This is a genomic window from Polaromonas sp. LjRoot131 (genome assembly GCF_964252805.1).
Classification (GTDB): Bacteria; Pseudomonadota; Gammaproteobacteria; order Burkholderiales; family Burkholderiaceae_C; genus Polaromonas.
Map to the genome: position 1 here is coordinate 499,136 of NZ_CAXUPF020000001.1, position 55,965 is coordinate 555,100.

The 55,965-nt window shown below is 65.2% G+C and carries 51 protein-coding genes and 1 tRNA gene (1 of these 52 running past the window's edge); 24 read left to right on the plus strand and 28 right to left on the minus strand.

Annotated features, from left to right (window positions below; genetic code table 11):
* The 3 genes in view from ACSQ27_RS02400 to ACSQ27_RS02410 are tightly spaced (each overlapping or abutting the next) and all read right to left on the minus strand, a layout consistent with a single transcriptional unit that may run on beyond the window.
* Positions 1-121, minus strand: the start of a protein-coding gene (locus ACSQ27_RS02400) for a MarR family winged helix-turn-helix transcriptional regulator (protein ID WP_436153888.1). 467 nt of this gene lie to the left of the window's left edge; 121 of the gene's 588 nt are visible here — the first part of the coding sequence; the start codon lies at positions 119-121; its stop codon lies off the left edge, out of view.
* Positions 118-1,317 (minus strand): Gfo/Idh/MocA family protein, encoded by a 1,200-nt coding sequence (locus ACSQ27_RS02405; RefSeq protein WP_436153889.1) that lies wholly within the window; start codon positions 1,315-1,317, stop codon positions 118-120. Before ACSQ27_RS02405 ends, ACSQ27_RS02400 begins: the two co-directional genes overlap by 4 nt.
* Positions 1,314-2,291 (minus strand): PDR/VanB family oxidoreductase, encoded by a 978-nt coding sequence (locus ACSQ27_RS02410; protein WP_436153890.1) that lies wholly within the window; start codon positions 2,289-2,291, stop codon positions 1,314-1,316. The genes ACSQ27_RS02405 and ACSQ27_RS02410 overlap by 4 nt, the downstream gene beginning before the upstream one ends.
* Positions 2,292-2,448: 157 nt before the next feature.
* On the opposite strand from ACSQ27_RS02410, the gene ACSQ27_RS02415 reads away from it, so the two are divergent.
* From ACSQ27_RS02415 to ACSQ27_RS02450, 8 genes are all read left to right on the plus strand, one after another.
* On the plus strand, positions 2,449-3,756 hold the full coding sequence (locus ACSQ27_RS02415) for a Rieske 2Fe-2S domain-containing protein (protein WP_436153891.1): 1,308 nt from the start codon (positions 2,449-2,451) through the stop codon (positions 3,754-3,756).
* A gap of 67 nt (positions 3,757-3,823) precedes the next feature.
* Entirely contained in the window at positions 3,824-4,804 is a 981-nt protein-coding gene (locus ACSQ27_RS02420) for a Bug family tripartite tricarboxylate transporter substrate binding protein (RefSeq protein ID WP_436153892.1), read from the plus strand.
* Positions 4,805-4,842: 38 nt separating this feature from the next.
* Positions 4,843-5,835, plus strand: a complete 993-nt coding sequence (locus ACSQ27_RS02425; RefSeq protein WP_436153893.1) for an ABC transporter substrate-binding protein — start codon at positions 4,843-4,845, stop codon at positions 5,833-5,835.
* Positions 5,836-5,894: 59 nt separating this feature from the next.
* Positions 5,895-6,863, plus strand: a complete 969-nt coding sequence (locus ACSQ27_RS02430) for a DMT family transporter (protein WP_436153894.1) — start codon at positions 5,895-5,897, stop codon at positions 6,861-6,863.
* A 51-nt stretch (positions 6,864-6,914) separates the two neighbouring features.
* On the plus strand, positions 6,915-8,189 hold the full coding sequence (locus ACSQ27_RS02435) for a citrate synthase (RefSeq protein ID WP_436153895.1): 1,275 nt from the start codon (positions 6,915-6,917) through the stop codon (positions 8,187-8,189).
* A gap of 209 nt (positions 8,190-8,398) precedes the next feature.
* Positions 8,399-9,385: a Bug family tripartite tricarboxylate transporter substrate binding protein gene (locus ACSQ27_RS02440; protein ID WP_436153896.1), complete on the plus strand. Its 987-nt coding sequence runs from the start codon at positions 8,399-8,401 to the stop codon at positions 9,383-9,385.
* A gap of 34 nt (positions 9,386-9,419) precedes the next feature.
* The gene (locus tag ACSQ27_RS02445) at positions 9,420-11,225 is read left to right on the plus strand and encodes a thiamine pyrophosphate-binding protein (RefSeq protein WP_436153897.1); all 1,806 of its coding nucleotides are present in this window, start codon (positions 9,420-9,422) and stop codon (positions 11,223-11,225) included.
* Between the two features lie 177 nt (positions 11,226-11,402).
* Positions 11,403-12,875 (plus strand): aldehyde dehydrogenase family protein, encoded by a 1,473-nt coding sequence (locus ACSQ27_RS02450; RefSeq protein ID WP_436153898.1) that lies wholly within the window; start codon positions 11,403-11,405, stop codon positions 12,873-12,875.
* A 40-nt stretch (positions 12,876-12,915) separates the two neighbouring features.
* Here the strand turns inward: ACSQ27_RS02450 and ACSQ27_RS02455 are convergent, their stop codons facing one another.
* Positions 12,916-13,782, minus strand: a complete 867-nt coding sequence (locus tag ACSQ27_RS02455; RefSeq protein WP_436153899.1) for a pirin family protein — start codon at positions 13,780-13,782, stop codon at positions 12,916-12,918.
* Positions 13,783-14,028: 246 nt separating this feature from the next.
* Positions 14,029-14,646 (minus strand): TetR/AcrR family transcriptional regulator, encoded by a 618-nt coding sequence (locus ACSQ27_RS02460; protein WP_436153900.1) that lies wholly within the window; start codon positions 14,644-14,646, stop codon positions 14,029-14,031.
* A 122-nt stretch (positions 14,647-14,768) separates the two neighbouring features.
* Here ACSQ27_RS02460 and ACSQ27_RS02465 point away from each other — a divergent pair, with 122 nt between their 5' ends.
* From ACSQ27_RS02465 to ACSQ27_RS02505, 9 genes are all read left to right on the plus strand, one after another.
* Positions 14,769-16,067, plus strand: coding sequence for an NAD(P)/FAD-dependent oxidoreductase (locus ACSQ27_RS02465; RefSeq protein ID WP_436155386.1), 1,299 nt, complete (start codon positions 14,769-14,771; stop codon positions 16,065-16,067).
* On the plus strand, positions 16,064-16,873 hold the full coding sequence (locus tag ACSQ27_RS02470; RefSeq protein WP_436153901.1) for a DUF1365 domain-containing protein: 810 nt from the start codon (positions 16,064-16,066) through the stop codon (positions 16,871-16,873). The genes ACSQ27_RS02465 and ACSQ27_RS02470 overlap by 4 nt, the downstream gene beginning before the upstream one ends.
* Before the next feature lie 42 nt (positions 16,874-16,915).
* The gene (locus ACSQ27_RS02475; RefSeq protein ID WP_436153902.1) at positions 16,916-18,193 is read left to right on the plus strand and encodes a class I SAM-dependent methyltransferase; all 1,278 of its coding nucleotides are present in this window, start codon (positions 16,916-16,918) and stop codon (positions 18,191-18,193) included.
* Positions 18,190-18,771: a chalcone isomerase family protein gene (locus ACSQ27_RS02480; protein WP_436153903.1), complete on the plus strand. Its 582-nt coding sequence runs from the start codon at positions 18,190-18,192 to the stop codon at positions 18,769-18,771. Before ACSQ27_RS02475 ends, ACSQ27_RS02480 begins: the two co-directional genes overlap by 4 nt.
* Positions 18,768-20,081, plus strand: coding sequence for an MFS transporter (locus tag ACSQ27_RS02485; protein WP_436153904.1), 1,314 nt, complete (start codon positions 18,768-18,770; stop codon positions 20,079-20,081). Before ACSQ27_RS02480 ends, ACSQ27_RS02485 begins: the two co-directional genes overlap by 4 nt.
* The gene (locus ACSQ27_RS02490; RefSeq protein ID WP_436153905.1) at positions 20,078-20,626 is read left to right on the plus strand and encodes a DUF3833 domain-containing protein; all 549 of its coding nucleotides are present in this window, start codon (positions 20,078-20,080) and stop codon (positions 20,624-20,626) included. The genes ACSQ27_RS02485 and ACSQ27_RS02490 overlap by 4 nt, the downstream gene beginning before the upstream one ends.
* 5 nt (positions 20,627-20,631) lie before the next feature.
* Positions 20,632-21,423, plus strand: a complete 792-nt coding sequence (locus ACSQ27_RS02495) for an SDR family NAD(P)-dependent oxidoreductase (RefSeq protein WP_436153906.1) — start codon at positions 20,632-20,634, stop codon at positions 21,421-21,423.
* A 6-nt stretch (positions 21,424-21,429) separates the two neighbouring features.
* Entirely contained in the window at positions 21,430-21,858 is a 429-nt protein-coding gene (locus tag ACSQ27_RS02500) for a nuclear transport factor 2 family protein (protein WP_436153907.1), read from the plus strand.
* A 120-nt stretch (positions 21,859-21,978) separates the two neighbouring features.
* Positions 21,979-22,806: an alpha/beta fold hydrolase gene (locus tag ACSQ27_RS02505; RefSeq protein WP_436153908.1), complete on the plus strand. Its 828-nt coding sequence runs from the start codon at positions 21,979-21,981 to the stop codon at positions 22,804-22,806.
* Between the two features lie 5 nt (positions 22,807-22,811).
* On the opposite strand, the gene ACSQ27_RS02510 is transcribed toward ACSQ27_RS02505, so the two are convergent.
* The 13 genes from ACSQ27_RS02510 to gabT form a co-directional block, all read right to left on the minus strand.
* A tRNA-Gly gene (locus ACSQ27_RS02510) sits at positions 22,812-22,885 on the minus strand.
* An 85-nt stretch (positions 22,886-22,970) separates the two neighbouring features.
* Positions 22,971-24,461, minus strand: a complete 1,491-nt coding sequence (locus ACSQ27_RS02515; protein WP_436153909.1) for a CHAD domain-containing protein — start codon at positions 24,459-24,461, stop codon at positions 22,971-22,973.
* A 46-nt stretch (positions 24,462-24,507) separates the two neighbouring features.
* Entirely contained in the window at positions 24,508-24,939 is a 432-nt protein-coding gene (locus ACSQ27_RS02520; RefSeq protein WP_436153910.1) for a DsrE family protein, read from the minus strand.
* Between the two features lie 109 nt (positions 24,940-25,048).
* Positions 25,049-26,605, minus strand: a complete 1,557-nt coding sequence (locus ACSQ27_RS02525; protein WP_436153911.1) for a tripartite tricarboxylate transporter permease — start codon at positions 26,603-26,605, stop codon at positions 25,049-25,051.
* Position 26,606: 1 nt separating this feature from the next.
* Positions 26,607-27,035: a tripartite tricarboxylate transporter TctB family protein gene (locus ACSQ27_RS02530; protein ID WP_436153912.1), complete on the minus strand. Its 429-nt coding sequence runs from the start codon at positions 27,033-27,035 to the stop codon at positions 26,607-26,609.
* 365 nt (positions 27,036-27,400) lie between these two features.
* A complete protein-coding gene (locus ACSQ27_RS02535; RefSeq protein ID WP_436153913.1) occupies positions 27,401-28,957 on the minus strand; it encodes a sensor histidine kinase in 1,557 nt (518 codons plus the stop codon).
* A 148-nt stretch (positions 28,958-29,105) separates the two neighbouring features.
* Entirely contained in the window at positions 29,106-29,777 is a 672-nt protein-coding gene (locus ACSQ27_RS02540) for a response regulator (RefSeq protein ID WP_436153914.1), read from the minus strand.
* A 39-nt stretch (positions 29,778-29,816) separates the two neighbouring features.
* Entirely contained in the window at positions 29,817-31,295 is a 1,479-nt protein-coding gene (locus tag ACSQ27_RS02545; RefSeq protein WP_436153915.1) for an NAD-dependent succinate-semialdehyde dehydrogenase, read from the minus strand.
* A gap of 154 nt (positions 31,296-31,449) precedes the next feature.
* A complete protein-coding gene (locus ACSQ27_RS02550) occupies positions 31,450-32,274 on the minus strand; it encodes an ABC transporter permease (protein WP_436153916.1) in 825 nt (274 codons plus the stop codon).
* A gap of 37 nt (positions 32,275-32,311) precedes the next feature.
* A complete protein-coding gene (locus tag ACSQ27_RS02555; protein WP_436153917.1) occupies positions 32,312-33,565 on the minus strand; it encodes an ABC transporter permease in 1,254 nt (417 codons plus the stop codon).
* Between the two features lie 19 nt (positions 33,566-33,584).
* A complete protein-coding gene (locus tag ACSQ27_RS02560) occupies positions 33,585-34,613 on the minus strand; it encodes an ABC transporter substrate-binding protein (RefSeq protein WP_436153918.1) in 1,029 nt (342 codons plus the stop codon).
* A 76-nt stretch (positions 34,614-34,689) separates the two neighbouring features.
* The gene (locus ACSQ27_RS02565) at positions 34,690-35,775 is read right to left on the minus strand and encodes an ABC transporter ATP-binding protein (protein ID WP_436153919.1); all 1,086 of its coding nucleotides are present in this window, start codon (positions 35,773-35,775) and stop codon (positions 34,690-34,692) included.
* Positions 35,776-35,801: 26 nt separating this feature from the next.
* Positions 35,802-37,094: a 4-aminobutyrate--2-oxoglutarate transaminase gene (gene gabT, locus ACSQ27_RS02570; RefSeq protein WP_436153920.1), complete on the minus strand. Its 1,293-nt coding sequence runs from the start codon at positions 37,092-37,094 to the stop codon at positions 35,802-35,804.
* Between the two features lie 182 nt (positions 37,095-37,276).
* Between gabT and ACSQ27_RS02575 the strand changes: the two genes are divergently transcribed.
* Entirely contained in the window at positions 37,277-38,692 is a 1,416-nt protein-coding gene (locus ACSQ27_RS02575) for a PLP-dependent aminotransferase family protein (RefSeq protein WP_436153921.1), read from the plus strand.
* 23 nt (positions 38,693-38,715) lie between these two features.
* On the opposite strand, the gene ACSQ27_RS02580 is transcribed toward ACSQ27_RS02575, so the two are convergent.
* The 5 genes from ACSQ27_RS02580 to ACSQ27_RS02600 form a co-directional block, all read right to left on the minus strand.
* Positions 38,716-39,399 carry a GntR family transcriptional regulator gene (locus ACSQ27_RS02580; RefSeq protein ID WP_436153922.1) on the minus strand — a complete coding sequence of 228 codons (684 nt, stop codon included), beginning with the start codon at positions 39,397-39,399 and terminating at the stop codon, positions 38,716-38,718.
* Positions 39,400-39,475: 76 nt separating this feature from the next.
* Positions 39,476-40,762: an FAD-dependent oxidoreductase gene (locus ACSQ27_RS02585; protein ID WP_436153923.1), complete on the minus strand. Its 1,287-nt coding sequence runs from the start codon at positions 40,760-40,762 to the stop codon at positions 39,476-39,478.
* Entirely contained in the window at positions 40,759-41,037 is a 279-nt protein-coding gene (locus tag ACSQ27_RS02590; protein WP_436153924.1) for a 2Fe-2S iron-sulfur cluster-binding protein, read from the minus strand. The genes ACSQ27_RS02585 and ACSQ27_RS02590 overlap by 4 nt, the downstream gene beginning before the upstream one ends.
* Positions 41,038-41,060: 23 nt before the next feature.
* The gene (locus ACSQ27_RS02595; RefSeq protein WP_436153925.1) at positions 41,061-42,194 is read right to left on the minus strand and encodes a branched-chain amino acid ABC transporter substrate-binding protein; all 1,134 of its coding nucleotides are present in this window, start codon (positions 42,192-42,194) and stop codon (positions 41,061-41,063) included.
* A 38-nt stretch (positions 42,195-42,232) separates the two neighbouring features.
* Positions 42,233-43,147 (minus strand): dihydrodipicolinate synthase family protein, encoded by a 915-nt coding sequence (locus ACSQ27_RS02600; RefSeq protein WP_436153926.1) that lies wholly within the window; start codon positions 43,145-43,147, stop codon positions 42,233-42,235.
* 366 nt (positions 43,148-43,513) lie between these two features.
* Here ACSQ27_RS02600 and alaS point away from each other — a divergent pair, with 366 nt between their 5' ends.
* On the plus strand, positions 43,514-46,138 hold the full coding sequence (gene alaS, locus ACSQ27_RS02605; protein ID WP_436153927.1) for an alanine--tRNA ligase: 2,625 nt from the start codon (positions 43,514-43,516) through the stop codon (positions 46,136-46,138).
* Between the two features lie 76 nt (positions 46,139-46,214).
* Here alaS and egtD read toward each other — a convergent pair whose 3' ends face one another.
* Positions 46,215-47,243 carry an L-histidine N(alpha)-methyltransferase gene (egtD, locus tag ACSQ27_RS02610; protein WP_436153928.1) on the minus strand — a complete coding sequence of 343 codons (1,029 nt, stop codon included), beginning with the start codon at positions 47,241-47,243 and terminating at the stop codon, positions 46,215-46,217.
* Between the two features lie 308 nt (positions 47,244-47,551).
* On the opposite strand from egtD, the gene ACSQ27_RS02615 reads away from it, so the two are divergent.
* From ACSQ27_RS02615 to ACSQ27_RS02635, 5 genes are all read left to right on the plus strand, one after another.
* The gene (locus ACSQ27_RS02615; protein ID WP_436153929.1) at positions 47,552-47,989 is read left to right on the plus strand and encodes a VOC family protein; all 438 of its coding nucleotides are present in this window, start codon (positions 47,552-47,554) and stop codon (positions 47,987-47,989) included.
* 14 nt (positions 47,990-48,003) lie between these two features.
* Positions 48,004-48,549, plus strand: coding sequence for a TlpA family protein disulfide reductase (locus ACSQ27_RS02620; RefSeq protein ID WP_436153930.1), 546 nt, complete (start codon positions 48,004-48,006; stop codon positions 48,547-48,549).
* 102 nt (positions 48,550-48,651) lie between these two features.
* Entirely contained in the window at positions 48,652-49,770 is a 1,119-nt protein-coding gene (locus tag ACSQ27_RS02625) for a transglutaminase-like domain-containing protein (protein ID WP_436153931.1), read from the plus strand.
* Between the two features lie 133 nt (positions 49,771-49,903).
* Positions 49,904-50,290, plus strand: coding sequence for a hypothetical protein (locus ACSQ27_RS02630; RefSeq protein WP_436153932.1), 387 nt, complete (start codon positions 49,904-49,906; stop codon positions 50,288-50,290).
* 198 nt (positions 50,291-50,488) lie between these two features.
* Positions 50,489-51,031: a DUF2867 domain-containing protein gene (locus tag ACSQ27_RS02635; RefSeq protein ID WP_436153933.1), complete on the plus strand. Its 543-nt coding sequence runs from the start codon at positions 50,489-50,491 to the stop codon at positions 51,029-51,031.
* An 895-nt stretch (positions 51,032-51,926) separates the two neighbouring features.
* Here ACSQ27_RS02635 and ACSQ27_RS02640 read toward each other — a convergent pair.
* Genes ACSQ27_RS02640 through ACSQ27_RS02655 form a run of 4 tightly spaced genes read right to left on the minus strand, consistent with a single transcriptional unit; the run spans position 51,927 to position 55,605 of the window.
* Positions 51,927-52,814 carry an RluA family pseudouridine synthase gene (locus tag ACSQ27_RS02640; protein WP_436153934.1) on the minus strand — a complete coding sequence of 296 codons (888 nt, stop codon included), beginning with the start codon at positions 52,812-52,814 and terminating at the stop codon, positions 51,927-51,929.
* 51 nt (positions 52,815-52,865) lie between these two features.
* Positions 52,866-53,621, minus strand: a complete 756-nt coding sequence (gene trmB, locus ACSQ27_RS02645; RefSeq protein WP_436153935.1) for a tRNA (guanosine(46)-N7)-methyltransferase TrmB — start codon at positions 53,619-53,621, stop codon at positions 52,866-52,868.
* The gene (gene gluQRS, locus ACSQ27_RS02650) at positions 53,618-54,508 is read right to left on the minus strand and encodes a tRNA glutamyl-Q(34) synthetase GluQRS (protein ID WP_436153936.1); all 891 of its coding nucleotides are present in this window, start codon (positions 54,506-54,508) and stop codon (positions 53,618-53,620) included. The genes trmB and gluQRS overlap by 4 nt, the downstream gene beginning before the upstream one ends.
* Before the next feature lie 20 nt (positions 54,509-54,528).
* On the minus strand, positions 54,529-55,605 hold the full coding sequence (locus ACSQ27_RS02655) for an NAD(P)/FAD-dependent oxidoreductase (protein ID WP_436153937.1): 1,077 nt from the start codon (positions 55,603-55,605) through the stop codon (positions 54,529-54,531).
* Between the last annotated feature and the right edge of the window lie 360 nt (positions 55,606-55,965).

Consider the following 55,965-nt stretch of genomic DNA (forward strand, 5'->3'; position numbering starts at 1 on the left):
CCAGCCGCACCTGCAGCGCCCGGTGAAAGGCGCGTGAGGCATCGCGTATCAGGTGCGCGAGGCGGTCATTGGGCACGGCTTCACGCCAGTGGCGGATGATGTTTTGGGTGTCGTTGCTCATGAACCGACATTGTGACCGACTTGGTGCGGGGGCACGCAATCCCGGCCGCTGCGGGCGGATTCGAGCAGCGCCAGGCAGACCGCCGTGGTGGCGCGGGCCCATTCGCCGCTGTGCACGGCCGGTTTGCCCTCGACGACGGCGGCGTACAGCTCGTCTATCACCTCCTGGCGCGGGATGGCGGGTACGGGCAGGGCTTCCACGGTTTTTTCGCTGTCGGCATAAATGGTGATGTCCGACGGTCCGGGGCGCAGGTCGGCTTTTTCGCAGCTCACGATGAGCTGGCCGAAATGCTGGTGGCGCAGGCCCTGGGGCAGGGCGTTGCCGGCCGTGTACAGGCTGCCGCCGTAGTTGCGGGCGGCTTTGAGCGCGCTTTCTTCGGCGGAGCTGGCCGCGCCCTGCAGCCGCTTGCGGGCCGCGCCATAGTCGGCCGGGTTTTTGGCTTGGCCCATCTCGCCGATATTGCCCAGCAGTTCGTCCGAGTCGTAATGGCCGTAGCCGCTGTAGGTGGCCGAGGCGAAGGCGCCGCTTTCAAAACCCAGCAGCGCGCTGTAGGCGCCCTCGGTGGGACGGCTCGCGTCCCAGGCGCCGGTGTGGGCGCGCACGCTGCGCACCAGCCCGCCGCCCAGCAGGCGCACGATGTCCATCTGGTGCGTGGCCTGGCTGTGGATCACGCCGCCGCCGGCGGCCGTGTCCAGCTCTTCGGGCCGGCGCGGGCGGTAGAGGAAGTCCGTGAAGTTGAGCGCGTGGATCATCTTCACCGCGCCGTAGCGGCCGCTGTCGATGAGTTCGCGCGTGCGGCGTATGGGGGTGTTGAAGCTGTGGCTGTGGCCCACGATCAGGTGGACACCGGCGCTGCGGGCCGCGTCAATCATGGCCGAGCATTCGTCCACCGTCAGGGCCATGGGTTTTTCCACCATGACGTGTTTGCCGAAGGAGGCGGCCAGGCGCACGTGTTCGGCATGGAACTGGTGCGGCGAGGCGATGTAGAGCGCCTCCATCGCCGGGTTGGCGCACAGCGCCTCGATGGAGTCGTAGCTGGGCGCGCCGAAGTCTTTTTCAAACTGCGCGCGCGCCGCAGCGATGGGGTCGGTCGCGCCGACCAGCTTCACGCGGCCGTCGTGTACGAAGGTGGGCAGCATGAGCGTGAAGGCCCGGCCCAGTCCGACCACCCCGAGTTTCAGTGTGCGCTGTGTCATAAGTCCAGTACCAGTTCAGGCGATTTTGCACGCGAGACGCAGACCATGATGTGATCGGCCTTCTCCTCGTCGGTTAGCACCATGTCGCGGTGCTCGGCCTCGCCGGCCAGCAGGCCGGTCTTGCAGGTGCCGCAGGTGCCGCTTTCGCAGGAGCTGGCCACGCGCAGGCCGCTGCCGCGCAGAGCTTCCAGGAGGGTCTGCTCGGCGCTGACCTCCACGGTTTTCCCGCTTTTCGCCAGGCGCACGCTGAAGGGCGTGTTTTCCGCATAGACCGTGGCATCAACGCCGAAGCTTTCGAAATGCACGGTGCCCGAAGGCCAGTGGCCCGACATGTCGGCCACGCTGTCCATCAGGCCTTTGGGGCCGCAGCAGTAGACGTGTGCGGCGGCGGGCTTTTCAAACACTGGCCACAGGTCCAGCGCTTCGTCGATGTCGCCGTTGTCGTGGTGGATCTGCACCTGGCCGGGAAATTCGGATTGCAGCTCATGGCTGAAGGCCGTGCCGGCGGCGTCGCGTGTGCAGTAATAAAGCTTGAAGCCGCCGGCCTGGGTGCGCTTGAGCTGCCGCATCATCGAGAGGATGGGCGTGATGCCGATGCCGCCTGCGACAAAGATGAAGTCGCTGGCGTGCGCGGCCAGCTCGAAGTTGTTGCGCGGCGCGCTCACGGACAACAGTTGACCGGCCTGCACCTCGTCGGCCATGCTGATGGAGCCGCCGCGGCCGCGCCCGTCGCGCTTGACGGCGATCTGCCAGGCGCCGGTGTCGACCGGGTCGCTGCACAAGGAGTAATTGCGGCGCACGCCGCTGGGCACTTCCACCGTCAGGTGCGAGCCGGCCGTGAAGGCGGGCAGGGGCGCGCCATCGGGGCGTCGCAGTTCGAACAGGTAGATGCCTTGCGCGACTTCTTCCTTGCGCGCAACCTTCAGGGGGAAAAAATCGGGCTCCGCCGTCGCAACGCTAGGGTTAACGCTCATTCTTGTCTCCACAAAATTTTCTTGACAAATCACAAAATAACGATAATCTTAGTCATCTAAGAATAATCGCCTTGCCCCGGATTTGCAAGCTGTTTTTAAACCCGTTTTGAATGCAGGGCCCAGCCGTGGCCCGCCACTGACTAGAAGGACATTCGCGATGTTGACCGCTGAGGAAAATGAACTCTTGTGCCGCGTTGAAGGCCAGGCCCCCATGGGCCAACTCATGCGCCGCCATTGGACGCCCGTCTGCCTGATCGAAGAGGTCAGCGAGCCCGACGGCACGCCCGTCAAGGCGCGCGTGTTCGGCGAAGACCTGGTGGTGTTCCGCGACACCAAGGGCCGCGTCGGCGTGATGGACGAATACTGCCCGCACCGGCGCGTCTCGCTGGTGTTCGGCCGCAATGAAGACTGCGGCCTGCGCTGCCTCTATCACGGCTGGAAGATGGACGTGGAGGGCAATGTGCTGGAGATGGTCTCCGAGCCCGCCGCCAGCGGCATGGCGCAAAAGGTCAAGCACCTGGCCTATCCGGTGAAAGAGTGGGGCGGTTTTGTCTGGGCCTACATGGGCCCGAAAGAAACCCAGCCCGAGTTCGAACCGCCGGCCTGGGCGCCCACGGCCGATGCCAAGGTCACCATCGCCAAGGCGCTGATTCCCTGCAACTGGGCGCAAATCCTTGAAGGCGCGATCGACTCGGCGCACAGCTCCAGCCTGCATTCCTCCGACATGGTGCCGGCGCGGGTCGAAGGCGCCGAAGCCACCGGCACCAACTGGCTGCGCCCCTCGACCGACAAGGCGCCGCGCCTGCAAGTCGAGCGCGGCAGCTACGGCTTTCGCTACGCCGCCATCCGCCGCCCGATCAAGAACGCGGCCGCCAACGACTACATCCGTTCGACGGTGTTCGTCGCGCCGGCCACCGCGCTGATCCCGCCCAACAATCTCTACAACGTCGCGAACATCAACGTGCCGATGGACGACACCAACACGGCCTTCTATTTCATCGCCTGGGGCCATCCCTCGCAGACGCCCGACACCGACAGCTGGCGCAGCTTCCTGGGCCAGCAGCTGGGCCCCGACCTCGATGCCAACTACGCGCCGCTGCGCAACCGCGCCAACCACTTCTGGCAGGACCGCGAGGCCATGAAGGCCGGCAACTTCACCGGCATCACCGGCTTCCCCAACCAGGACATCGCGATGTGGGTGACCATGGGGCCGATTGCCGACCGCACGCACGAGCGCCTGGGCGCCAGCGACATGGCCGTGGTCGAGTTCCGCAAGCAGATGCTGGAGGCGGTGCGCGCCTTCCAGGCCGGCGGCACGGCCATAGGCACCGGCGCGGCGCGCATCCCGTCCAGTGTGGTCGCCTTCCAGGCCATCGTGCCCAAGACCACCGACTGGCGCGCCTACCAGGCGAACTATGTCTGGGATACGCGTGAGCCCGCACTGGAGCCGTCCTATTCCACCTAGCCTCGCTTTGTTCCCGTTTGCTTCCCGTTCCGCATCGTCCGCTTAAAAACTATCAGGAGACAAGTCCATGAAATCCCCACGCCGCTTCCTCTTGCTGGCCGGCACCTTGCTGCTGGCCGGCCTGCTGCCCCAGTTCGCGAGTGCCCAGGGCGCTTACCCGAACCGTCCCATCAAGTTCGTCGTGCCCTATGCGGCCGGCGGCCTGCCCGACACGGTGGCGCGCATCTTCGCGCAGCGCCTGGGCGATAAATTGGGCCAGGCTGTGGTGGTCGACAACCGGCCCGGCGCCAACGGCGTGGTCGCCGCGCAGGCGCTGGCCACGGCCCCCAAGGACGGCTACACCTTCCTCGTGACCGACGGCTCGATGTTCTCCATCAACCCCGCCATCTACAAAAACCTGGGCTATGACTACAAGCGCGACTTCATGCCGGTCTCGCTCGCGGCGCGCGCACCGCTGTACCTCGCGGTGCACCCCAAGGTGCCGGCCAACACGCTGCAGGAATTCATCGCCCTGGCCAAGGCCAAACCCGGCACGCTGAACTACGGCTCTTCGGGCATAGGCAGCACCCACCACCTGACCATGGAAGCCATGAAGGCCGCACTGGGCCTGCAGATCACGCACGTGCCTTTCAAAGGCACCGGCCAGTCGGTGCCCGCGCTGATCGGCGGCCAGGTGGAGGTGCTGTTCTCCGCGCTGCCTTCGCTGGTGGGTTTTGTGAAGGGCGGTCAGGTCAAGCTGCTGGCCACCAACTCGGCCCGCCGCTCGGCCCAGGAACCGAATGTGCCGGCCATCGCCGAAATCATTCCTGGCTTTGACTTCGCACCCATCGTCGGTGTGCTGGCCGCCACCGGAACACCCACCAGCGCGATCGACCGCATCAGCGCCGAGATGGCGCAGATCGCCAGGATGCCGGAGGTCATCGCCACGCTGAGCAATGCCGGCATCGAGCCCATAGGCAGCAGCCCGGCCGACTACGGCAAAGCCATCCTCGGCGAAAACGAGCGCCTGGCCAAGGCCATAGCAACGTCAGGCATCAAGCCTGAATAAACCTTTACTGAAACCTCTCTCAAGGAACACACCGCGACATGTCAAAACTGAAACTGAGCTTCGGCTGCTGGAACTACGACCGCACCCGCGCCCTGATGGACGGGAGCGTGCAGCCCGACGGCATCGATTTGAACTACCTCAACATGCCGGTGGAAGAAACCTTCTTCCGCATGCTGCGGCACAAGGAGTTCGACGTCGCGGAAATGTCGCTCTCGTCGTACACCGTGTCCCTATTCAACGAGTCGCGGCCTTTTGTGGCGATCCCGGTGTTCCCTTCGCGCTTCTTCCGCCACTCCTGCATCTATGTGAACGCCAAGTCCGGCATCCGCGAAGCCAAGGACCTGATCGGCAAGCGCGTCGGCAACCCCGAGTACCAGATGACAGCCCCGGTGTGGATACGCGGCATCCTGTCCGACCACTACGGCGTGCCGGTCGACAGCGTGACCTACTTCACCGGCGGTGAAGAAGAGCCCGGCCGTTCCGAGAAAATCAAGCTCGACCTGCCGCCCAATATCAAGGTCGAGCGCATAGGGCCCGACCAGACCCTGGCGCAGATGCTGCTCGACGGCGAGATCGACGCGCTCTACACCGCGCGCATGCCGTCCAGCTTCCTCAAGGGCGGCGGCAAGGTGCTGCGCCTGTTTGACGACTACGAACAGGTCGAGCGCAACTACTTCAAAGAGACGGGCATCTTCCCCATCATGCACACGGTGGCGATACGCCGCGACGTCTACGAGGCCAATCGCTGGGTGGCGCGTTCGATGATGAAAGCGCTTGAAGAATCGCAGCGCCGCACCTATGAAGACCTCTACGAAACCGCGGCCCTCAAGGCCATGCTGCCCTGGCTGACCTCGCACGTCGAGCAGGTCAGGCGCGAGATGGGCGAGGACTTCTGGCCTTACGGCTTCGAGAAGAACCAGGCCACGCTGCAGACCTTTTTACGCTACTCGTTTGAACAGGGCCTGTCCAAACGGCTGCTCAAGCCCGAAGAACTGTTCGCACCCGAATCGCTTGAGGCGTTTAAGATCTGAGCCCGTGACTGACCTGGCTTTTACCTCCGCCGAAGCGGGCCCGCACCGGGTGCTGACGGATGTCTGACCCGCTGCTCGGTTACCTGCTGGCAAGCGGGGCGCTGCTGCTTTTTACCGCCTCCATCCTCATCACCAAGGCGGCCTCCAGCCGCCTGGACCTGGGGCTGGGCTTCCTGATCGCGACTTCCACCAACGTGGCTTTTTCCGCATTGGCCCTGCTGGTGCAGATGCAGCTGCGCACGGACACCCTGCAGTGGAACCTGCCGGCCTTCTTCATGTTCGCGGCCGCGGGCGGGTTCTCGACCTACCTGGGGCGCTGGTTTTTCTACGAGTCCGTGGTGCGCTTCGGCCCGGCCAAGGCCAGCATCTTCCAGATCAGCAGCCCGCTGTTCACTGCGATGATGGCCTGGCTGCTGCTGGGCGAGCGGCTGACCCCGCTGGTGGCGCTGGGCATGGTCATGACCATCGCCGGGCTGATGCTGGTGAGCTGCAAGCCGGATTTTTTCTCGCGGCGCAGCAGTCCCGTCGCCGCGATGGCACCCGACGGCGAGCCTGCACCCGCCGTGACCAAAACGCCCGCGATGCAGCGCCTGATGCAGTCGGTGCTGCTGCTCGGCATGGGCAGCTCATTGGCCTATGCCATCGGCAACGTGCTGCGCGGCAGTGCCGTGCGCAGCTGGAACGAGCCCATACTCGGCGCCCTGATAGGCGCGGCTTGCGGCCTGGCGCTGCAGGTGGCTTTCAGTGCCGACAAAGGCGCGATGGTTTCCCGCGTGCGCGCCGCCCGCCGTAGCGGCATGGCCCTGTTTGCCACCATAGGCGTGACCACCATCTCGGCGCAGATGTGCGCCATCGGGGCCATGCGCTACATACCGCTGTCCGTCGCCACGCTGGTGACGCTGTGCACACCCATCCTGGTCTTTCCGCTCAGCCACCTGCTGTTCAAAAACCAGGACAAGGTCACGGCAATCACCCTGGCCGGCAGCGGCTTGACTTTGCTGGGTATATTCATCATCGTGATGCGCTGAGCACCTCTCGCGTTCGAACGCGCGGGAACCCCCAGGAGACACAAGGCATCCATGGACACCCCGGACAAAACGCTGCACCGCGACTACGCCTCGGCGGCCGAGGCCATGGAGATCCTCAAGGTCAGGCAGCAGACCTTGTACGCCTACGTGAGCCGGGGCTGGATACGCAGCGTGGCCCAGCAGGGCCGGAAGGGCAAGCTCTACCTGCGCGACGACCTCACGCGCGTGGGCATGCGCTCACTGGCGCGTTCCGGCCACGGCGCGGTGGCGGCCTCGGCCATGAACTGGGGCGAGCCCATCTTCCCGACCGCCATCACCGAAATCACCGAACAGGGCCCGCGCTACCGCGGCCACCTGGCGGCCGACCTGGTGCGCTCCGGCGCCTCCTTCGAAGCGGTGGCCGAACTGCTCTGGACCGGCGAGCTGGCCACCCGGGCGAAGCCCTGGACTGTGCGCAAACCCTCCGCCGAACTCGTCAAGCTCACGCAGACGCTGACCACACTGCAGGTGCAGGGCAACGTGCTCGAATCCTTCGCGCTGGTGGTGCTGCTGCTCGGCATGCGCCGCGGCTCCGTGGCCGAGCGCCTGTCGCAGGGCAAGACCCTGCCGGCCGCGCGCGAGATCATGCAGACCGTGGTGGCCTGCTGCGGTTTTGTCGGCGCGGCGCACAGCTACCGGCCCCTGCAGCGCGGCGAGTCCATGGTCACCGGCCTGTTGCACGCATTGGCCGTGCCACCCACCGCGGAGAACCGCGAAGCCCTGCGCGCCATGCTGATCCTGATGGCCGACCATGAACTGCCGCCCGGCACCCTGGCCGCCCGCGTCGTGGCCTCCTCCGGCGGCACCCTGCACAGCTGCCTGGCTGCCGCGCTGTGCGCGACCTCGGGCGTGTCCGTGGGCCGCATGTACGAACGCGTGGAAGACTTCCTGGGCCAGGCCCCCACCACGGCCGCGCTCGTCAGGCGCGCCCACAAGCTCCATGCCCAGGGCCAGAGCGTGCCCGGTTTTGATCACCCGCTGTACCCCAAGGGCGACCCGCGCGCCGCGCAATTGCTGGCCCTGGTGTTCGCCCGCGAGAACCCCGGCCGCGAACTGCGCGCGGTCTCGCGTTTCATCGACGAGATGCGCGCCGGCGCCGGACTGCTGCCCCGGCAGGAACTGGCCCTGGTCGTGATGGCCCGCGCCATGGGCCTGCCGCGCCAGGCCACGGCCGCGCTGTTTGTGCTGGGCCGGCTTGCGGGCTGGGTTGCGCATGTGCAGGAACAGCGAGCCAGTGGAACCTTGCTGCGCCCCCGTGCGAAGTTTGTGGCCCCCACAGTCGCCTGATAGCTCCAGTCTTTACCAGCAGGGGCCGCGGGACTGGCTTTGCCAGACCGCAGGCGCAGCGGCCCCCTCGGGGGGCAGGAAGCTACACGCAGTGAGCGACCGTGGGGGCCCGTTCACATTGATTCAATGTTCAAGATTGAATGATTGAGTTGTCTTCACTAGGATGACTGGCGCCTGCAAATTCGCGCCATAAAAACTGGAGACAAGACATGCCATTCAATCGCCGCACCGGGGTGCTCGCCCTCTGCTTTTCCGGCGCTTTCGCCGCCTTCGCCGGCTCCCCGGGCTGGGCCCAGGACTATCCAACCAAACCCATCCACATCGTCGTGCCGCTGCCGCCCGGTGGCTCCAACGACGTGCTGGCCCGTATCCTGGGCCAGAAGATGTCCGAGTCCTTCGGCCAGCCCGTCATCGTCGACAACAAACCCGGCGCGGCCGGCAACATCGCCACCGCCTTCATGGCCAAGACCGAGCCCGACGGCTACAACATCGCCGTCGCGCCCAACCAGACGGTGGCCGTCAATCCCGTGCTCTACCCCAATCTGCCCTTCAACGTGAACCGCGACCTGACCGGCATCACGATGATGGGCCGCGTGCCCATGGTGCTGGTGGTGTCGCCCGACAAGGTGCAGGCCACCAGCGTGGCTGAACTCATCGCGCTGGCCAAGGCCAACCCCGACAAGCTCAGCTATGCCTCCGCCGGCTCCGGCAGCCCGCAGCATATGGCGGCCGAGGTCTTCAAGTCCATGACGGGCACCAGCATCACCCAGATCGCGTACAAGGGTTCGGCCCCGGCGCTGGTCGACGTGCTGGGCGGCCAGGTGGACGTGATGTTCTGCCCCATGAACTCGGCCCTGCCGCACATCCGCAGCGGCAAGCTGCGTGCACTGGGCACCACCGGCACCAAACGCGTCGAGCTGCTGGCCAACGTGCCCACGATTGCCGAGACGGTTCCCAAGTATGAAAGCGACATCTGGATCGGCATGGTGGCTCCGGCCAAGACACCCAAGACCATCATCAACAAGCTCAATGCCGAGCTGCGCCGCTCACTCGCGCTGCCCGACGTGCAGGCCAAGCTGGCCGAGCAGGGCATCTACGCCGAATCCAGCACACCCGCTGAATTCACCAAGCTCATCGCCGACGACCAGAAGCGCTGGGCGGCGGTAATAAAGGCCGCCAACATCAAGCCAGAGTGAGCGTCTCTCAGACCCTTTTTCATCAGGAGATTTCATGACCGTTCCTTCCGGCTCCTCCGTGCGCCGCGACATTCCCCAGCCTTCCGGACCGGAAGACACCGTCTGGGCCAGCGACGCCATCGCCGACATGCTGCGCGCAATGGACATCCCCTATGTGCTGCTGAACCCGGGCGCGAGCTTTCGCGGCCTGCACGACAGCATCGTCAACCACCTCGGCAATGAGAAGCCGCAGATGATGGTGGTGCTGCATGAGGAGCACGCGGTGGCCATCGCCCACGGCTATACCAAGGTGACCGGCAAGCCGCTGATCGCCATCCTGCACAGCAACGTCGGCCTGATGCACGGCTCCATGGCCATCTTCGACGCCTGGGTCGACCGCGTGCCCGTCATCGTGCTGGGCGCCACCGGCCCGGTCGACGCCAACAAGCGCCGCCCCTGGATCGACTGGATACACACGGCGCAGGACCAGGCCGCGCTGGTGCGCCACTTCATCAAGTGGGACTGCCAGCCCGCGTCCATCCCCTCGGCGCAAGAGGCCCTGCTGCGCGCGCGGCAGATCGCCACCACCGCGCCCCAGGGCCCGGTCTATGTCTGCTTTGATGCGGCGTTGCAGGAATCCAAGCTGGCCGAGCGTCCCGCCATTCCCGACCCGGCGCGCTACCTCGCGCCGCCGCAGGCCAGGCCTTCGGACGAGGTCGTCGCGCAGGCCGCGGCTTTGCTGTCGAAAGCCAGCCGCCCGGTGATCCTGATGGGCCGCGTCACCCGCAGCGAAGCCGCCTGGGCCGAGCGCATCCAGCTCGCTGAAACCCTGAACGCCGAGGTGCTGACCGACCTGCGCGTGGGAGCGGCCTTTCCGACCGACCACCCGCTGCATGCCGCGCCCAGCGGCGCCTTCCTCACGCCCAATGCGCAGGAAGTGCTGCGCGAAGCCGACGTGGTGCTGAGCCTGGACTGGCTGGACCTTTCGGGCACGCTCAAGCAGGCCTGGGGCGACAAGCCTGTGGGCAGCAAAATCATCCAGGTCTCGGTCGACCACTACAGCCACAACGGCTGGAGCATGGACCACCAGGGCCTGCCGCCCGTCGACGTCTTCATGCTGTGCGAGCCCGAGCCCGCCGTGACCCTGCTGAACCAGCATGTCAAACCGCGCAAGACGCCCGCGCCGGCCAAACGCCCGCTGCCGGTATACCCGCCGGTGCAACCCGTGCCGGGTGCTTCAGGCGCCAGCAACATGATGGTGTCCACGCTCGCGGCCACGCTCAAGCGCGCGGTCGGGGAGCAAAAGGTCTGCCTGATGCGCCTGCCCCTGAGCTGGAGCGGCGAGATGTGGGACTTCAAACACCCGCTGGACTTCCTCGGTTATGACGGCGGCGGCGGCATAGGCTCAGGCCCCGGCATGTCCATAGGCTCGGCGCTGGGCCTCAAGGGCAGCGACCGCCTGCCCGTCGCGGTGATCGGCGACGGCGACTACATGATGGGCGTCAACGCGCTGTGGACGGCCGCCAACGCGCGCATCCCCATGCTGGTGGTGGTCTGCAACAACCGCTCCTTCTTCAACGACGAGGTGCACCAGGAGCGTGTGGCGCGCCAGCGCAAGCGCCCGATCGAGAACCGCTGGATAGGCCAGCGCATCAGCGACCCGCCGCCCGACCTCGCCATGATGGCGCGCGGCCAGGGCCTGACGGGGATTGGCCCGGTCGAAGACGCCGGCGAACTCGAGAAGATCCTGGTCGACGCGATTGCCGCCGTAAAGCGCGGCGAAACCGTGGTCGTCGACGTGGTGGTGCAGACCGGCTACAGCGCGGCCATGACGGCGGGGCTCACACGGTCCAAGGACTGAGCCGGTTCTTCCCCGGCCTTTTTCCCTCTCCCTCTGGGAGAGGGTTAGGGTGAGGGCCGGCGGCGCTCGAGCCACCGCAGCCGTCTGAAGACGGGGAGCCCTCACCCCCGCCCTCTCCCAGGGGGAGAGGGAGTAAGCCCGAAGAACTGAATTTCGAGAGCATCAAAGGACACACACATGCGCGCACACGAAATCCCCGCCGGCATCCTGCCGACCCAACGCGGCCTGTACTATGGCGGCGCCTGGCACGCGCCCAAGGCGGGCGGCTATGCCGAGACCTTTAACCCGACCTACAACGAAGCCATCACCAGCGCCCCCATCGCCGACGCGGCCGACGTGGATGCCGCCGTGCAGGCCGCCCACGCGGCTTTCCCGGCCTGGGCCGCCACGCCGCCCGTGGAGCGCGGCCGCTACCTGCGCAAGGCCGCTGCCGTGCTGCGCGAACATGCGGTGCCGCTGGCGCTTTTGGACTCGCTCAACAACGGCAACCCGGTGTCGGCCCTGGCCATGGACGCGGGTTTTGCCGCCGACTGCCTGGACTACTTCGCGGGCCTGGCCACCGAGATCAAGGGCGAGACCATTCCCATGGGCGACGGCAACTTCAACTACACGCTGCAGGAGCCGCTGGGCGTGATCGCCCGCATCGTCGCCTACAACCATCCCTTTATGTTCGCCGCCGCCCGCCTGGCCGCGCCGCTGGCCGCCGGCAACACCGTGGTGGTGAAGTCGCCCGACCAGGCGCCGCTGTCCATCCTGCGGCTGGCCGAACTGGTGGGCGACATCTTCCCTCCCGGCGTGGCCAACTTCCTGTGCGGCGGCCGCGAGTGCGGCGATGCCATGGGCAAGCACCCGCTGGTGCGCAAGATCACGCTGATAGGCGGTGTGCCCACAGGCAAGGCCGTCATGAAGACAGCCTCCGACAACCTCAAGCCCGTGCTGCTGGAACTGGGCGGCAAGAACGCGCTCATTGCCTACCCGGACGCCGATCTCGACAAACTCGTCAACGGCATCATCGGCGGCATGAACTTCACCTGGTCGGGCCAGAGCTGCGGTTCCACCAGCCGCGTCTTCCTGCACGAGTCCATCCACGACCAAGTACTGGAGAAAGTCGTCAAGCTGCTGCCCGAGCGCCACAAACCCGGCATCCCGACCGATCCCCGCACCACCATGGGCTCGCTGGTCAGCCGCGCGCAGCTTGAAAAAGTGCAGAGCTACGTCGCCAAGGGACTGGAGGACGGCGGCCGCCTGGTCTGCGGCGGCAAGCAGCCCACGGACGAGGCGTTGAAAGACGGTTTCTTCTACGAAGCTACCGTGTTCGCCGACATGAAACCGCACATGCGCCTGGCGCAGGAGGAAGTCTTCGGCCCCATCATGTCGGTCTTCAAATGGACTGACGAAGACAGCCTGTTCGAGCAGGTCAACGGCGTAGACTTCGGCCTCACCGGCTCCATCTGGACGCAGAACATCAACACCGCCCACCGCGCCGCCAAACGCATACACACCGGTTATGTGTGGATCAACAACTCCAGCCAGCACTTCATGGGCGCGCCTTTCGGCGGCGTCAAGCAGTCGGGCATTGGGCGCGAGGAATGTTTTGCCGAGCTCATGGAGTTCACATATACCAAGAACGTGAACCTCAAGCTCGGCTGAAGCCTCCACGCACGCACAGCCCCGTGGGGCTGTGCGGTGTTCAACCCGCCATGCGGCCGAAACGCCCCGCGTTGAAATCCTTCATCGCCTGCAGGATTTCCTCGCGGGTGTTCATCACAAAAGGCCCATGCCCGACGATGGGCTCGTCAATCGGCTCGCCGCTGAGCAGCAGCAAGGTGGCGTCGCCGTTGGCTTCAATCTGCAGCGCTTCGCCCTCGCGCTCCAGCAGCGCCATCTGCGCTTCGCGCACCACTTCCTGGCCGTTGACCAGCACCGTGCCGCGCAACACCACCAGCGCTGCCGTGCGGCCTTCAGGAATGCTCAGCACCACCGTCTTGCCCTCGCCAAGGCGCATGTCCCACACGTCAATCGGCGTGAAGGTGCGCGCCGGTCCTTTGTGGCCCTCATAGTCGCCCGCGATCACGCGCACCGTGCCCGCGCCGTCCGGCAGTTTCACCTGCGGAATGTCCTTGTCCAGGATGCCCTGGTAGCCGGGTGCCGCCATCTTGTCCTTGGCCGGCAGGTTGATCCACAGCTGCACCATTTCGAACGGCCCACCCGTGCGCGTGAATTCACGTGAATGGAATTCCTCATGCAGGATGCCCGAGGCCGCCGTCATCCACTGCACGTCGCCCGGGCCGATCACGCCGCCGTTGCCGGTCGAGTCGCGGTGCTCCACCTCGCCTTTGTAGACGATGGTCACGGTCTCAAAGCCGCGGTGCGGGTGCCGGCCCACGCCGCGCGGCGTGTCGGTGGGCTCAAACTGCGCCGGGCCGGCGTAGTCCAGCAGCAGGAAGGGGCTCACATGCGAGCCCAGCGTGTCATAGGTGAACAGCGAGCGCACGGGAAAACCGTCACCGACCCAGTGGCCCTGGGGGTTGCTGTAAATGCCCAGAATCTTTTTCATCGCGTGTTTCTCCTGTGTTCCGTGTGAGGCCGGCAAGAACCGCGCCAATGCAGGCAGATGGGGGCAAACAGGCGCTCCATTAGGGGGCAAAACCGCATGTCTGCGTTCCAGTTTTAGAACAATTGGGATGAAGGTGTTGGCGGGAGATGAATGACCCGCCAAGGTGCGGGGCGGGAAGGCCGCTCGCCGGAAGAAAAAAAGCCTCTCGCGAGGCCTTTTTGTGGGGGGAGTCCCGCGTCGAAAACATTACCTGGTTTCAAGCCCTTCAAAGCATGTGCTGAGCACCAGGGCGACGATTTCATCGTTGGTGTAGAGCCCGCCCATTTTCAGAAACTCCAGAACCGGATCGCAGGCGCGGGCGTACAAGGTGTACAGCACCGCAATGGAGGGGAGCTTGGGGTTCAGCGCGCCTTGCGCCTGCGCGGCCTCAATCCAGGCACCCAGGCGGTCGCTCACATCCATGAGCCCGTCCATATAGTCCTTGTTCGCGATCAGTGCGGTGCGCAGGCTGGAATTCTGGCTCGGTAGCGAAGGCATTTCACCGGCCAGCTTCAAGCCCATGGTCCACGCCACCACTTCGCGCAGCTTTTCCACCGCGGACGAGCCGGCCGGCAGGGCGTCCAAAAAAGCCTGCGCCCGGCGCATAACTGAGACCATCGCCGCCGCCGCCAGGTCTTCTTTGCTTGGGAAATGCTTGTAGAGGCTGGCTTTGGCAATACCCACGTCGGCCGCCACTTCGTCCACCGTCATGGCTTCAAAACCTTTTTCAGCCAGCAAACGGTTCACCGACTGGATGATGGCGTCTTCACGCGCCAGGAGCATTTGCGCCTTGAAGGAGGCCTTGGGGGGGAGGGGGCTCGTCATGCTGTGATTTTAGCCAGTTTAGTTTGAAAAAAGAATTATGAGGAAATATTAATACTTGATGGTTTTAATAAATACTGAGTAGTATAGAATTGACCTGAGCAATTCAAGGAGTGCGGGTGTCCATCAAAGTAGCCATCGTCGGTTCGGGTATTTCAGGCTTGGCGGCTGCCCACGCCCTGCGCGGCAAGGCGGACATCACGCTGCTGGAGTCGGGGCCTTACTTTGGCGGCCACACCCATACCGTTGACGTAACGCTTCCCACGCCGCACGGCGAGGTCACGCATGGGGTGGACACCGGATTTCTGGTGCTCAACGAGCGCACCTACCCCCAACTGATCAAGTTGCTGGCGGAACTCAAGGTGGCAACCGTCGAGTCCGAGATGTCGTTTTCAGTGCGGGCAAATGATGTCGCGAATGGCCGCCCAGTCGAGTGGAGCGGCTCCAGCCTGAACACCGTCTTTGCCCAACGCGGCAACCTGCTCAACCCGCGCTTTTGGGGCATGTTGCGCGACCTGCGGCGCTTCAATGCCCTGGCCACCCACATGGCCCAAAGGGGAACGGACAGCCAGCTGAGCCAGCCGCTGGGAGAGTTTTTGACGGAACACGGCTTCGGCACAGCGTTCTGCGACTGGTACTTCCTGCCCATGATGGCCTGCATCTGGAGCTGTCCCACCGCGCAGATGCTTAAGTTCCCCGTCTCGACCATGGTGCGCTTTTGCCACAACCACGGCCTGCTGCAAATCACCAACCGCCCGCAGTGGTGGACCGTGCAGGGCGGCGCCCGGCACTATGTCGAAAAAATCACCGCGGGCATTGCGGACAAGCGTTTGAACACCCCGGTGCGCCTTATTGAGCACATCGGCAGCACGCCGGACGGCAAAGGCGGCGTGCGCATCCACACCGATGCAGGCGCCGAGCTGTTTGACAAGGTCATCATCGCCACCCATTCCGACCAGGCCCTGCAGATGCTGGCCGCGCCAACGGATTGGGAGCGCCATACCCTGGGCGCCATTTATTACCAACCCAACAAGGCCGTGCTGCACACCGATGCCTCGGTCTTGCCGACGCGCAGGGCGGCCTGGGCGGCGTGGAACTATGAGCGCGCGGCGGCGCCGGGGCAGGAGGACGCGCGCGTGTGCCTGCACTACCTGCTCAACCGCTTGCAGCCCCTGCCCTGGGAGCAGCCGGTGATCGTGTCCCTGAACCCGGTGCGCCCCATCGCCCAAGACAAAATCATCGGCGAGTACGACTATGACCACCCGGTGTTTGATGCGGTCGCCGTGGCCGCGCAGCACTGCGTGCCGGCACTGCAAGGCAAAAACCATCGCTACTTTGCCGGCGCGTGGATGGGCTACGGTTTTCATGAAGACGGCCTCAAGGCCGGGCTGGCTGCCGCGGCGCAGCTGTTGGCGGACGCATGAACCCGCCCGTGCCGCTCATCGGTTTTGGCCAGGTGCGCCACAGCCGCTTGCGCCCGCGGCACCACGCGTTTGCGTACCCGGCGTACTTCCTGATGCTGCCGCTGCGCAGCCTGCACAGGCAGGCGCCCCAGCCCGGCCAGTGGGACATCAACTGCGGGGGCGTGGTGAGTTTTTTTGAAACCGACCATGGCGACGGGCGCGCGCCGGAGCAGGGCGGCGCCATCGCCTGGCTGGACGAACTGCTGCGGCGCGAGGGCATCCATGACGCGACGGGCGAGGCCTGGCTGCAGACCTTTCCGCGCGTGCTGGGGTATACGTTCAAGCCGGTGAGCTTCTGGTATTGCCACCGCGCGGCAGACGACCGCCAGGGGTGCCTGCGCGCCATCGTGGTGGAAGTCAACAACACCTTTGGCGAGCGGCACTGCTATGTGCTGGACGCTCCCCGTTACGGGGTGGAGCAGCGCGCGGACAAGGTGTTTCATGTGTCCCCTTTCAACCCGGTGCAGGGCCACTATCGCTTCCGTTTTATGCGCAGCGAACAAGGGGAACAAGGCGAACAGGCGCGCGCGGTGGCCCGTGTGGACTTCTACGACGACATCGTCACCGACGCAGCCGTATTGCAGACCAGTATCAGCGGCACGCTGCAGCCCATCACAACGGCCGCGCTTCGCCGCGCCGTGTGGCGCTATCCCGCGATGACGCTGGGCGTGGTGCTGCGCATTCACACCCAGGCGCTGCGCCTGTGGTTCAAAAAAGTGCCCTTCTTCCGTAAACCCGCCCCGCCGCAATCCTTTGTCTCGCGCTAGAGGGCCACGCGCTGCGCCTACGCCCCACTTCAGGAGTCCCACATGAACGCCGCTACCCACACCGCCCCAAGCCTGGGCTTTCCACAGGATGCTCCCGCAGCGGCCCGAAGCGCACTGCGCCTGCTGCAAGAGCTGCGTCACGGCGTGCTGACCCTGCACCTGCCCGACGGCTCACAGCGCCGCTTTGGCGAGCACCCGCAGCAGCACGACATGCATGGGCCCGGGCACCCCAGCGCCAGCATGACGCTGCACAACTGGAAGGTGTTCGGCGCCGCGCTCAAGTCCGGCGACATCGGCTTTGCCGAGAGCTACATCGCCGGCGACTGGAGCACGCCCAACCTGACCGAACTGCTCAAGCTGTTCTCCACCAACCGCCGCGAGGTCGACGCCATGATCTTCGGCACATGGTTTGGGCGCCTGCTGTACCGCGTCAAGCACCTGCTGCACCACAACAGCCGCGCCAACAGCCGCAAGAACATCCACGCGCACTATGACCTGGGCAACGCCTTTTACCGGCTGTGGCTGGATGAGACCATGAACTACTCCAGCGCCTGGTTCGACGGCGACCTGTCACGCCCCTTGCCCGAGGCGCAAAACGCCAAGGTGTGCCGCGCGCTGGACATGGCCGGCGTGAAACCCGGCGACCGCGTGCTGGAAATCGGCTGTGGCTGGGGCGCGCTGGCCGAGCAAGCCATCGCCCACCGCGGCGCTGCCGTGGTGGGCGTGACGCTGAGCACCGAGCAGTTGGCCTATGCCAACGCGCGTCTGCAGCGCCTGGGCGTCCGCATCGGCGCGGCCGGTCGCGCCGACCTGCGCCTTCAGGACTACCGCGACATCCCGGATGCGCCGTTTGACGCGATCTGTTCCATCGAGATGGTGGAAGCGGTGGGCCAAGCCTATTGGCCCACGTACTTTGCCACCGTGAGCCGCCTGCTCAAACCCGGTGGGCGGGCCTGCCTGCAAAGCATCGTCATCAACGACGCGCTGTTTGACCGCTACGTCGGCTCGACCGACTTCATCCAGCAGTACATCTTCCCCGGTGGTTGCCTTCCCTGTCCGCGAGAGTTTCGCCGCCAGGCCCAGGCCGCGGGGCTGGAGGTGGTGGACGAATTCGCATTCGGCGCCGACTACGCGGAGACGCTGCGCCGCTGGCGCGATGCATTCATGGCACGCGGGGCCGAGGTGGCGGCGCTCGGCTTTGACGAGCGCTTCATGCGCATCTGGGCGTTTTACCTGGCCTACTGCGAGGCCGCCTTTGACACGGGTGACATCAACCTGATGCAGTTCACCTTGCGCAAGCCCGCTGCGCTTTCGACATGAAAAACGCAGCGGCTTGCGCAATCGTGGCGGCGGCCGCTTGCGTGCACGTCCCGCAAATCCAGGCCCAAACCTTGCCGCAGGAACTGCGCCCGGGCTTGCCCGCCGCCAGCCTGTCGGGCCAGGCCAGGTTCACTTATTGGGGCTTTGAGGTCTACCAGGCCACCCTCTGGGTCGCGCCTGAGTTTGCCGGGCCGGCCTATGAAAAAAGCCCGTTCGCGCTGGAGCTGGCCTACCTGCGCGACTTCAAGGGCGCGGACATCGCCAGACGGTCCATCGCCGAGATGCGCCGCCAGGCGCCCGTGACCCCCATGTCCCCGGCACAGGAAGCCGCCTGGGAAACCCGGATGCGCGCGCTGTTCCCCGATGTCGGCGCCGGCGACCGCATCACCGGCGTGCACCAGCCCGCCACCGGCGCGGTGTTCTGGCACAACGGCCGCCTGCTCGGTGAAGTGCGCGACCCGCTGTTCGCCAAACTCTTCTTCGGCATCTGGTTGTCCCCGCAAACCTCCGAGCCGCAAATGCGCCGCGCGCTGCTGGCGCGGGAAAAATCACCGACCCCTGCGGGCGCCGCACCATGAGTCCTTTTATGGCCGCGCGCATCGAAGCGGCGCCCCGGGTTTTGGGGGTGGGCGGCGGTGCGCGCTACGGCCTGCTGGGTTTTCCCCTTGCGTTTTGCGCATTGCCGCTGTATGTCTTGATGCCCAATCTGTACACGCGCCATTGGGGCGTTTCGCTTGCCGCTTTGGGTGCCGTGCTCCTGGGCGCGCGCCTGCTCGATGCGGTCATAGACCCGCTGCTGGGCCGTTTGTGCGATCGCCTGTATGCCACCTCGCTGCGCGCCGTACTGGCCATGGGTGCGGTGGCGGCGGCCGTGCTGGCCGCGGGATTTTCTTTTTTGTTTGTGCCGCTGGTGCGTGAACCCGCGGCGCTGCTCTGGTGGGCGGGGTTCTGGCTGGTCGTGACCTACGCGGCCTACAGCGCCTTGTCGATCGCGCACCAGTCCTGGGGCGCCATGCTGGGCGGCGACGCGCTGTACCGCAGCCGCGTGGTGGCCTGGCGCGAAGGGCTCGGCTTGGCCGGGGTGCTGCTCGCGTCGGTCACTCCTGCGCTGCTGGGCGTGCCCGCCATGCTGGTCCTGCTGTTCGCTGGTTTGGCGGGGGGCTGGTGGGCCTGGCGTGCAGCGCCCCGGCCGGAGTGCCGCCATGCGGCGGCGGCCGCGACAGCCATTACCGCCGGCGCGCTCTGGCATCCCTTGCGCAACCCCGACTTTCGCCGCCTTCTGGGCGTGTACCTGCTCAACGGCATCGCCAGCGCCATCCCGGCAACGCTGGTGCTGTTTTTCCTGCAGGACCGTTTGCAGGCCAGCGAGGCCATGCAGTCCACCGCGCTGGCGGTGTACTTTGTGTGCGGCGCGCTGTCCATGCCGCTGTGGCTGCGCGGGGTCAAGCGCTGGGGGCTGGCGCACAGCTGGCGCGCCGGGATGTTGTTATCCATCGCGGTTTTTCTGGGCGCGAGCCGGCTGGGTGCGGGCGATGCGCCCTGGTTTTTGCTGGTGTGCGCCTTGTCGGGCGCGGCCTTGGGCAGCGACCTGGTCCTTCCCGGCGCGCTCCTGGCCGGCGTCATTGCGAAAGCCGGTGACCGCGGGCTCGCCGAAGGGGCCTATTTCGGTTGGTGGAACTTTGCCACCAAGCTGAACCTGGCGCTGGCCGCCGGCCTGGCCCTGCCTTTGCTGGGCTGGCTGGGTTATGTGCCCGGCGCTCGCGATGCTGGCGCCGCCGGCGTACTCACCGCCGCTTATTGCCTGTTGCCCTGCGCGCTCAAAGCCTTGGCGGCCGGCGCGCTCCAGATTTTCATCATCCAACCAGCGGCCTCGCCGCACACACCATGAAACAACGCCGCTTTCTCCACAAGTCACTCCTTCTCACCGCCGTGGTGTGCGCCACGCTGCTGAGCGCATGCAGCACCCCGCAAGTGCAGGATTACGCCAAGGAAACCCCGGTGCTGGAACTGCGCGACTACTTCAACGGCACGCTGGACGCGTACGGCATATTCACCGACCGCTCGGGCAAGGTGGTGAAGCGCTTCACGGTGGTGATGACATGCACCTGGAAGGGCGATGCCGGCGTACTGGACGAAGCCTTCACGTATTCCGACGGCACGACGCAGCGGCGCGTCTGGCGCCTGACGCGCCATGCCGACGGCCGCTACACCGGCCAGGCCGACGACGTCGTGGGCGCCGCCGAGGGCCGGCAAAGCGGCAACGCCTTCAACTGGGCCTACACCCTGGCCCTGCCGGTGGACGGCCGGGTCATCAACGTGCAGTTTGACGACTGGATGTACCTCATGAACGACAAAGTCATGCTCAACAAGGCCGCCATGCGCAAGTGGGGCGTGGGCCTGGGTGAAGTGACGCTTTCCTTCATCAAACGATAAACGCCATGGCACTGAACCCTCGCATCGCGGACTGGCATGGCCGCACGGTATGGCTGGTAGGCGCCTCCAGCGGCATCGGCCGGGCCACGGCGTCGGCGCTGCACGCCCAGGGCGCGAAGGTCGTTGTTTCGGCCCGCGGCGCGGACGCGCTGGGCGCGTTCGTCGATGCGCATGCCGGTGCTTTGGCCCTGCCGCTGGACGTGACCGATGCGCGCGCGGTGAAGGCGGCCGCATCGGCCCTGGCCGCGCGGGATGCGCTGGATTGTGTGGTGTATTGCGCGGGGCACTATCACGCGATGGACGCCATGCACATGGACCTCGGCGAGCTGCTACGCCACAACGAGGTGAATTACCTCGGCGCGCTTCACGTGCTGGATGCGGCAGTGCCGCACCTGCTGGCGCGCCCGCTGGACAAAAGCACCGGCCAGCGCGGCCACATCAGCCTGATGGGCAGCGTGGCGGGATACCGCGGCCTGCCCAACAGCCTGGCCTACGGCCCGACCAAGGCCGCGCTTATCAACCTTGCCGAGACCCTGTACCTGGACCTGCATGCCCAGGGTATCGGCGTGACGCTTATCAACCCGGGTTTTGTCGAGACCCCCCTGACACGCCAGAACCAGTTCAAAATGCCCGCCTTGATCAGCCCAGAACAGGCGGCCCTGGAAATACTGAAGGGCTGGGCACGCGGAGAATTTGAAATCCACTTCCCCAAACGTTTTACCCGCTGGATGAAAGCCTTGCGGCTTTTGCCTTATCCCTTGTTTTTCGCGGCGACACGCCGTCTCAGGAAGGACTAGACAGTCATGAACTCTTCCGTTGACCGCATCGTGGAAAGCTTCCAGAACCTCACTCTCGCGGGCGTCGAAACGCTGGGCGCCATCTATGCCCCCGATGCACGCTTTAAAGATCCGTTCAACGACGTACAGGGCTTGCCCGCGGTCCAGCAGATCTACCGCCACATGTATGAGACCCTGGAGAACCCGCGCTTCGTCATCACAGGGCGCATCGTGCAAGGCGCGCAATGCTTCCTGATCTGGGAGTTCCACTTTGCCTTCAAGCGTTTCCAGCGGGGACGGGCGCAGTGCATTCTGGGTGGTTCGCACCTGGTGCTGGACGGCGAAGGGCGCATCACGATGCATCGCGATTATTGGGATGCGGCTGAAGAGCTTTATGAAAAGCTGCCTGTGGTCGGCGGCTTGATGAGGTGGATGAAGCGGCGCGGCAATGCGTGAGACGAGCTGGCCCGCAGCGGCCTGACCTTGCCGGGCATATTCATCGTCGTGATGCGCTGGCCGCTGCCAACGGCAATCACAGCTTGACATCCAAGCTCAGCGATCAGTATCGTCATAGCCATGAAAACAATGAAGCTGCTTGAAGTTGATGGCGCGTTGCTGGCCGTGGAATACGAGGCCATCCATGGCGCAATGGGCATGCCGGTTGTTTTGCTGCACGCCAACGTCGCAGACCGGCGAATGTGGCAAGGCCAGTGGGACTGGCTGGCAACAACCCATCCTGTCGTGGGCTACGACCGTCGCGGCTTTGGAGAATCGCGCACATTGAAGTCAACGCCGTACTCAAATGTGGCCGACCTTTGGGACGTGATGGATTCTTTGGGGTATGACCGTGCGGTATTGGTAGGCTGTTCCATGGGAGGTCGTGTGGCCATCGACGCGGCCTTGGCGCGGCCAGACCGGGTGAGCGGTTTGGTGGTGGTTTCTCCCGGGCTCAGCGGCGCGCCGGCGCCACGATACGGCGATTCGGTCAAAGCCCTGATGGATGCGATCAGCGCTGCTGCGGCGCAGGGCGACCTGGAGGCCAAGAATGAGCTTCAGGCGCGTCTCTGGCTGGACGGCCCCTTGAGTCCGCCAGGGCGAGTGGACGGTGAGATTCGCCGGCTCTTCCTCTCGATGAACGGTAGCGCTTTACGGGCAGCCAATCCTGGCCTGGCATCCGAAGAACCTTCAGCATGGGACCAACTGGAAGCGATCAAAGCACCTACGCTCGTGATGTGGGGCGATCTTGACCTCCCGCACTTGCAGGAAAGATGCGCGCTTGTTGCGCAGCGCATACCCGGGGCCCAGAGCTTGGTACTTCAGGGCACGGCGCATCTGCCGGCACTGGAAGCACCTAAGGCGTTCAATTCGGCGCTCGGGCGATATTTTGAAAGTTTGCTGCGTTGAAGATCTGGAGCGGGTGAAGGGAATCGAACCCTCGTATGAAGCTTGGGAAGCTGCCGTTCTACCATTGAACTACACCCGCATTTAGTTGGCTGCTGACGAGCCACTTTGCGCTGAAGCCGCGCCAGGGGCGGGCTCGCGGCGATTTTACACCCCGGTTCCGGCTTTCAAGGGCGCCAGTAGGGCTCAGGCAACGCCGGCAGCGAAAGCTCAGGCTGCTCCTGCTCGCGCAACGCCGCCTGCAGGCTGTGCTGCAGCTTGCCGGGCTGCTCCACGCCGGCGCACAAGGTTTCGATATGCGTCCTGGCGGTCAGGCGGTCGTTGTGCAGGCCAAAAACGGTTTGCGCTTTCTTGAGCCATTCCAGCCAGGCCTCGGTGGCTTGCGGGTCGTAGCGACCGGCGATGAATTCCGTGAGGTAGCGAAGCTTCTTGGCGGTGATGCGCAGGCGGTGCAGGCGGGTGGGGCTTAGCTGTTCGAGCCGGGGCAGGGCCTGCCGCAGTTTGTGGGCCAGTTTCTCAAGCTGCGCCGTGATTTCGTCAAAGGGCACGGGTGGGCTGTCATCGTTGTCCGGTTGGGCCAGGCAGCGCCCCAGTTGCAGCAGCAGGCGCTGGGTGTCCCGCTCCTCGAGGGCGGCCTGGGCTTGCAGGCGGGCTGTGGCTTGCCGCAGGGCAGCGGCTTCCTGCAGCTTCTGGCGCAGGGCGGCGTCGTGCAGGCCGACGGCCAGCGACGGCCAGGTTTCTTCGATAAACACATCCTGATCGCGTGCGGCGCCCAGGCGCTGGCCCAGTGCGCGCAGGCTGTCCTGCAGCGGGGCGAGTGCTTCTTCCTGCCATTGGGCCGCGCCGGCCAGCGGGCCGCAAGCCACACGCAGCCGCCGTACCGCGACGCGCAATTGGTGCAGGTATTCGCTGTCGTAGTGTCCGCCCTGGGGCTGGGCCAGGAAGCCGGCTTCATTGGCTTGCCAGTGGGCCAGGCAGGCTTCTACGGCCTGCCGTGCGGCGTGGCGTGCATCCTCCCCTGGGGGCGCGGCCAGCGCAGCCGCCTTGGCGGGCGGCGCCAGCGCGGCGCCGTGGGCCAGCCGGTTGCCGCGTTCGGCTTTGCTGCGGTTGTCGAGCACGAGGGGGTGGCGTTCGGCCAGGGTCAGGGCCAGCGCGAACAGTTCGTCCACCGGCCCGCCCTTGAGTTCCAGTTCCACCTCGCACAGCGGTTCGCTGTGGTCCCCGGCCAGGATTTCGCCTTCGTCGATGGCGACTTCGATGACGCCGCCGGCGGCGCCGGTGATGTGGCGGATCTCGCGCTTGAAGCGGGTCTGGAACTGCGGCTGCAACTGGTCTTTGAGGGGCTCCAGCACCGGCCCGAAAGCCGTGCCGGCGAGCGGCGCCCATTCCAGGGCCGGCCCGGCGACCGCGAACTCGATTTCCTCGCGCTGGTGCAGGCCCGCGCGGCTGCTGCCGCCACCCTTGGCGGTTTGCAGCCAGCGCTTGCCGTCACTGCGCAGGCGCAGGCCTATGCCGGCCTGGGCCAGCGCGCGCTGCGGCGTGTCGAAGTAAATATTGTCCAGCTGCTTGTGCGTGACGCGGGTATGGCCCCACAGCGGGTCGGCGCGCAGCGCGGCCAGTGCGGCAGGGGGCAGCCTCAGCTTGAGTTCGATTTCCATGGTGGTGTTTGTGCGGCGGCGGGGGCGCGGTGGGCCCCGGCCTCATTCAAGGCCGCAGGTAAGCCCAGCCTTCGTGCTGCTTCTTCATGATCTCGGTGACGCCGGCGGGCACATAGCTGATGCCGGCCAGCATGTCGTCCTTGCCCAGCTTCTGGCCGCGCATGGTGTTCTCGCAGGCGGTGACCTTGATGCCGGCTTTGGCGGCGTCGGCGATGCGGGAGCCGGTGGGTGATTCGAGCTTGAGCATGTTGATGCCCGGGCCGTAGGCGACGATCTCGATCTCGACGTTGGCCGCGCCCACGTCGTCCTGCAAATTCTTGGCATTGTTGAGTGCCAGGTTCCATTTGGCCGGGTCGTTGTCGCTGACCTGGATCACGATGCCCTGGCGTTTGGCGCCCGTGGATTGTGCGTGCGCGCCGAGCAGCAAGGTGGCGAGGGCTGCCGTGGCGCCGGCCTGGAGTACGAGTCTGCGGTTCATGGGGGAAGTCTCCTGAAGGGAGGCTTATTTCAACACAACCGCCGGATGAAACAAGCCCCCAAGCTCGTGTGAGGATGGGGGCTTTCAGGAGAGTGCGACTTGCTTTGTCTTATTTACCGCCGGTTGCGGGCAGCGGCACGGCGGGTACGACAGGTGGATTGCCGCCTGAATGGATGACATGGTCCGGCGACTTGACCAGCTTGCGCACAAACACCACCAGCTGCCACACCACCAGGATGCCGATGACGCCCAGCAGCGTGCCGCTGATGGGGCGGTTGACGAAGACGTTGAAGCTGCCGCGGCTCAGCAGCATGGCGCGGCGGAAGTTCTCTTCGAGCATGGGGCCCAGGATAAAGCCGAGCAGCAAGGGCGCGGCCTCCATGTCCAGCCGCAGGAACAAATAACCGACCAGGCCGAAGACGGCGGTGGTGTAGATGTCGTCCAGGCTGTTGTTGATGCTGTAGGTGCCTATGCAGCAGAAGAACAGGATGGCCGGGAACAGCACGGTGTAGGGGATCTTGAACACCGACAGCCAGTAGCGCACCAGGGGCACGTTGAGGATCAGCAGGAAGCAGTTGCCTATCCACATGCTGGCCACCAGGCCCCAGAACAGGTCGGGGTGGGTGGCGATCATGTTGGGGCCGGGCTGTATGCCCTTGACCACGAAGGCCGCCATCATCAGCGCCATGACGGCATTCTCGGGAATGCCGATGGCCATCAGCGGGATGAAGCTGGTGCGCGCGGCGGCCTCGTCGGCTGCGGCCTGGCCGGCCACGCCTTCGATGCAGCCGGTGCCGATCTCGTGCTTGTACTTGCTGAACTTCTTGTCGGCGGCATAGGCGGCGAACTGGGCGATGGTGGGGCCGCCGCCGGGCAGTATGCCCAGGATGGAGCCGATCACGCTGCCGCGCAGGGCGCTGGGGATGATGCGCTTGAACTCGGGCCAGGTCGGCATGAGCTTGATCTTGCCGTTAAAGGGCGTGAGCACGTTTTTGTTGTCGAGGTTTTTCACCACCTCGGCAATGCCGAAGCAGCCCAGCGCGATGCTGATCAGGCCTATGCCGTCCATCAGGAAGGGCAGGTTCATGGTGTAGCGCGCCACGCCGCTGTTGACGTCGGTGCCGACCATGCCGAGCAGCACGCCGACCATGGCCATGGCCAGGCCGTTGAGCAGGCTGCCGCTGCTGACAAAACTCACGCAGAAGAAACCCAGCAGCATCAGCGCGCAGTAGTCGGCCGGCCCGAACAGGAAACCGACTTCACCCAACGCGGGCGCCATGGTCGAGAGCACCACGATGGCCACAGTGCCGCCTATGAAGCTGGAGACCCCGGCCGTGAAGAGCGCCAGGCCGGTCTTGCCCTTGAGCGTCATCTGGTAGCCGTCAATACAGGCCACGATGCTGCTGGCGTGCGGGATCTTCATGGTGATGGCGCTCACGCTGTCGCCGTATTGCGCGCCGTAGTAGATGCCGGCCAGCATGATGAGCGCGCCGCCGGTGGGGATGGAGTAGGTCAGCGGCAGCAGCAGGCTGATGGTGGACAGGGGGCCGAGCCCGGGCAGCAGCCCGATCAGCGTGCCGACCGTGCAGCCCAGGGCGCAGTACAGCAGGTTTTGCAGCGTCAGCGCGTGTTCGAAACCGAACGCAAGGTTGTGAAAGACTTCCATATCAGTACAGCGGCAGGCTCAGGCCGAGGAATTGTTTGAAGGCAAAAGCTACGGCGACCAGGCCGATGGCGATCTTGACGTTGCGCAGCAGCGAATACGAGGTGCCGGCCAGCGTGGAGCAGAACACCAGGAAGACGATGCCCAGGATCATGTTGACGTACTGGGAGAGCACCGAAAAGCCGACCAGGCTCACGAGGATGATGGCGATGTTCTTGACGCTGTAGTCCAGGGGCACGGGGTCGACGAAGTGCGCGCGCACCACCGTGAGCACGCCGATGATGAACAGGAAGGAACTCACGATCAGTGGAAACAGTCCGGGCCCGGAGCGGCTCAGTTCGCCCATGGTGTAGTTGAAGGAGATGCCGCCGAAACCCAGGGCGATCGCCATGAGGCACAGGCCGCGGACGAAGTTGCGGTTGTTCAGGTTCATGGGAAGCACCTCCGGGGCCGTGCCGGCCGGGCCTGGTCGTTGAAGGATGGGTGGGTCATCGCGTCTCCTGCTAATGTGCCGGCTCTCCGGTCCTGCACAGCGCAGGCGGCGGGGCGTTCGGGCTGGAGGCGATGTTAGGAAGCGAGGCTTCCAATCGGCTTTCGTTTTACGCGGCGGGGGCCAAAATACGTGTTATCACTAACGGGCTTGGGCCCGCGAAGAAGCCTTGCCCCTCTCCCAGAGGGAGTCAATCCGAACGGCCTTTCCCTCTCCGGCTATCTTGTCCCCTCTCCCTCCGGGAGAGGGTTAGGGTGAGGGCCAGCGGCGGACAAATAACCACTGCTCCATGCTTAGGCCGCTAGCCCTCACCCCTGCCCTCTCCCAGGGGGAGAGGGAGTAATACGGGGCGCCAGCGGCAGGCGCAGGACGGCGCGCAGGCCGGCGCCGGAGGCCGTGTGCGTGAGCTCGATGTCCCCGCCGTTGCGCCGCGCATAGGCGCGCGCGATGGCCAGGCCCAGCCCGGCGCCGTGTGAGCCTTTTTCGGCGCCCGGGTCGGCCGAATGGAAGCGTTCGAAGACCTGCGCGCGCCGCGCCGGGGCGATGCCGGGGCCGTCGTCACGGACCTCGGCCAGGGCCATGCCGTCCAGCGTGGACACCATCACGGTGATGTGCCCGCCGGCCGGTGTGTAGGCAATCGCGTTGTGCACCAGGTTGGAAAGTGCCTCATGCAGTTCGGGGCCGCGCGCCAGCACCGGGACTGCGGGTGCGTCTTGCATCGCCTCCGTGACTGTTGAATCGCCGCGGGCGTCGACCCAGCCCAGGTCCTGGTTCTTTTCATGCGCCAGGGCGAGGTACTGCAGCACCACCTCCCGGGCGATGGTGTTGAGGTCGACGATGCCGGGCGTGTCGGACATAGGGGCGGGTGCTGCGCCCTCGTTGGCGTGGGCCAGCGAGAGCAGTTGTTCGCACAGGCGCCGGCTGCGTGCGATCTGGGCAACCATGGCGCGCAGGGTGGCGTGAAGCTGTTCGGTGTCTTTTTCGCGCAGCGCCACACCGGCCTGGGTCAGCATGATGGCCAGCGGCGTGCGCAGCTGGTGCGAGGCATCGGCCAGGAATTGCGACTGCTGCTCCAGCAGCTCGCGGTAGCTGGCCAGGTGCTGGTTCAGCGCGTCGACCAGCGGCGCCACTTCATGCGGCACGTCGCGGGTGTCCAGGGGCTGGAGGTCGGTGCCCTTGCTTTGCAGCACGGATTTGCGCAGGCGCTCGAGCGGCTGCAGCGACCAGGTCACGCCCAGCCAGACCAGCAGGACCATCACCAGCACCATGCGCGCGTCGCGTATCAGCTCCTGCCGCAGGGTGGCGGCCTGCGCCCGGTCGCGCGGGCCGGTGGTTTCCGCGACCTGGACCCGCAGATTGAAGCTCCGGCCGTGTCCATCCAGTACCTGGCTTTGCAGCGCCACCACACGCACCGGATGGCCATCGTGGAAATCGTCGTACCAGACGGGCTGAGCGGGGGAAGAGGCGTCGGGTGATGAAGGCGGTGAGGGTGGCGGGGGCAGGCCGGCATCACCGAGCAAGGTGAGTTCGCGCGGGGCGGCCGCCGCTCCGGCCTGTGCGTCGCCTTGCGCCGTCAGGCTCACGTGCAGGTATTTCCGCAAGGGGCCGGCCTCTGCGAACATGGCTTGCACGCCGGCCGGCGCGTTCAGCCGCAGCGAGCCGTCCGGCGCCGGTGCCACACTGCTTTGCAGCGCGTGCGCAGCCTCGAGCATGCTCTGGTCGTAGGCGTCCTGCACCTGGTTTTGCAGGGCGCGGTAATCGTTCCAGCTGTCCAGGGCCAGCAGGCCCAGGATGGCGGGGAGCAGCAGCGTGAGCAGTCGCGCGCGTATGCCGAAGCGGTCGGGGTCAGTGCGCAGTATCTGCATGAGGCTTAGAGGCGCGTCAAGTATGAGCTGTCGGATTTGCGCAAAGTCATCGGTGCGCAGCGCAAGGCGCAGGCCGCCGCCCATGCTGGAGCATGGGTAAGGACTGCAACGCGGCGATGTGCGGCGAGGACGAGTGCAAAACGACAGATCATGCTTGATGCGCCTCCAGCATGTAGCCCAGGCCGCGCACGGTGACGATGCGCACATCGCCGCCGTCGAGCTTGCGACGCAGCCGGTGCAGCACCAGCTCGATCGCATCGGGGCCGGCATTGCTGTCGGCCGGGAAGACCTTGCCGGAGAGCTGCGACTTCTCCACCGGCGTGCCGCTGCGCGCCAGCAGCACCGCCAGGGCCGCGCTTTCGCGCGGCGTGAGCTGCAGCAGTGTGCCGGCCAGTGTGAAGGCGCGGCTGTCGTGCGGGCATGACAGGGAGCCGCATTGCAGCGGTGCGTGGGAGCGCCCCCGGCTGCGCCGCACCAGCGCGGCCAGGCGGGCTTCGAGCTCCTCGATGGCGAAAGGTTTGGCCAGGAAGTCGTCGGCCCCGACGTTCAGGCCCTTGACCCGGTCCTGCAGCGAACCCTGCGCCGTCAGCACCAGCACCGGGGTCCGGTTGCCGGCCTTGCGCAGCTCGGCCAGCACGGTCAACCCGTGCTTGTCGGGCAGCCGCAGGTCCAGCACCACGGCGTCATAGTCGTTGCCGGCCAGCAGCGACTCGGCCGTGGCGGCATCCGGCGCGTGGTCGGAAACAAAACCGCTCTGCTTGAAAGCGCGCAGCAGCCACGAAGCCATCTCGGCTTCGTCTTCCACAAGCAGCAGGCGCATGTCGGTTCGGGGTGGCGGGCGGGTCGCGGCTAAGCCGGCTTAGCGCTGGATGTCACCCAGGCACAGGTACTTCATCTCGAGGTATTCGTCCATGCCGTGGCGCGAACCCTCGCGGCCCAGGCCGGACTGCTTGACGCCGCCGAAGGGCACGTGCTCGGTCGCGATCACGCCGGCGTTGATGCCCACCATGCCGTACTCCAGCGCTTCAGCGACGCGGTAGATGCGGCCGATGTCGCGGCTGTAGAAATAGCTGGCCAGGCCGAACTCGGTGTTGTTGGCCGCGTCAATGGCTTCCTGGTCGTTCTTGAAGCGAAACACCGGCGCGAAGGGGCCGAAGGTTTCCTCGCGGGCGCAGAGCATGTCGGCGGTGGCTTCGGAGACCACGGTGGGCTCGAAGAACTGGCCTTCGAGCTTGTGGCCGCCGGCCAGCAGCTTGCCGCCCTTGGCCAGCGCGTCGGCGACGTGGCGCTGCACCTTCTCGACGGCCGCGGCCTCGATCAGCGGGCCCTGCACCACGCCGTCCTCAAAGCCGTTGCCGACCTTGAGCGCCTTGACCTTGGCGGCGAATTTTTCGACGAACTGGTCGTAGACGCCGTCCTGCACGTAGATGCGGTTGGCGCAGACGCAGGTCTGGCCGGCATTGCGGTATTTGCTGGCCATGGCGCCCTCGACGGCCGAGTCCACGTCGGCGTCGTCGAAGACGATGAAGGGCGCGTTGCCGCCCAGCTCGAGCGCGAGCTTCTTGACGCTGGGCGCGCTTTGCGCCATCAGGATGCGGCCGACCTCGGTGGAGCCGGTGAAGCTGATGTGGCGCACCACGTCGCTGGCGCAGAACACCTTGCCCACGGCGATGCTGTTGGCGCTGTCGGCCGTCAGCACGTTAAGCACGCCGGCCGGGATGCCGGCGCGCATGGCGAGTTCGGCGGCGGCCAGGGCCGTCAGCGGCGTGAGCTCGGCCGGCTTGATGACCACCGGGCAGCCGGCGGCCAGGGCCGGGGCGACCTTGCGGGTGATCATGGCCAGCGGGAAGTTCCAGGGGGTGATGGCGGCGCACACGCCGATCGGCTGGCGCAGGACCATCAGGCGGCGGTTGTTGTCGAACTGCGGCAGGGTCTCGCCGTTGACGCGTTTGGCTTCCTCGGCGAACCACTCGACAAAACTCGCGCCGTAGGCGATTTCGCCCTTGGCTTCGGCAAAGGGCTTGCCCTGCTCGGCGGTCATGATGCGGCCCAGGTCTTCCTGGTTGGCCATCAGCAGCTGGAACCACTTGAGCAGGATGGCGTGGCGCTCCTTGCCGGTCTTGTTGCGCCAGGCAGGCCAGGCGGCGTTGGCCGCGGCGATGGCGGCCTCGGCGTCCTGCGGGCCCAGGTTGGCCACGTCGGCCAGCTTGCGGCCGGTGGCGGGGTCGTTCACGTCAAAACGGGCCTTGCCCGCGACCCACTGGCCGTTGACCAGTGCGTCGGTCTTGAAGAGGCTGGGATCTTTGAGCAGGGAAATGGGAGAGGTTTTCATGTCCATGGGCGGGAGTCCTTAAAGCGGGAAGCGGGAAGAGGGGGAGGGCGAAGAGCGGAGCCGTCGGGTGATTTTGACAGCTTTCGCAGGGAGATTCGGGTGGCAGCCGGGTATGCGACCCCGGAAAAGGGTTTCAGCGCGAGAACGCCGTTCCGGCGCGTCAGGCCCTGCGTCCGCGCAGCCATTCCAGCAGCAGCAACAGGGCGGTGGTGAACAGGATCAGCAGGGTGGCCACGGCCGCGATGGTGGGCGAGATGTTTTCCCGGATGCCGGTGAACATCTGCCGCGGCAGCGTGGCCTGGTCGGCGCCCGCCAGGAACAGGGTGACCACGACTTCGTCAAACGAGGTGGCGAAGGCGAACAGCGCTCCGGAGATCACGCCCGGCGCGATGACCGGCAGGGTGATCCTGAAGAAGGTCCGCAAGGGGGTCTCACCCAGGCTCAGAGAGGCACGCACCAGATTGTGGTTAAAGCCGGCCAGCGTTGCGAGCACGGTGGTCAGCACAAAAGGCGCGCCCAGCGCGGCATGCACCACGATCAGCCCGAAGTAGCTGTCGGCAAGGCCCAGCGGGGCGAAATACAGGTAGGTGGCCACACCGACCACGACGATGGGGACCACCATGGGCGCGATGAGAATGGCCATGAGAAGGCTCTTGAACCGGAAGTTGCTGCGTGACAGGCCGACCGCCGCCAGGGTGCCCAGCGCGGTGGCGATCAGGGTGGCGGCAGGGGCCACGATAAAACTGTTTTTCGCAGCCCGAGCCCATTCAGGCGAATCCAGCAGGTTGCGGTACCACTTCAGCGACCAGCCCGGGATCGGGTAGGACAAAAAAGAACTGTCGGAAAAAGACAGCGGCACCATGACCAGGATGGGCGCCAGCAAAAAAAGCAGGATGGCGACGCAGGCGGCGCGCACCAGCCACCAGCCGGCTTTGTCTGCCAGGGTGGCGTAGCGGGGGAAAGCGGGCCCTTGGATTTTGAACATGGTGAATTGGTCTCTGCGCCTGTAAAAAAAATGGGTGTCAGCCCATGCTGAGCTCGGCCTTGCCGATGCGCCGGTAAACGCTGTAAAGAATCATGGTGGCGGTCAACAGCACGGCGCCCAGCGCACAGGCCATGCCCCAATTGACTTCGACGTTGGTGTACCGCGCGATGTAATAGCTCAGCATCTGGTCATCGGCGCCGCCGAGCAGGGCGGGAGTCACGTAATAACCAATGGACAGGATGAAGACCAGCAGCGCCCCGGCGCTGATGCCGGGATAGGTTTGCGGTACGTACACACGAAAGAAGGCGGCCAGGGGCGAGCTGCCCAGCGAAATCGCAGCGCGGATGTAGGTTGGCGGCACATTTTTCATCACGCTGTACAGCGGCAGGATCATGAAAGGCAGCAGGATGTGCACCATGGCGATCACCACACCCGCGCGGTTGAACAGCAGCGCCAGGGGGCTGTCGATCAGGCCTATGCCCATCAGCCCGCGATTCACCAGGCCTTCGGATTGCAGCAGCACGATCCATGCGGCCACCCGCACCAGGATCGATGTCCAGAAGGGCACCAGCACCAGGATCATCAGCAGGTTGGCCTTGCGCGCCGGCAGCGAGGCCAGCCACCAGGCCAGCGGGTAAGCCAGCGCCAGGCAGAACAGGGTGACGACAAAACTGATCTGGAAGGTGCGCAGCAGGATGGGGCCGAAAGCGCGCTGGTCGGGCGGCATGCGCTCGATGTCGCCCTGGCTGTCCCGCCGCAGGTCTACCGATGCCAGCAGGTAGTCGGGCGTCCAGCGGGAACCGTTTTTGGCAATCGCCTGCCAGAAGGCGGGCTCGGCCCAGCGCGGGTCCAACTGGACCAGACTGGCCTGTATGTCCTGCGGCGACCCGGTGATGGGCAGCGCGCGGTAGGCCCCCATGACCAGCGAGCGGGAGCCGGGCACCTCCGAGTTGAGCCGCCGGGCCAGGGCGCCGGCGTCCGAGCTGTCGGAAAGGCTTCCCAGGTCCTGCACCAGCGCCGCATACGCGGCGGCTGCAGGCGGCGCCTGCGGGTCCCAGCCCTTGAGGCTTTGGACCGTGCGCGGCAGCGCGTTCACCACTTCGGGGTTTTCGACGGCACGCTGCAGCAGGGCGGCGATGGGGATGAGCAAGGTCACCAGCAGAAACACCAGCAAGGGCACGGTCAGGGCGAAGGCGCGCCATTTGCGCCGCGCATCGGCCCGCGACAGCGCCCGGCGCAGCGCGCCGACGTCTTCGCCCGTCAGGGCCGCCTTGCGGGTGAAACTGTTCATGCTGTCTTGCTCCCAGGGTTTATTGCGTGGCCCAGGCAGCGAAACGTTTCTCCAGCGCCTCGCCCTGGTCGGCCCAGAAGCCGACGTTCATCTGGATGGCCTCTTTGGCATTGGCCGGCGAGGTCGGCAGGTCGTCCAGCACCTTCTTGTCGAGCTTGGCCAAAGCCTGGTTGTTGACCGGGCCGTAGGCGATGTTCTGGGCATAGACGGCCTGGGTGGCGGGCTGGCTGGCAAAGGCGATGAACTTCATCGATGCGTCCTTGTTGGGCGCGCCTTTGGGGATGACCCAGTAGTCCAGGTCATAGATGCCGCCGGGCCAGTAGATCTTCAGGTTGCGGCCTTCGCGGTTGGCGGCGTCGATGCGGCCGTTGTAGACCGTGCTGAGGGCGACGTCGCCGGCCACGAGGAACTGCGCAGGCTGGGCACCGGCCTCCCACCACTGGATGCTGGGCTTGAGTTCGGTCAGCTTGCGGAATGCGCGGTCGGCGCCGTCCTTGGTGGCCAGAACCTTGTAGACATCGGCGGGCTTGACGCCGTCGGCCATCAGCGCGAACTCCAGGTTATAGCGGGCGCCCTTGCGCATGCCGCGCTTGCCGGGAATCTTCTTGACGTCCCAGAAATCGGCCCAGCTGGTGGGGGCGGTCTTGACCTTGTCGGCGTTCCAGGCCATCACGGTGGACCAGACAAAAACACCCACGCCGCATTCCTTCACGGCCGCGGGCAGGAAGTCCGCCTTGGGGCCGATCTTGCTGAAATCGATTTTTTCAAACAGGCCTTCGTCGCAACCGCGCTGCACGTCGGGTGCCTCGACCTCGACCACATCCCAGGTGACCTTCTTGGTCTCGACCATGGCCTTGATCTTGGCCTGCTCGCCGTTGTATTCCACAGCGACGACTTTGGTGCCGGTTTTTTCGTAGGGCTCGTAGTAGGCCTTCTTCTGCGCGTTGGCATTGGCACCGCCGAAGTTGACGACGGTGATCTGCTGCTGCGCAAGCGCGGGCAGGGCCAGGCATGAAGCCATGGCGAGGGCGATGATGTTTTTCTTCATGGTGCTATTTCCTCGGTGGTTGATAAAGGCGGAAGGGAAGGTTGAAGTGGGTGAAATGAGTGAAAGGAGAAAGCGCTTACACCGCATAGATCCGCGTCAATGCGGGCGGGAATTCGAGGTACACGGCCTCGCCCGGTTGCGGCGGCGGCAGGCCGTTCAACAGCGTCAGGGGCAGCTTGACCGTGGCTTCCGCCTGGCCGGCGCCGACCTCGCACAGCAGCCGCAGGTGGTCGCCGAAATAGATGATGCGAGCCACGCGCGCGGGCTGCACATTGGCAGCTGAAGCCGGTGCCTGGCGGTGCAACACAATGCGCTCCGGCCGGATGTAGGCCTCTACCTGCGCGCCGACTGTTGCCTGGTTGACGTGGATCCCGTTCAGGACACGGCCGTCCGGCAATTCAATGCCCGCGGCGCGTCCTTTGCCTTTGAGCACCGTGCTGTCGCCCACAAAACCGGCGACAAAACGGTTGGCGGGCGTTTCATACAGCGCCTCCACGGGGGCCAGCTGCTGGATCGCGCCATCGTTGAAGACGGCCACCCGGTCGCTCATGGTCAGGGCCTCGCCCTGGTCGTGCGTGACATAAACGAAGGTGACGCCCAGCTGCTTGTGCAGCTCCTTGAGTTCAATCTGCATGTGTTCGCGCAGCTGCTTGTCGAGCGCGCCCAGCGGCTCGTCCATCAGCACGAGCTGGGGCTCGAACACCAGCGCCCGCGCCAGGGCGACGCGCTGCTGCTGGCCGCCCGACAGCTGGCCGGGCAGGCGGTCGGACATGCCCGACAGGCGGACCATGTCGAGCGCGCGCTGCACGCGGCTGGCCTGGTCGGCTTTGGGCACCTTGCGCACCGTGAGCGGATAGGCCACGTTCTGGCCCACGCTGAGGTGCGGGAAGAGGGCGTAGTTCTGGAACACCATGCCGAAGTTGCGCTTGTGCGGCGGCGTGCCGGTGATCTGCGAACCATTGAGGAAGATTTCCCCGGCGGTAGGCGACTCGAAGCCGGCCAGCATCATCAGCGTGGTGGTTTTCCCGGAGCCGGAAGGGCCCAGCAGGCTCAGGAATTCCCCGCGATGAATGTCGAGGTCGAGCTGCTGCACGACAAGCTGTTCGCCGTCGTAGGTTTTTTGCACGCCTGAAAAGCGCACCAGGACGTTGTTATCAGTCATCGTGTTTCCTGAGCTGGCCACGGAGATCAGCGCGATGCGGCGAAGCTGTCGGCCAGGATCTTCAGGCCTTCGTCCAGCAGCGTGTCGGGGGCCGTCAGGGGAACCAGGATCCGGATCACGTTGCCGTAGGTGCCGCAAGAGAGCAATATCAATCCGCGCCGGGCGGCTTCGCTCACCACGCGTTTGGTCAGTGCCGCGTCGGGACGGGCGGGGTCGCCGTTTTCAAAGAGCTCTATGGCCACCATGGCGCCCAGGCCACGGACGTCGCCGATGGCCGGCTCCTTCTCCGCGAGGGCGAGCAGGCCCCTGACCAGGTAGTTGCCCATGGTGTTGCTGCGGTCCAGGAGTTTTTCTGCTTCAAAAGCTTTGAGCACTGCCAGCGCCGCGGCGCAGCCGATCGGGCTGCCCGCGTAGGTGCCGCCCAGGCCGCCGGGGCCGGGGGCGTCCATGACCTCGGCGCGGCCGACCAGGCCCGAGATGGGGAAACCACCCGCCATGGATTTGGCGATGGCAATCAGGTCGGGCGCTACGGGCCACTGTTCGCTGGCATACCAGGTGCCTGTGCGGCCGGCGCCGGTCTGGACCTCGTCGGCGATCAGCAGGATGCCGTGCCGGTCGGCCAGCGCCTTCAGGCGGCTGATGAACTCGGGCGGGGCGATGTAAAAGCCTCCTTCGCCCTGCACCGGTTCAATGATGAAGGCCGCCACGCGCTCGGGCTCGACGTCGTTTTTGAGGATCTGCTCGACCGAATGCAGCGCCTGGTCAATGCTCACGCCGTGCAGCGCGTTGGGGTATTCCGCATGGAACACCTCGCCGGGGAAGGGGCCGAAGCCCAGCTTGTAGGGCGCCACCTTGCCGGTCATGCCCAGCGTCATGTTGGTGCGGCCGTGGTAGCCGCCCGTGAAGGCGATGATGCCGGGGCGCCTGGTGTAGGAGCGCGCGACCTTGACCGCGTTCTCGACGGCCTCGGCGCCGGTGGTCAGCAGCAGGGTCTTTTTGGCGAAATCGCCGGGCGCCAGCGCATTGAGTTTTTCCGCCAGCTCGACATAGGGCTCATAGGCGACCACCTGGAAGCAGGTGTGCGTGTAGAGCTCGAGCTGGGCCTTGACCGCGGCCATCACGCCGGCGTGGAGGTGGCCGGTGTTGAGCACGGCGATGCCGCCGGCGAAGTCGATGTAGCGGCGGCCCTCAACATCCCACAGCTCGGCGTTTTTCGCCCGGCTGACAAAAATCTCGTGTGCCTGGCCCACGCCGCGCGTCACGGCGGCTTGGCGGCGCACCATCAGGGCGGCGTTGCTGGAGGTCTGGTTTGGCTGCATGGTGAAGGTGATTTCAGGTTGGGGGAGGAAGATGGGTGGACTGTAGAAGTCCGTGACTGGCCCGTCCATGTACACCGCCGCGCTGTTTTCAGCACACTGTGCGGGTCTAGAATCCTGTACATGGATTCCCCAACCCGGTGCGTGAGGCCTGCGATGCACAATCTGGCTTTTTTGGTTTTTTGATGCTCACACTTCGCCCGGAACTGCAGACCCCCCTGGTGAGCCAGATCGTTGACGGCCTGCGGGGCATGATTGCCGGGCAGGCGCTGAAACCGGGCGTCAAGCTGCCTTCCATCCGCGGTTTTGCGGCCATGCACGGCGTCAGCGTCTTCACGGTGGTGGAGGCCTATGACCGCCTGGTGGCCCAGGGATGGCTGGTTTCCCGGGCCAATGCCGGGTTTTTCGTCAAGCGCAGGGGCGATGAGGGTGCATCGGGTGCGCCGTATGCGCAGCCCCCGCAGCCGAAATTCGACGCGCGCTGGTACCTCAAGCAGATATTCGAGAACCGCAACCTGCCGATGAAACCCGGTTGCGGCTGGTTGCCGCACGATTTCCTGTTCGGGGATGCGATCCGGCGCAGCATGCGGCACCTGTCGGCGGACGGCTCGTCGCTGGAAGGTTACGGCCTGCCTTATGGGCATATGGCGCTGCGCATGATCATCGCGGAGGCCCTGGCCGAAAACCAGATACCGGTCGAGGTGGACCAGGTGCTGCTGACGCAAGGCTCCAGCCAGGCGCTGGACCTGGTGGCCCGGCAACTCCTCAAACCGGGCGACACCGTGCTGGTGGACAACCCGGGCTATCCCAACCTGATGTTCATGCTGCGCTTCCTGGGCGCCAACCTGGTGGGAGTGCCGCGCACCCCCACGGGCTACGACCTCGCCGCGCTGGAGGCCTTGCTGGCCGAGCACAAACCCAAGGCTTTTTTCACGCAGCCCCGTTTGCAAAGCCCGACCTGCTCGATCGCCTCGGCGGCCCATCTGCACCGCTTGCTGCAACTGGCCGAGACGCACGGCTTCACGCTGGTGGAAAACGACATTTACGCCGACATGGACCCCACCTCGCGCTCCACGCTGGCCAGCCTGGACCAGCTGCAGCGCGTGGTCTACATCGGCAGCTTTTCCAAAACCATTTCCCCCAACCTGCGTGTGGGCTACCTGCTGGCCCGGGGTGAGCTGATCGAGGACCTGGCCCAGCTCAAGATGATTTCAGGGCTGACATCCTCCGACATCGCCGAGCGGCTGACCTTCGGGGTGGTCACCGACGGCCGCTGGCGCAAGCACCTCAAGTCGCTTCGCGAGAAGCTGGCCGCGGCGCATCGCAAGACCGAGAAGAACCTGAGCAGCCTGGGGTTTGAGCTCTTCCATGAGCCGGGGGCCGGCATGTATTTGTGGGCCCGGCACCCGGACCTGCCGGACGGCGCGGTCCTGTCCAAAGAGGCGACGCCGGAAGGCATCATGCTCGGCCCGGGACAGCTGTTCCTGCTGGAGCCCCATCCCACGGGCTGGCTGCGTTTTAACGTGGCGTTCTGCGACGACGAACGCATCTGGCGCTTTTTGGCCCAGCGGATCGAGCTGGGCCAGCAGGCGGCCCAGTAAAAGCCTGGCCCGCGCGTGCGGCCTCAGATTTCGATGACGCGCCTGGCGAAGCCTTCGAGGTAGTTCATGAGCTTGTTGGCGCCGAGCACGGCGGCGGCCTCGTCGCCGGTGGCGATGCCCTGGGCCAGCTCCATGTGAAAGCGCGCGCCTTCGGCGATCTCGCCCTCGTGCTGGTAGGCATACCAGAAGCGCCGGCACTGCACGATCAGCGGCACCACGCTCTTGACGGCCGAGCTGTTGCGGCAGGCCTCGTGGTTGACGAGGTCCAGCTCGTGGTCGGCCGCCATGTAGGCCTCCAGGTTGGCGCGCTCGGCGGCCTTGACCATCTTGGCCGCGCAGCCGACGATGGCCTTGCGCTGGGCCGCCGTGGCGCGCCGCGCCGAGCAGGCGGCGATCACGCCCTCGAGCACGCGCCGCGTGAGGATCACGTCCAGGTGGTCGGCCAGGTCGATGTTGGAGACCAGCAGGCCGCGCCGGGGCTGCTGCACGATCAGGCCGATGGAGACCATACGCAGCAGCGCCTCGCGCACGGGAGTGCGGCCCAGCTGGGTGCGCTGGGCCAGGTCGGACTCGACCACGGGCGCACCGGGCTGCAGCTGCAGGGTGGCGATCATCGCTTCAATCGCGTCGTAGGCGACGTCGGCGGCCCGGCGTTTGGCCGGCGGTTGGGGTGCGGTCGTGGGCAGGGGCATGGTGTGGTTGGGCATCTCGGCGTCGCAGCGGAAGCTTGCAGGCGCACTGCCAGCGCGAAGCCTACCACGGGGCTCCGGCCGCCGAATGTTTTCAGTCGGTGGGTGTGCTTGCCAGCGTGGCGATGCGCGCGGGCGACAGCGGCGGCCTGGGCGCGGGCGGCGTCCAGCCGAAAAGAACATGTGCCGCCGCGCCGCAGACGCGGCCCTGGCAGGCGCCCATGCCGCAGCGCGTGTGCAGCTTGGCTTCCGTCCAGCTACCGCAAGCGGCGAGCGCCGCCTGCGGCACGTCTTCGCAGCGGCAGACCAGGGTGTCGGGGCGCGCCAGGGTTTTGAGCGACGGGGCCAGCGTGAAGTGGCGCTGCAACTGGTCGGCGAAGGCCTGCCAGTGCGCGCGTTCCGGGCTGTGGTGATGCGCGGCGCCGGTGTTTTCGACGGCCGCATGGCCGGCGATGCGGCCCTGTGCGAGCGCGCGCTCACTGCCGCCCACGCCGGTGCATTCGCCGGCCGCGTAGACACCGGCCACGCTGGTCGCCTGCAGGCCATCCACCGCCAGCGCCCGCGCACCGCCGTGGTCCGGCGTGAGCGCGCAGCCCAGCAACTGGCCCAGCTCGGTGTTGGGCACCAGGCCGAAACCGCAGGCCACGCGTTCGCAGGCGATCTCGGTTTCGCGGCCGGCGTGCTGCAGCCGAACGGATTCGACGCGGCCCGCGCCCTGCGCGGAGACGATGCGGGTGCCGGTGCGGTAACGCGCGCTGGCCAGGCCCAGGGCCTGTGTTGCCTTGCCGGGCCAGCGCAGCAGCTGGGCCGCAAAGCCCGCGACCGATGCCAGGCCGGCCTGCTCGGCGATGCGCAGCACGCGCGCGCCGGCCTGGCGCGCCGTGGCGGCGGCCACCAGCAGCAAGGGGCCGCTGCCGGCGATGACGATGCGTTCGCCCGCGACCGGCAGGCCGGCCTTGACCAGGGCTTGCAAACCACCGGCGCCTGTGACGCCGGGAAGCGTCCAGCCCGGGAAGGGCAGCAGCAGTTCGCGCGCGCCCGTGCACAGGATCAATTTGTCATAAGGCTGCACCCAGCCTTGTGTGGCGTCTTCCAGCAGCAGTGCACCGGCGCCGGCCGGGCTGACGACGCGTGTGCCGCACAGCAGGCGCACGTTGGCGCAGCGCGCCAGTGCCTCGCGTAGGCGCAGCGCCTGCGGCGGCAGGTGGGCGCCCGGGCCGTCCCGCCAGATCTGGCCGCCGGGGGCCGGGTTGTCGTCCAGCAGCGTGATGCGGGCGCCGCTGGGCGCGGCGGCCAGCGCCGCGGCCAAGCCGGCCGGGCCTGCGCCGATGATCAATACATCGCAATATTCAATCGCCGTTGACGGGTTTTTGGCGTTCACCTTGCAGCCTCCACCACCATGCCGTCTTCGCAGTGCGTCTGGCAGGCCAGCCGGCGCAGGCCATCGATGTCGACGCGGCATTCCTGGCAGATGCCCATGCCGCAGAACGGCGCGCGGGCTTCGCCGTGCACGGAGCGGCGTGCGATGCCCATGTGCGCGGCATCGGCGATGCGCAGTGCCGCGGCCACGGAGGTCCCCGTCCTGACCGACAGCGGACTGCCGTTGACGTGGAGCGTCACGGTGCCTGGGTGCTCCCTGTGCGCTGCGTCGCTCATGGTGTTGCCCGTGATGGCCGTGTTCAGTAACTCGCCAACGCCGTGGGCTGGGCATTCCTGAACGTGAACACCGTGATGGGCGCCTGGGTCATATTGCCCTTGTCGTCATAGGTGTAGGTACCCGCAACGCCCTTGTAGCTGCCCTTGTAGATTTCGGCGCCGACCTTGGACACGTCGATGGAGTCGGCCTTGCGCATGGCCTCTCCGATCAGCATCGTCTGGTCATAGAAGGAAGCGCCGTAGGCGTCCGTATCGAGGTTGAAGCGCTTTTTGTATTTGGCCTTGAAGGCCGGTCCACCCGCGGCCTTTTCCAGCATGGAGCCGCCTTGCGCGCAAAAAACCGTGTCGTTGACCGCGTCGCCGCCGAGTTTGCCCATTTCGGGGCTGCAGAGCGTGTCGCCGCCCAGCAGCTTGGCGGGCAGGCCCAGCTGTTTCATCTGGCGCACCATGGGCGCAGCCTGCGGTGCGTAGCCGCCGAAGAAGATGGCTTCCGGTTTCTGCGCCTTGAGGTTGGTCAGGATGGAGAGGAAATCCACGGCCTTGTCGGTCGTGAACTCCTGCCCGACCACGGTGAGACCCTGTTTCTTGGCTTCCTTGACGAACTCTTCCGCAACGCCCTGGCCGAAGGCCGTGCGGTCGTCAATCACGCCGACCTTGCTGACCTTCAGGACCTTGGCGGCGTACACCGCCATGCTGGATCCGATCTGTGTGTCGCTGGCAATGATGCGGAACAGGTTTTTGTAGCCTCCCTGGGTGACCTTGGGGTTGGTGCCGACTGTCGACATCATGGTGCCGCCTTCGCTGTACACCCGTGATGCGGGAATCGCAACGCCCGAGCAATAGGGGCCCATGACGTACTTCACTTTGCTGTCAACGAGTTTTTGGGCCGCGTTGACGCCGGCCTTGGCGTCGCACTGGTCGTCCTCCGACTGCAGTTCGAACTTGAGTGTCTTGCCGCCCACCACTATTTTTTTGGCGTTGAGTTCTTCGACCGCCAGGCGGACACCGTTTTCATTGTCCTTGCCGGCGAACGCGTTCGGCCCCGAAAGCGGGCCGGTGTGGCCGATGGCCACGACCTGTTCCTGGGCCTGTGCCGCTGAAGCCAGCGCGATGGCGGCGATGCCGACAAGAGAAACGATGCTGTTGCGATGTGTCATGGGTGTCTCCTCGATGCGGGTTGCGGGGTTGGAAAAATTTACGGGGCGGACTGGTACTGCGCCGGCCTCGTGGCCAGGGCTTTTTTGACGACGGCTTCGACGAATTCGCGCTCGGCGCCTATCAGCGGCAGGCGAGGGCGGCGCATGTGCTCGGTGCCCACGCCGACCAGGGCGTCGATGAGCTTGAGGTTTTGCACCAGCTTGGTGGACACGTCCAGGTGCAGCATGGGCGTCATCCACTGGTAAAGCTTGAGCGCTTCGGCGAATTTGCCGGCCTTCATGAGGTCATACAGCGCCACGGTCTCGCGCGGGAAGGCGCAGCCCACGCCGGCCAGCAGGCCGTCGCAGCCCAGCGCCAGGCCTTCATAGGCCAGGTCGTCCACGCCGAGGAAGAGCTGGTAGCGCTCGCCCACCGTGTTGCGCAGGTCGGTGATGCGGCGGATGTTGTCGGTGCTCTCCTTGATGGCGACCAGCCATTCGCAGTCGGCCAGCTCGGCCATGTGCTCGGGCTTCAGGTCGACCCGGTAGGCGACCGGGTTGTTGTAGATCATCAGCGGCTTGCGCGCGGCTTCGGCCATGGTGCGCACGTTGAGCATGGCTTCGCGCGCGTCGGCCACGTAGATCACCGAGGGCATGACCATGAAGCCGTCGACGCCGAGCTGGTTGGCGCCGGCGATATAGCGCAGCGCCTCGCGGGTGCTGGTTTCCGAGACGTTGGCCAGCACCGGCACGCGGCCCTTGCTGGCGTCCAGGGCGATTTTGGCGACCTGGAGCTTTTCCTCCAGCGATAGCGTGCTGGCCTCGCCCAGCGAACCGCAGGTCACCAAGCCGTGGATGCCGTTGCGGATCTGGAAGTCGATGTGCCGGGCGGTGCCCTCGGCGTCGATGCTTTCGTCGGCGTGGAATTTGGTGGTGATGGCGGGAAAAATGCCTTGCCAGCGGGGATTGTTCAAGGGAGTGCTCCTGAGGACGGGGTTAAAATTGGATGGATGTAAATATATTAAGAAGATATTTGAGTTATCTTTATAGGGTATTAAGCAGCTTGCATGCCAGCTTTTTTCGGGGTAAAGGAGGGTTGAAAGCGGATTTCCAGCGCCGGAATGCGGCGTGCGTTTCGCCCCCGTGCCAAGGCGGTGCGCAAGGGCACCGCCTTGATGCGCGGGCCCCGCGGGGCGATCGCCCCGAGGCGGGGCTGCCGCAGGGGCCCCAAGCCTATAATCAAATGTTCAAGTAAATCAAGCGCTTAGGTGGGTTCGACGCAGTGGGTACGACCTTGAGGTCGCCGGCGGACGGCCACCTTGCCAACCCCAAATCCCAAGATGAGCCAGCCCACCTTTACCGTCGCCGACATCCGCAAGACCTTCCTCGATTTCTTCGCGTCCAAGGGCCACACCGTGGTGCCTTCCAGCTCACTGGTGCCGGGCAACGACCCGACGCTGATGTTCACCAATTCCGGCATGGTGCAGTTCAAGGACGTGTTCCTCGGCACCGACAAGCGCCCCTATGTGCGCGCCGCGTCCGTCCAGGCCTGCCTGCGCGCCGGCGGCAAGCACAACGACCTGGAAAACGTGGGCTACACCGCGCGCCACCACACCTTCTTCGAGATGCTGGGCAACTGGAGCTTCGGCGACTACTTCAAGCGCGAGTCGCTCAAGTGGGCCTGGGAACTGCTGACCGTGGTTTACAAGCTGCCGCCCGAGCGCCTGCTGGCCACGGTGTATGAAGAAGACGACGAGGCCTACGACATCTGGACCAAGGAGATCGGCCTGCCGCCCGAACGCGTCATCCGCATCGGCGACAACAAGGGCGGCCGCTACAAGTCCGACAACTTCTGGATGATGGCCGACACCGGCCCTTGCGGCCCCTGCTCGGAAATCTTCTATGACCACGGCGACCACATCCCCGGCGGCCCGCCCGGCAGCCCCGGTGAAGACGGCGACCGCTTTATCGAGATCTGGAACAACGTGTTCATGCAGTTCGACATGGCGGCCGACGGCAGCGTCACCAAGCTGCCCGCGCCCTGCGTGGACACCGGCATGGGCCTGGAGCGCCTGGCCGCCATCCTGCAGCACGTGCACAGCAATTACGAGATCGACATCTTCGAAGCGCTGATCAAGGCCGCCAGCCGCGAAACCGGCGAGAAGGACCTGGGCAACAAGTCGCTGTTCGTCATCGCCGACCACATCCGTGCCACCGCCTTCCTGGTCAGCGACGGCGTCAACCCGTCCAACGAAGGCCGCGGCTACGTGCAGCGCCGCATCATCCGCCGCGCCATCCGCCACGGCTACAAGCTGGGCAAGAAGACGCCGTTCTTCCACAAGCTGGTGGCTGACCTGGCCCGGCTGATGGGCGACGCCTATCCCAAGCTCAGGACCGACGAAGCCCGCATCACGGCTGTGCTCAAGGCTGAGGAAGAGCGCTTCTTTGAAACGCTGGAAATCGGCATGACCATCCTGGACACGGCGCTGGCGGGCGGCGCCAAGGTGCTGCCGGGCGACGTGGCCTTCAAGCTGCACGACACCTATGGCTTCCCGCTGGACCTCTCGGCCGACGTTTGCCGCGAGCGCGGCGTCGAGGTCGATGAGGCCGGTTTCAAGGCCGCGATGGACAAGCAGAAGAACCAGGCGCGCGCGGCAGGCAAGTTCAAGATGGACCGCGCGCTGGAATACACCGGCGGCGGCAACACCTTCACCGGCTACGAGCTGCTCGAAGAGCCCGCCAAGGTGGTGGCGCTTTACGCCGACGGCGTGGCCGTGCAGGCCCTCAACGCCGGGCAAAACGGCGTGGTCGTTCTGGACACCACGCCTTTCTACGCTGAAAGCGGCGGCCAGGTCGGCGACCAGGGCCGCATCACCGCCGCCGGCGCCGGCTTCGCGGTGGATGACACGCTCAAGATCCGGGCCGATGTGTTCGGCCACCATGGGGTGCAGGAAGAGGGCACGCTGAAAGTCGGCGATGCGGTGACGGCACAGGTCAACACGGCGGTACGTGCCGCCACCGTGCGCAACCACAGCGCCACGCATTTGATGCACAAGGCTTTGCGCGAAGTGCTGGGCGAGCACGTGCAGCAAAAGGGTTCACTCGTAAACGCCGAGCGCACGCGCTTTGACTTTGCACACAACGCGCCCGTCACCGACGCGCAGATCCGCGAGATCGAGGCCCGTGTCAACGCCGAAATCCTTTCCAACGTGGCAACCGATGCCACCGTGATGGCCATGGAAGATGCGCAGAAATCCGGCGCAATGATGCTCTTCGGCGAAAAGTACGGTGAGACCGTGCGCGTGCTGACGATCGGCTCCAGCAAAGAGCTCTGCGGTGGCGTTCACGTCAAACGTACCGGCGACATCGGCCTCTTCAAGATCGTCGCCGAAAGCGGCGTGGCGGCGGGTGTGCGGCGCGTGGAAGCCGTGACCGGCGAGAACGCGCTGGCCTACCTGCAGTCGCTCGAATCCACGGTGCAGGCCGCGGCCGGCTCGCTCAAGGCCAGCCCTTCGGAACTGCAGGGCCGCATCGGCCAGGTGCTGGACCAGGTCAAGCTGCTCGAGAAAGAAATCGCCGCGCTCAAGGGCAAGCTGGCGTCCTCGCAAGGCGATGAATTGCTCACGCAGGCGGTGGACGTCAAGGGCCTCAAGGTGCTGGCCGCGAAGCTCGAAGGCGCCGATGCCAAGACGCTGCGCGACACCATGGACAAGCTCAAGGACAAACTCAAGACAGCCGTCATCGTGCTGGCCGCGGTAGACGGCGACAAGGTGCAGATCGCTGCGGGCGTAACAGCCGACAGCGTCGGCAAGGTCAAGGCAGGCGAGCTGGTGAACTTTGTGGCCCAGCAAGTGGGCGGCAAGGGCGGCGGCAAGGCCGACATGGCCATGGCCGGCGGCACCGATGCGTCCAAGCTGGGCGATGCGCTGAAGTCGGTGCAGGGCTGGGTGGCCGAACGCGCCTGACGACCTTCCGCTTTAAAAAACATCAAGGCCGGTTTCCTGAGGGAAACCGGCCTTTTTATTTACTTGGGCGAAGGCGCTAGACCGCGGCCCAGAACACCGCGAACCAGTTGTTCGGATCGGTCCAGTACTCCACGTGTTTGAAACCGGCCTGCCGCAGCAGCGCCGTCATGCCATCCACCGTGTACTTGTAGGAGCATTCGGTGTGGATGCGCTCCCCTGCCTTGAAGCGGCGCTCATGGCCAGGCCAGCGCACCGCCAGGTCGCAGGCGGCTTCCAGGTGCATCTCGATGCGCGACTCGGCGGCATTGAACAGCGCCACATGGCGCCATTGCCGCACGTCAAAGTTCGCGCCCAGCAAACCGTTGATGTTGAGCAGCAGGTTTTTGTTGAAGGCGCCCGTCACGCCCAGTGCATCGTCATAAGCGGCCTCCAGGCGCGCCGTGTCTTTCACCAGATCTATGCCCAACAGCAGCCCGCGCGCCTTGCCCTGCGCCGGGTCGGCGATGTGCTGCAGGAATTGCAGGGCCTGCGCGGGGTGGAAGTTGCCCAGGCTGGAGCCGGGATAGAAAAACACACGCTCATGCGACTGGACTTCCTCGGGCAGGGCCAGCCCGGCCGAGAAGTCCATGCCCAGGCCGACGATGTCCAGCGCCGGAAAACTGTTTTGCACCTGCTCGGCGGCGTCGCGCAAAAAATCGACGGAGATGTCGACGGGCACGTACTGGCGCGGCTGCAGGTGGGGGATCAGCGTGACGGCCTTGGCGCAGTTGCCCGCGCCCAGGTCGATCAGGCAGGGCCTCTTGATGCCCGCGTCGGCCAGCGTCGCGGCGATAGGCCCATGCGCCGCCTCGAAGATGCCGGCTTCGGTCCGCGTGGGGTAGTACTCATCCAGGCCGGTGATGGCTTCGAAGAGCCTGGAGCCCAGTTCGTTGTAGAAAAATTTGGGCGACACATGGGCCGCCGCGGCCAGCAGTCCGTGCGTCAGCTCCTGCGTCGTCGCGTGCACCGCCTGCCCGTCGCTGTCCGGACGGTAGAGGGCGATGAATTGCGGCGAGGCGGGAGGCAGCTGGAGCGAGAGGGCCGAGATGTTGAGTGGGAGGTTCAAGATTCGCCTTGGCTACGGTTATTTGGTTATGTCGTTATGACGTTAGATTTAAAAGCCGTTTGGAAAGGACGTTTGTAGGACTGAATCGCTTTGGGTGCAAGAGTCCTTGTGCCATTTCCCGCCCTATATAGGGTTTGCGGTGGGCACAGGGGCCAGGATGCCCCCTGACGCCCGCCTTTTGGTCGCCGCAGGCTGCGGTTTCTTACAAAAAGTAAAAAAGTCAGATGACCGGTGCCTTCGCTTTCAAGATCAGTGAGGTGGTTACAGTGGAGGTATCTTTATCCCCTCACGCCCACTGAGAACACCCCATGACCACACCCCACGCCACCGCCGCCATTCCTTTTCACCTCGCATTTCCGGTTCATGACATCGCTGAGGCACGCCGGTTCTACGGCGGTGTGCTGGGCTGCCCCGAAGGCCGCAGTTCCAAGGAATGGGTGGACTTCAATTTTTACGGCCACCAGATCGTGGCCCACCTCGCACCGGACGAATGCGGCCACAAGCAGACCAGCCCGGTAGACGGCCATGACGTTCCGGTACGCCACTTCGGCGCGGTGCTGCCCATGCCGGTATGGGAAGCGCTGGCCGCCAAGCTCACGGCCGCAGGCACCGCTTTCGTGATCGAGCCGCATATCCGCTTCAAGGGCGAACCCGGCGAACAGGCCACCATGTTTTTCCTGGATCCGTCCGGCAATGCCCTTGAATTCAAGGCCTTCGCGACGCTGGAAAACCTCTTCGCCAAATAAACCGGCTCCCGTTCATGTCCCTGGCGATTCCTTCCCGCCGCCAATTCCTGCAGGCTGCAATCACGGCAAGCGCCGGCGCTGCCTGGCTCCAAGCTCGAGGGCAGGGCCTGACAGGCCCGGCCTATGAGGTCGGCCCCTGGGCCGGCCCGGTGTCGGCCCTCGGGCTGGTCGACACCACCGGCAAGACCTGGCAACCCGCCGACCTGCGCGGCCGTGCCGTGCTGCTGAATTTCTGGGCCAGCTGGTGTGAGCCCTGCCGTGCCGAGATGCCCACGCTGCAACAGGTCGCCGACTTTTACGGGCCCGACAAGCTGCTGGTGCTGGCGATCAACTTCAAGGAGCCGGCCGCACGCGCCTTGCAGTTCGCCAAAACCACTGGCGTGACGCTGCCCGTGCTGCTGGACCTCAAGGGCGAGGCGGCCCGCCGCTGGGGTGTGAAGGTGTTCCCGACGACGCTGATGATGGACAGCGTGGGCCGGCCGCGCCTGCGCGTGAAGGGGGAGGTCGACTGGACCGGGCCTACGGCCGAAAAGCTGATTGCGGGCCTGCTTAAGCCCTGAGCTTGCCTGAGGCGGGCAGGGGCGATAATCGCGGCTTGGCATCCCGGGGCATCTTTACCTGCCTCGGTGCACGCCGCCCTCACCCCATCCCGGAGATCCTGAATGACCACCGTACGCCGAGCCTTTCTGAAAAACGGCGCTGCCGCCGCCATGGCAGCCGCATTGCCTTCCCTCAACTTCGCCCAGACGGCCCCCGCGCCCAGCCGCAGCCACTTCGCGCCCCAAAGCGGCGCCTGGCGCACGTTTGACGTGACCACGCGCGTGGACATCGTCAAGCCGCAAGGCCTGACCAAAGTCTGGCTGCCGATTCCTTCGGTCAACAGCGACTACCAGCATTCGCTGGGCAACAGCTTCTCGAGCAACGGCAGCACGCAGCTGGCGCAGGACGGCCGCGACGGCGCGAAGATGCTCTATGTTGAATTCCCCGCCAGCGAAACCAAACCCTATGTGGAACTGACCAGCCGCGTGCAGACCCAGGGACGGGCCATTGACTGGTCGCAGAAAACCGCCGCGGCTGAAAGCGCCGACACGCTGCGCTACTTCACCCGCCCGACCACGCTGATCCCGACCGACGGCATCGTGCGCAAGACCGCGCTGGCGGCGACGCAAGGCGCGAAGACCGACGTCGAGAAAGCGCAGAAGCTGTATGACTGGATCGTCGCCAACACCTACCGCGAACCCAAGGTGCGCGGCTGCGGCGAAGGCGACATCAAGACCATGCTGGAAACCGGCAACCTGGGCGGCAAGTGCGCCGACCTGAACGCGCTGTTCGTCGGCCTGTGCCGCTCGGTCGGCCTGCCGGCGCGCGACGTCTACGGTATCCGCCTGGTGCCTTCGGCCTTCGGCTACAAGGAACTCTCGGGCAACCCGGCCAGCCTCAAGGGCGCACAACATTGCCGCTCCGAGGTCTACCTCAAGGGCCACGGCTGGGTGGCGATGGACCCTGCCGACGTCGCCAAGGTCATGCGCCTGGAAACCGCCGACTGGATCAAGACCACCAGCAACCCGGTGGTCGCACCCGTCAACAAGGCGCTGTTCGGTGGCTGGGAAGGCAACTGGATGGCCTACAACACCGCGCACGACCTGGCCCTGCCGAAGTCGGCCGGCGAGAAGCTGGGCTTTTTTATGTACCCGATTGGCGAGAACGCCGCCGGGCGCTTTGATTCCTACGCGCCTGACGATTTCAAGTACCAGATCACTGCAAAAGAGATCAAGGCTTAACGCGTCCCTGCGGCATGGAGCCTTAAAGGGCTGTTGATGCAGGAGAGCCGTGAGGAGTTCCTGCACAACCGAATGCCGGCGCAAGGATCAGTGACAATGCGAGGCAAATCTAAACCTACTTGAGGGATGCAATATGCGTAAAACTGCTTTAATCCTGTCGCTTGCCGCCGTCGTTATGTTGCATGGCTGTGCGGCCCGGTCGTCCTCTAGCGCTCTCGCATCCGCCGAGCCGATGTGGGCCGGGCCGGTTCTTGTTTCCCAGGCATCTATTCCTGCCGGAATTGAGTACAAGGTGATCGGTTCGGTTCGTGCCAACGCTCGGGTGGGTTACGACAGTGCAGCGCTCTTGTACCCTCTGCTCGCTGCCGAGGCGAAGAAGCTCGGCGCCAACGCCGTGGTAAGCACCACTGGAGGCCGCAGAGTCACCGCGTTTTCTTGGGCAGCGGCATACGTGGAGGGAACAGCGGTAAAGGTGCAGGATCCTGAGAAGCTCAAAGGCTTGACCGGCTCGTATCACTGATCGTCTTGGACGCTCTGCCTAAGTTGAGGTTTCTTGATTGCTTCGATCCTCTGAAGGTGCAATTGTGCTGCTGCCTAACAGGTCAATCGATACGGACGTCATCGCGGCAGGCTTCGCCTGCCTATGTGCCGCCGGTCAACTCCGGCGTTAGGCGGCACATGAAACTGTGCCTCACGTTAGACCTCAGAAAGCCCATCCATGCCAAGCAAATTCACGCCAGTAAAGCAGGTTGCCATCCCGTTGCAGTCTGCCGTCGCGACCGCATTCAAGTCGGTGAATCTCGCGGACGCATTTTCGATTCAACTTCCTTCTGACGCCTCTATTGATCCAGATGTCTTGGCCCGGTTCATCTTCTCAGTGCAGCCATCCTGGATCGGAGCGCTCCTCAACGTCCGGGATGCAATCGTTTCAGGGCTTGGTCTGAAGACCGCCAAACACCTCGCAACGCTCTCAAGTGACGCCACGGTCCCCCGCATCAGCATCTTCAGGGTCTTTGGCACGAGCGAAACTGAGGTCGTTCTAGGCGAGAACGATAAGCATCTTGACTTCCGGGTGTCAATTCTTTGTACACCAGGTTCATCGCCAGATACCGGTAACCAACTGACCCTGTCAACCGTCGTTCACTGCCACAACCTTTTGGGCCGAACCTACTTGTCGGTCATTGCTCCCTTCCATCGCCAGGTGGTGAAAGCCAGTCTTCGTCGTGCTGCAAACCTTGGGTGGCCCAAGGCAAGTGCGTAGAGGCACGTTATGCGTTTCGAAACCAGCCGCTTTGCCCCTTTTGCGTCCTTAGTCTGCTTAGCCGCGGTCCTGGGAGCCTGCTCTTGGGGTGCCCCGCCAAATGAGAGGCGTGGCCCAGTCCTGCCGCTGGCTGAAGGCGGATATCTTTTCAGCTTTAAACGTTCGAACGTAGATGCACTAAGTTTGCAGCGGCCAGTTGCAGTAGAACTCTATCTGCGGGGCAACCAGCTCATGCCAGTTGAGTGCAAGGATGGAATCTCTGTACTTAAGAGCGGAGATACGGAAAACGGCAACGGTTGGGCGACCTTTGTTTGTCGTTAGTAAAGGAGCGCTGATGGTGTACGGAGTCACGCATAACATGGCAATCGACACTGATCCGCAACAGCAGGAGGCGGTTTCGCCGCATGTATTGGTGGTCCGGTCATTTTTACGCTGCGCGCGTTCCTGGCGCAATGCGCCGGTAGATTTACGTTAGGCCAACACATGAAGAGACCCATTAGCCTTGTAGTGATCGCGTCCGCATTGCTGTGTGCGTGCGATGGCAGCATGAGAATTCGTGGCGAGGCGCCAGAAGACGCTTCGTGCGTTCTAACCTTAACCGACCAAACCACTGGTCGTGTAGCCAACAGTTTTACGGTGTCCGGGCAATTCAGCCACGGCATCTTCTTCCCTGGCACTTGGCGCGCACCACCTGTGACTCTCGATGCAATATGTAGCGGGAAGCTTGTAAGAACCGTTCCGAACCCCGCCCTTGGGGAGGTTAATCTTGGTCAAATTGGGCCCTGATCTCTCAAAATCGCCTGACGGGTTGTTCAAGCGGGTATCAACGTGCTTCGCACGTCGTCATGCACCGGGTCATGATCTGCTCGGCTTGGCGGACATATACAAGGCCCGATCAAAGCGGTAGGTCCCGCAGCACCAACCGGCTTTCAAAGCGTCGCTGCTCACCCGTTACGGGGTCCACGAACGCAATGGATTTGGCCAGCAGTTGCAGCGGATAGCGGTAATCGTCGTCCGGCGTGTGGTCCACCGGCGGGTACATGCGGTCATTCAGCAGCGGCAGGCCAAGCGCATTCATGTGCACGCGCAGCTGGTGCTTCTTGCCCGTTACCGGGCTGAGGGCATACAGCGCATGGTCGCCGCGCACCTCGATGACATCGACCTGCGTATGGCTGTTGGGCTCACCCTCTACCTCACGTTGCCGGAAGAAGGGCTCGTCTTCCACGATGCGGCTTTTGCGCGTGAGGGGAAAGCCGATGTCGCCGCGCCATGGCGCCACGGCTTCGTAATGCTTGGTCACTTCATGCCGGCGAAACAGTGACTGGTAGGCATCGCGCTCAGCTGGGTTGACCGAGAACAGCACCAGGCCTGCGGTTTCGCGGTCGATGCGGTGGATCGGTACCAAGCCGTCGATGCCGAGCTTGTTCTTCAGGCGCACCAGCAGCGTCTCCTGCAGGTAGCTGCCCGAGGGCGTGACGGGCAAAAAGTGCGGTTTGTCGGCTACCACCAGGTGTTCGTCCTGGAACAGCACGGTCTCTTCAAACGGGATGCGGGGTTCTTCGTCCAGTGCGCGGTAGTAGTACACACGCATGTGGCCACGGTAGGGGCGTTCGGCCGTGACGGCTTCGCCGAATTCATCGACCACCAGGCCATCCTGCATGCGCTGCAGCCATATCTCGCGCGAGATGGCCGGGAAGCGCTCCACCAGGAAATCAGTGATGCTGGGCCAGTTGCCCGCCGGCAGCCCGACGCAACTAGGGCTAATGCCGGCCCGCGTTGGCATACCGTGAAGTCCGAGTCGGGGTGTCTTGCTCACACCCGCACAGCCGGGAGATCAGGCACGCACAAACACGACGTCCCAGACGCCGTGGCCCAGTTTGATGCCGCGATTTTCAAATTTGGTCAAAGGCCGGTAGGCCGGCTTGGGTGCATAGCCACCGGCGCTGCCGTCCGCGGTGTTTTTCAGCAGGGGTTCGGCGGCCAAGACCTCCAGGATCTGCTCGGCATAAGGCTGCCAATCGGTGGCGCAGTGCAGGTAGCCACCGGGCTTGAGGCGGGCCGCCAGCTTGGCGACCAGCGGCGCCTGGATCAGGCGGCGCTTGTTGTGCCGTTTTTTGTGCCAGGGGTCGGGAAAGAAAATATGCACGCCGTCCAGGCTGGCCGGCGGGAGCATGTTGTCTATCACTTCAACGGCGTCGTGCTGCAGGATGCGGATGTTGGCCAGGCCCTGTTCGCTGATACGCTTGAGCAGCGCGCCCACGCCCGGCGTGTGCACCTCGCAGCACAGGAAGTTTTTCTCGGGCATCAGTCCAGCGATGTGGGCCGTTGCCTCGCCCATGCCGAAGCCTATCTCGAGGATGGTGGGCGCTGAACGCTGGAAGACGGCCTCGAAGTTCGCCGGCTCAGCTTGGTAGGGCAGCAGGAACTGCGGGCCCACGTCGGCAAAGGCCTTGGCCTGGCCGATGGTGGTGCGGCCGGTGCGCCGCACAAAGCTGCGGATGTTGCGGGGGGCGCCCGTCTCGGCGGCCGCGCCTTCGGCGGGCTGGTCGGGGAGGGTGGCGGGCGGGGTGGGGGAGTTGGTATCTGTCACCGCTTGATTTTAAGTCGCTCCGCCCACAGCGGTACGGCTTGCTGCAACCAGTCCTGCGTCGTGGCGGCACTGGCCAGCCATGGCAGGCCGAGAACGGCGCCCGCCTGCCGCAGCAGGGTGAGCGGCTCGCCGGTGTCCAGGGCCTGTGCGCCGTTCTGTTTGGAGAGCTTTTCGCCGTTGGCACCCAGCACCAGCGGCGTGTGCAGGTAACGCGGCAGCGGCAGACCCAGCGCGCGCTCCAGCAGGATTTGTCGCGCCGTGTTGTCGGCCAGGTCCTCGCCGCGCACGATGTCCGTGATGCCCTGAGCCGCGTCGTCGACCACCACGGCCAGCTGGTAGGCCCACAGGCCGTCTGCGCGCTTGAGCACGAAGTCGCCGACCTCGTGGGCCACGTCCTGCGATTGCGGGCCCAGCAGGCGGTCTTGCCAGCTGACAGGCGCATGCGCTTGCGTGTCCAGCCGCCAGGCGCGCGCGGGTCGGCCGTGCAGGCCGCCGCGGCAGGTGCCGGGATAAACCAGTTCGCCGTGGCGTTCGCGCGCCTGCCCTGAAGCCGCCAGTGCGCGGGCAATGTCCAGGCGCGTGCAGGCACAAGGGTAGGCCAGCCCGCGGGCTATCAGTGAATCCAGCGCCTGCTGGTACAAATCGCCGCGCTTTGACTGGTACACAGGCGGCTCGTCAGGCACCAGGCCGCATTGGGCCAGTTGTTCAAGAATGAGGTGGTCTGCGCCCGGCACGCAGCGCTGCGTGTCCACGTCCTCGATGCGAACCAGCCAGCGGCCCTGGTGCGCGCGCGCATCGAGCCAGCTGGCCAGGGCGGCTACCAGGGAGCCGGTATGCAGCGGTCCGGTTGGAGAAGGGGCGAAACGGCCCCGGTATTCGGCGCCCACGCCGGTTTTGCTCCCGGTGTTCAGGCCAGCTCGAGGGCCATTTCAAGGCCCGAGACGAAGCCGTCTTCCACGCGGTGGCCCAGGCACCAGTCGCCGCAGGCGCCTATGCCCGATTTGGCATCCCATGCATGGGTTTTGCCCAGGGGCTGCAGGGTCTGGGCATGGCGCCAGCGGTGCACCACCGCATGGGGCGGCGCCGCGCGTATGCCGGTGACTTCGGTGAAGGCTTTGAGCAGCTTGGCCTTGACACGTTCGGCGTCGTCTTCGAGGTGGCGCTGCGACCAGTCGGGGCTGGCCTGCACGGTCCAGCGCTCGATGGGGCTGCGCCCGGGCTTGGACGATTCGCGCGCCAGCCAGGCGATGCGGTGATGCGTGCTGCGCGCCGCGTTCCAGTGTGGGCCCAGGTGCGTCATCGTGGGCTGCATGGCTTGGGGGAAGGCCAGCATCAGGGTCCAGCAAGGCGCCACGCTGACCTTGGACAATTCGGACATCAGCGGCTTGCCCTGTTGCGAGCTCAGCAGCAGGGCATGCGCCTGCGGCGAGGGCAGGGCCAGCACCACGGCGTCAAAACCCGAGTGCACCAGGCTGCCGGCGCCCGGGCCTTCGGTCTGCAGCTGCCATTGCTCGGGGTGCAGTTTGTCGCGTTCCAGCCGTATCACTTCGGTTTCCAGTTGCAGGCGGCCGGCGGCCGCCAGGGGCTGCGCCCATTGGCGCACCAGTGCGTTCATGCCCGGCGTGGCGACCCAGTGCGCCTCTTTGGGCGGCAATGCTGAGGCCACGACACGGCCCAGTTCGTCGAGGATGCGAACGGTGTTGGCACTCCAGGGCCGCACCAGCCCGGACGCCGTGGCCAGGGCTTTCTCAAAACGCGGGTCACGCGCGGTGAAGTACTGCGTGCCGTGGTCGAAGCCGCCGAATTCGCTGTCGCGGGTGGCCATGCGGCCGCCGGTTTCGCGGCTTTTCTCGAACACCATGACCTCGTGCCCGGCCTGCACCAGCGTGCGCGCGCAGGCAATGCCGGCGATGCCGGCACCGATGACGGCAATGCGGCGCCGGGCCGCGGATTCAGGAAGGGGGAGGCTGGAATTTTTTTTCATGTCTGAAGTCTTTATGTTTCTTTGGATTGACGAATGAGGCGCCTTGCTGCTTTGGCATGCATTCACGGCCCCCTAGCCTTGGTCATTACAGCTCAACCATAAACGAAAACTAAGAACCTGTTCATGATTTAAACGGAGCCGCGCAAGCACCTTCTCGGGATGGGATGCAAGGCGCGGTGCGACGCCCATAGTTCACCTATGGGCTAGCGCCGCAACGCCGCAGACCGCCCGAGAAGGCGCTTGCCCTCCGGGTTGGGGTGAAATCGGGCGATTGAGCCACCCAGGCCCTTGCATGGGCATTAGCCCATGCGGCGTGCCCGGTCGGCCCACTCATCCCGATTGCACCCCAACGCGGCCCCG

Excerpts from the sequence above, each read along its gene's own strand:
- ACSQ27_RS02405 (WP_436153889.1), bottom strand. The coding sequence starts at position 1,317 with ATGACACAGCGCACACTGAAACTCGGGGTGGTCGGACTGGGCCGGGCC.
- ACSQ27_RS02410 (WP_436153890.1), bottom strand. The coding sequence starts at position 2,291 with ATGAGCGTTAACCCTAGCGTTGCGACGGCGGAGCCCGATTTTTTCCCC.
- ACSQ27_RS02415 (WP_436153891.1), top strand. The coding sequence starts at position 2,449 with ATGTTGACCGCTGAGGAAAATGAACTCTTGTGCCGCGTTGAAGGCCAG.
- ACSQ27_RS02420 (WP_436153892.1), top strand. The coding sequence starts at position 3,824 with ATGAAATCCCCACGCCGCTTCCTCTTGCTGGCCGGCACCTTGCTGCTG.
- ACSQ27_RS02425 (WP_436153893.1), top strand. The coding sequence starts at position 4,843 with ATGTCAAAACTGAAACTGAGCTTCGGCTGCTGGAACTACGACCGCACC.
- ACSQ27_RS02430 (WP_436153894.1), top strand. The coding sequence starts at position 5,895 with ATGTCTGACCCGCTGCTCGGTTACCTGCTGGCAAGCGGGGCGCTGCTG.
- ACSQ27_RS02435 (WP_436153895.1), top strand. The coding sequence starts at position 6,915 with ATGGACACCCCGGACAAAACGCTGCACCGCGACTACGCCTCGGCGGCC.
- ACSQ27_RS02440 (WP_436153896.1), top strand. The coding sequence starts at position 8,399 with ATGCCATTCAATCGCCGCACCGGGGTGCTCGCCCTCTGCTTTTCCGGC.
- ACSQ27_RS02445 (WP_436153897.1), top strand. The coding sequence starts at position 9,420 with ATGACCGTTCCTTCCGGCTCCTCCGTGCGCCGCGACATTCCCCAGCCT.
- ACSQ27_RS02450 (WP_436153898.1), top strand. The coding sequence starts at position 11,403 with ATGCGCGCACACGAAATCCCCGCCGGCATCCTGCCGACCCAACGCGGC.
- ACSQ27_RS02455 (WP_436153899.1), bottom strand. The coding sequence starts at position 13,782 with ATGAAAAAGATTCTGGGCATTTACAGCAACCCCCAGGGCCACTGGGTC.
- ACSQ27_RS02460 (WP_436153900.1), bottom strand. The coding sequence starts at position 14,646 with ATGACGAGCCCCCTCCCCCCCAAGGCCTCCTTCAAGGCGCAAATGCTC.
- ACSQ27_RS02470 (WP_436153901.1), top strand. The coding sequence starts at position 16,064 with ATGAACCCGCCCGTGCCGCTCATCGGTTTTGGCCAGGTGCGCCACAGC.
- ACSQ27_RS02475 (WP_436153902.1), top strand. The coding sequence starts at position 16,916 with ATGAACGCCGCTACCCACACCGCCCCAAGCCTGGGCTTTCCACAGGAT.
- ACSQ27_RS02480 (WP_436153903.1), top strand. The coding sequence starts at position 18,190 with ATGAAAAACGCAGCGGCTTGCGCAATCGTGGCGGCGGCCGCTTGCGTG.
- ACSQ27_RS02485 (WP_436153904.1), top strand. The coding sequence starts at position 18,768 with ATGAGTCCTTTTATGGCCGCGCGCATCGAAGCGGCGCCCCGGGTTTTG.
- ACSQ27_RS02490 (WP_436153905.1), top strand. The coding sequence starts at position 20,078 with ATGAAACAACGCCGCTTTCTCCACAAGTCACTCCTTCTCACCGCCGTG.
- ACSQ27_RS02495 (WP_436153906.1), top strand. The coding sequence starts at position 20,632 with ATGGCACTGAACCCTCGCATCGCGGACTGGCATGGCCGCACGGTATGG.
- ACSQ27_RS02500 (WP_436153907.1), top strand. The coding sequence starts at position 21,430 with ATGAACTCTTCCGTTGACCGCATCGTGGAAAGCTTCCAGAACCTCACT.
- ACSQ27_RS02505 (WP_436153908.1), top strand. The coding sequence starts at position 21,979 with ATGAAAACAATGAAGCTGCTTGAAGTTGATGGCGCGTTGCTGGCCGTG.
- ACSQ27_RS02515 (WP_436153909.1), bottom strand. The coding sequence starts at position 24,461 with ATGGAAATCGAACTCAAGCTGAGGCTGCCCCCTGCCGCACTGGCCGCG.
- ACSQ27_RS02520 (WP_436153910.1), bottom strand. The coding sequence starts at position 24,939 with ATGAACCGCAGACTCGTACTCCAGGCCGGCGCCACGGCAGCCCTCGCC.
- ACSQ27_RS02525 (WP_436153911.1), bottom strand. The coding sequence starts at position 26,605 with ATGGAAGTCTTTCACAACCTTGCGTTCGGTTTCGAACACGCGCTGACG.
- ACSQ27_RS02530 (WP_436153912.1), bottom strand. The coding sequence starts at position 27,035 with ATGAACCTGAACAACCGCAACTTCGTCCGCGGCCTGTGCCTCATGGCG.
- ACSQ27_RS02535 (WP_436153913.1), bottom strand. The coding sequence starts at position 28,957 with ATGCAGATACTGCGCACTGACCCCGACCGCTTCGGCATACGCGCGCGA.
- ACSQ27_RS02540 (WP_436153914.1), bottom strand. The coding sequence starts at position 29,777 with ATGCGCCTGCTGCTTGTGGAAGACGAAGCCGAGATGGCTTCGTGGCTG.
- ACSQ27_RS02545 (WP_436153915.1), bottom strand. The coding sequence starts at position 31,295 with ATGGACATGAAAACCTCTCCCATTTCCCTGCTCAAAGATCCCAGCCTC.
- ACSQ27_RS02550 (WP_436153916.1), bottom strand. The coding sequence starts at position 32,274 with ATGTTCAAAATCCAAGGGCCCGCTTTCCCCCGCTACGCCACCCTGGCA.
- ACSQ27_RS02555 (WP_436153917.1), bottom strand. The coding sequence starts at position 33,565 with ATGAACAGTTTCACCCGCAAGGCGGCCCTGACGGGCGAAGACGTCGGC.
- ACSQ27_RS02560 (WP_436153918.1), bottom strand. The coding sequence starts at position 34,613 with ATGAAGAAAAACATCATCGCCCTCGCCATGGCTTCATGCCTGGCCCTG.
- ACSQ27_RS02565 (WP_436153919.1), bottom strand. The coding sequence starts at position 35,775 with ATGACTGATAACAACGTCCTGGTGCGCTTTTCAGGCGTGCAAAAAACC.
- gabT (WP_436153920.1), bottom strand. The coding sequence starts at position 37,094 with ATGCAGCCAAACCAGACCTCCAGCAACGCCGCCCTGATGGTGCGCCGC.
- ACSQ27_RS02575 (WP_436153921.1), top strand. The coding sequence starts at position 37,277 with ATGCTCACACTTCGCCCGGAACTGCAGACCCCCCTGGTGAGCCAGATC.
- ACSQ27_RS02580 (WP_436153922.1), bottom strand. The coding sequence starts at position 39,399 with ATGCCCAACCACACCATGCCCCTGCCCACGACCGCACCCCAACCGCCG.
- ACSQ27_RS02590 (WP_436153924.1), bottom strand. The coding sequence starts at position 41,037 with ATGAGCGACGCAGCGCACAGGGAGCACCCAGGCACCGTGACGCTCCAC.
- ACSQ27_RS02595 (WP_436153925.1), bottom strand. The coding sequence starts at position 42,194 with ATGACACATCGCAACAGCATCGTTTCTCTTGTCGGCATCGCCGCCATC.
- alaS (WP_436153927.1), top strand. The coding sequence starts at position 43,514 with ATGAGCCAGCCCACCTTTACCGTCGCCGACATCCGCAAGACCTTCCTC.
- ACSQ27_RS02615 (WP_436153929.1), top strand. The coding sequence starts at position 47,552 with ATGACCACACCCCACGCCACCGCCGCCATTCCTTTTCACCTCGCATTT.
- ACSQ27_RS02620 (WP_436153930.1), top strand. The coding sequence starts at position 48,004 with ATGTCCCTGGCGATTCCTTCCCGCCGCCAATTCCTGCAGGCTGCAATC.
- ACSQ27_RS02625 (WP_436153931.1), top strand. The coding sequence starts at position 48,652 with ATGACCACCGTACGCCGAGCCTTTCTGAAAAACGGCGCTGCCGCCGCC.
- ACSQ27_RS02630 (WP_436153932.1), top strand. The coding sequence starts at position 49,904 with ATGCGTAAAACTGCTTTAATCCTGTCGCTTGCCGCCGTCGTTATGTTG.
- ACSQ27_RS02635 (WP_436153933.1), top strand. The coding sequence starts at position 50,489 with ATGCCAAGCAAATTCACGCCAGTAAAGCAGGTTGCCATCCCGTTGCAG.
- ACSQ27_RS02640 (WP_436153934.1), bottom strand. The coding sequence starts at position 52,814 with ATGCCAACGCGGGCCGGCATTAGCCCTAGTTGCGTCGGGCTGCCGGCG.
- ACSQ27_RS02655 (WP_436153937.1), bottom strand. The coding sequence starts at position 55,605 with ATGAAAAAAAATTCCAGCCTCCCCCTTCCTGAATCCGCGGCCCGGCGC.